General features: G+C 57.6%; 55 protein-coding genes, 1 other RNA gene and 1 pseudogene (1 of these 57 only partly in view). 20 read left to right on the plus strand and 37 right to left on the minus strand.

All coding sequences use genetic code 11. The features are described from left to right. Nucleotides 1-137: 137 nt before the first annotated feature. Nucleotides 138-797, minus strand: a complete 660-nt coding sequence (locus IM282_RS12030; RefSeq protein ID WP_022649307.1) for a hemolysin III family protein — start codon at nucleotides 795-797, stop codon at nucleotides 138-140. Nucleotides 798-1,063: 266 nt separating this feature from the next. Between IM282_RS12030 and IM282_RS12035 the strand changes: the two genes are divergently transcribed. The 6 genes from IM282_RS12035 to IM282_RS12060 all read left to right on the plus strand — a co-directional run bounded on the left by IM282_RS12035 (nucleotide 1,064) and on the right by IM282_RS12060 (nucleotide 6,981). Then, complete coding sequence (locus IM282_RS12035) at nucleotides 1,064-1,795, plus strand: MurR/RpiR family transcriptional regulator (RefSeq protein WP_022649308.1); 732 nt, start codon at nucleotides 1,064-1,066, stop codon at nucleotides 1,793-1,795. Between the two features lie 116 nt (nucleotides 1,796-1,911). Beyond that, nucleotides 1,912-3,345: a 6-phospho-beta-glucosidase BglA gene (bglA, locus tag IM282_RS12040; protein ID WP_063152119.1), complete on the plus strand. Its 1,434-nt coding sequence runs from the start codon at nucleotides 1,912-1,914 to the stop codon at nucleotides 3,343-3,345. 124 nt (nucleotides 3,346-3,469) lie between these two features. Continuing rightward, entirely contained in the window at nucleotides 3,470-3,829 is a 360-nt protein-coding gene (locus IM282_RS12045) for a hypothetical protein (RefSeq protein ID WP_022649310.1), read from the plus strand. Nucleotides 3,830-3,877: 48 nt separating this feature from the next. After that, nucleotides 3,878-5,887, plus strand: coding sequence for a protein-disulfide reductase DsbD (locus IM282_RS12050; RefSeq protein ID WP_192970428.1), 2,010 nt, complete (start codon nucleotides 3,878-3,880; stop codon nucleotides 5,885-5,887). 1 nt (nucleotide 5,888) lies between these two features. Then, nucleotides 5,889-6,491: a DsbA family protein gene (locus IM282_RS12055; RefSeq protein WP_023298545.1), complete on the plus strand. Its 603-nt coding sequence runs from the start codon at nucleotides 5,889-5,891 to the stop codon at nucleotides 6,489-6,491. Next, nucleotides 6,481-6,981 (plus strand): protein disulfide oxidoreductase, encoded by a 501-nt coding sequence (locus IM282_RS12060; protein WP_032626112.1) that lies wholly within the window; start codon nucleotides 6,481-6,483, stop codon nucleotides 6,979-6,981. The genes IM282_RS12055 and IM282_RS12060 overlap by 11 nt, the downstream gene beginning before the upstream one ends. A gap of 2 nt (nucleotides 6,982-6,983) precedes the next feature. Here the strand turns inward: IM282_RS12060 and IM282_RS12065 are convergent, their stop codons facing one another. From IM282_RS12065 to IM282_RS12100, 8 genes are all read right to left on the minus strand, one after another. Then, nucleotides 6,984-7,727 (minus strand): SDR family oxidoreductase, encoded by a 744-nt coding sequence (locus IM282_RS12065; protein ID WP_063146839.1) that lies wholly within the window; start codon nucleotides 7,725-7,727, stop codon nucleotides 6,984-6,986. Nucleotides 7,728-7,797: 70 nt separating this feature from the next. Further along, entirely contained in the window at nucleotides 7,798-10,671 is a 2,874-nt protein-coding gene (gene gcvP, locus IM282_RS12070; protein ID WP_045308801.1) for an aminomethyl-transferring glycine dehydrogenase, read from the minus strand. 127 nt (nucleotides 10,672-10,798) lie between these two features. Then, on the minus strand, nucleotides 10,799-11,188 hold the full coding sequence (gcvH, locus tag IM282_RS12075; protein ID WP_006811885.1) for a glycine cleavage system protein GcvH: 390 nt from the start codon (nucleotides 11,186-11,188) through the stop codon (nucleotides 10,799-10,801). Between the two features lie 23 nt (nucleotides 11,189-11,211). Next, on the minus strand, nucleotides 11,212-12,306 hold the full coding sequence (gcvT, locus tag IM282_RS12080; RefSeq protein WP_003860107.1) for a glycine cleavage system aminomethyltransferase GcvT: 1,095 nt from the start codon (nucleotides 12,304-12,306) through the stop codon (nucleotides 11,212-11,214). Between the two features lie 397 nt (nucleotides 12,307-12,703). Next, nucleotides 12,704-13,906: an FAD-dependent 2-octaprenylphenol hydroxylase gene (ubiI, locus tag IM282_RS12085; RefSeq protein WP_022649317.1), complete on the minus strand. Its 1,203-nt coding sequence runs from the start codon at nucleotides 13,904-13,906 to the stop codon at nucleotides 12,704-12,706. A 12-nt stretch (nucleotides 13,907-13,918) separates the two neighbouring features. After that, on the minus strand, nucleotides 13,919-15,097 hold the full coding sequence (ubiH, locus tag IM282_RS12090) for a 2-octaprenyl-6-methoxyphenyl hydroxylase (protein ID WP_192970429.1): 1,179 nt from the start codon (nucleotides 15,095-15,097) through the stop codon (nucleotides 13,919-13,921). Continuing rightward, nucleotides 15,094-16,407 (minus strand): Xaa-Pro aminopeptidase, encoded by a 1,314-nt coding sequence (pepP, locus tag IM282_RS12095; RefSeq protein ID WP_150312642.1) that lies wholly within the window; start codon nucleotides 16,405-16,407, stop codon nucleotides 15,094-15,096. Before pepP ends, ubiH begins: the two co-directional genes overlap by 4 nt. Before the next feature lie 31 nt (nucleotides 16,408-16,438). Further along, nucleotides 16,439-17,017, minus strand: coding sequence for a YecA family protein (locus tag IM282_RS12100; RefSeq protein ID WP_003860099.1), 579 nt, complete (start codon nucleotides 17,015-17,017; stop codon nucleotides 16,439-16,441). Between the two features lie 167 nt (nucleotides 17,018-17,184). On the opposite strand from IM282_RS12100, the gene zapA reads away from it, so the two are divergent. The 3 genes from zapA (at nucleotide 17,185) to IM282_RS12115 (ending at nucleotide 18,360) form a co-directional block, all read left to right on the plus strand. Further along, nucleotides 17,185-17,514 (plus strand): cell division protein ZapA, encoded by a 330-nt coding sequence (gene zapA / locus IM282_RS12105; protein ID WP_003860096.1) that lies wholly within the window; start codon nucleotides 17,185-17,187, stop codon nucleotides 17,512-17,514. Nucleotides 17,515-17,555: 41 nt separating this feature from the next. Further along, a non-coding RNA gene (ssrS, locus tag IM282_RS12110) (6S RNA) lies at nucleotides 17,556-17,739 on the plus strand. Nucleotides 17,740-17,763: 24 nt separating this feature from the next. Further along, nucleotides 17,764-18,360 carry a 5-formyltetrahydrofolate cyclo-ligase gene (locus IM282_RS12115; protein ID WP_038416693.1) on the plus strand — a complete coding sequence of 199 codons (597 nt, stop codon included), beginning with the start codon at nucleotides 17,764-17,766 and terminating at the stop codon, nucleotides 18,358-18,360. Nucleotides 18,361-18,394: 34 nt separating this feature from the next. Here the strand turns inward: IM282_RS12115 and IM282_RS12120 are convergent, their stop codons facing one another. The 3 genes from IM282_RS12120 to rpiA form a co-directional block, all read right to left on the minus strand. After that, on the minus strand, nucleotides 18,395-18,619 hold the full coding sequence (locus IM282_RS12120) for a hypothetical protein (protein ID WP_192970430.1): 225 nt from the start codon (nucleotides 18,617-18,619) through the stop codon (nucleotides 18,395-18,397). A gap of 201 nt (nucleotides 18,620-18,820) precedes the next feature. Further along, on the minus strand, nucleotides 18,821-20,053 hold the full coding sequence (gene serA / locus IM282_RS12125) for a phosphoglycerate dehydrogenase (RefSeq protein ID WP_022649321.1): 1,233 nt from the start codon (nucleotides 20,051-20,053) through the stop codon (nucleotides 18,821-18,823). A 265-nt stretch (nucleotides 20,054-20,318) separates the two neighbouring features. Next, nucleotides 20,319-20,978 (minus strand): ribose-5-phosphate isomerase RpiA, encoded by a 660-nt coding sequence (gene rpiA, locus IM282_RS12130; protein WP_022649322.1) that lies wholly within the window; start codon nucleotides 20,976-20,978, stop codon nucleotides 20,319-20,321. Nucleotides 20,979-21,105: 127 nt separating this feature from the next. Between rpiA and argP the strand changes: the two genes are divergently transcribed. Beyond that, nucleotides 21,106-21,999: a DNA-binding transcriptional regulator ArgP gene (argP, locus tag IM282_RS12135; RefSeq protein ID WP_003860089.1), complete on the plus strand. Its 894-nt coding sequence runs from the start codon at nucleotides 21,106-21,108 to the stop codon at nucleotides 21,997-21,999. Between the two features lie 42 nt (nucleotides 22,000-22,041). Here the strand turns inward: argP and IM282_RS12140 are convergent, their stop codons facing one another. From IM282_RS12140 to tkt, 7 genes are all read right to left on the minus strand, one after another. Continuing rightward, nucleotides 22,042-22,764, minus strand: a complete 723-nt coding sequence (locus IM282_RS12140; RefSeq protein WP_022649323.1) for an oxidative stress defense protein — start codon at nucleotides 22,762-22,764, stop codon at nucleotides 22,042-22,044. Between the two features lie 92 nt (nucleotides 22,765-22,856). Further along, nucleotides 22,857-23,492, minus strand: coding sequence for an arginine exporter ArgO (argO, locus tag IM282_RS12145; RefSeq protein ID WP_003860085.1), 636 nt, complete (start codon nucleotides 23,490-23,492; stop codon nucleotides 22,857-22,859). Nucleotides 23,493-23,635: 143 nt separating this feature from the next. Beyond that, nucleotides 23,636-24,490 (minus strand): small-conductance mechanosensitive channel MscS, encoded by an 855-nt coding sequence (locus tag IM282_RS12150; protein ID WP_022649325.1) that lies wholly within the window; start codon nucleotides 24,488-24,490, stop codon nucleotides 23,636-23,638. Nucleotides 24,491-24,678: 188 nt separating this feature from the next. Then, entirely contained in the window at nucleotides 24,679-25,758 is a 1,080-nt protein-coding gene (gene fbaA, locus IM282_RS12155; protein WP_017692704.1) for a class II fructose-bisphosphate aldolase, read from the minus strand. Nucleotides 25,759-25,850: 92 nt separating this feature from the next. After that, a complete protein-coding gene (gene pgk / locus IM282_RS12160) occupies nucleotides 25,851-27,014 on the minus strand; it encodes a phosphoglycerate kinase (protein ID WP_023298554.1) in 1,164 nt (387 codons plus the stop codon). 49 nt (nucleotides 27,015-27,063) lie between these two features. After that, nucleotides 27,064-28,083, minus strand: coding sequence for an erythrose-4-phosphate dehydrogenase (gene epd, locus IM282_RS12165; RefSeq protein WP_022649326.1), 1,020 nt, complete (start codon nucleotides 28,081-28,083; stop codon nucleotides 27,064-27,066). A gap of 356 nt (nucleotides 28,084-28,439) precedes the next feature. Beyond that, on the minus strand, nucleotides 28,440-30,431 hold the full coding sequence (gene tkt, locus IM282_RS12170; RefSeq protein WP_192970431.1) for a transketolase: 1,992 nt from the start codon (nucleotides 30,429-30,431) through the stop codon (nucleotides 28,440-28,442). 272 nt (nucleotides 30,432-30,703) lie between these two features. On the opposite strand from tkt, the gene IM282_RS12175 reads away from it, so the two are divergent. Further along, nucleotides 30,704-31,462: a M48 family metallopeptidase gene (locus IM282_RS12175; RefSeq protein ID WP_003860073.1), complete on the plus strand. Its 759-nt coding sequence runs from the start codon at nucleotides 30,704-30,706 to the stop codon at nucleotides 31,460-31,462. A gap of 45 nt (nucleotides 31,463-31,507) precedes the next feature. On the opposite strand, the gene IM282_RS12180 is transcribed toward IM282_RS12175, so the two are convergent. The 14 genes from IM282_RS12180 to IM282_RS12245 all read right to left on the minus strand — a co-directional run bounded on the left by IM282_RS12180 (nucleotide 31,508) and on the right by IM282_RS12245 (nucleotide 44,109). Next, nucleotides 31,508-33,148: a thiamine pyrophosphate-binding protein gene (locus IM282_RS12180; RefSeq protein WP_192970432.1), complete on the minus strand. Its 1,641-nt coding sequence runs from the start codon at nucleotides 33,146-33,148 to the stop codon at nucleotides 31,508-31,510. 13 nt (nucleotides 33,149-33,161) lie between these two features. Next, on the minus strand, nucleotides 33,162-34,631 hold the full coding sequence (locus IM282_RS12185; protein ID WP_192970433.1) for an aldehyde dehydrogenase: 1,470 nt from the start codon (nucleotides 34,629-34,631) through the stop codon (nucleotides 33,162-33,164). 9 nt (nucleotides 34,632-34,640) lie between these two features. Next, nucleotides 34,641-35,411 (minus strand): aspartate dehydrogenase, encoded by a 771-nt coding sequence (locus IM282_RS12190; protein ID WP_023306904.1) that lies wholly within the window; start codon nucleotides 35,409-35,411, stop codon nucleotides 34,641-34,643. A gap of 9 nt (nucleotides 35,412-35,420) precedes the next feature. Further along, a complete protein-coding gene (locus tag IM282_RS12195; RefSeq protein WP_192970434.1) occupies nucleotides 35,421-36,215 on the minus strand; it encodes an SDR family oxidoreductase in 795 nt (264 codons plus the stop codon). Next, on the minus strand, nucleotides 36,199-36,969 hold the full coding sequence (locus IM282_RS12200; protein ID WP_192970435.1) for an alpha/beta fold hydrolase: 771 nt from the start codon (nucleotides 36,967-36,969) through the stop codon (nucleotides 36,199-36,201). Before IM282_RS12200 ends, IM282_RS12195 begins: the two co-directional genes overlap by 17 nt. 9 nt (nucleotides 36,970-36,978) lie before the next feature. Continuing rightward, nucleotides 36,979-37,509, minus strand: coding sequence for a cupin domain-containing protein (locus tag IM282_RS12205; protein WP_022649339.1), 531 nt, complete (start codon nucleotides 37,507-37,509; stop codon nucleotides 36,979-36,981). Nucleotides 37,510-37,519: 10 nt separating this feature from the next. Continuing rightward, on the minus strand, nucleotides 37,520-38,683 hold the full coding sequence (locus tag IM282_RS12210) for an MFS transporter (RefSeq protein ID WP_108458248.1): 1,164 nt from the start codon (nucleotides 38,681-38,683) through the stop codon (nucleotides 37,520-37,522). A gap of 25 nt (nucleotides 38,684-38,708) precedes the next feature. Further along, a complete protein-coding gene (locus IM282_RS12215) occupies nucleotides 38,709-39,896 on the minus strand; it encodes an NAD(P)/FAD-dependent oxidoreductase (RefSeq protein WP_192970436.1) in 1,188 nt (395 codons plus the stop codon). Continuing rightward, a complete protein-coding gene (locus IM282_RS12220; RefSeq protein ID WP_192970437.1) occupies nucleotides 39,893-40,819 on the minus strand; it encodes a VOC family protein in 927 nt (308 codons plus the stop codon). Before IM282_RS12220 ends, IM282_RS12215 begins: the two co-directional genes overlap by 4 nt. A gap of 78 nt (nucleotides 40,820-40,897) precedes the next feature. Further along, on the minus strand, nucleotides 40,898-41,686 hold the full coding sequence (locus IM282_RS12225) for an IclR family transcriptional regulator (protein ID WP_003860053.1): 789 nt from the start codon (nucleotides 41,684-41,686) through the stop codon (nucleotides 40,898-40,900). Between the two features lie 12 nt (nucleotides 41,687-41,698). After that, nucleotides 41,699-42,448: an SDR family oxidoreductase gene (locus IM282_RS12230; protein WP_023306909.1), complete on the minus strand. Its 750-nt coding sequence runs from the start codon at nucleotides 42,446-42,448 to the stop codon at nucleotides 41,699-41,701. Continuing rightward, the gene (locus IM282_RS12235) at nucleotides 42,448-43,470 is read right to left on the minus strand and encodes an aromatic ring-hydroxylating dioxygenase subunit alpha (protein WP_192970438.1); all 1,023 of its coding nucleotides are present in this window, start codon (nucleotides 43,468-43,470) and stop codon (nucleotides 42,448-42,450) included. Before IM282_RS12235 ends, IM282_RS12230 begins: the two co-directional genes overlap by 1 nt. Nucleotides 43,471-43,480: 10 nt before the next feature. Then, nucleotides 43,481-43,789, minus strand: a complete 309-nt coding sequence (locus IM282_RS12240) for a recombinase-like helix-turn-helix domain-containing protein (RefSeq protein WP_022649346.1) — start codon at nucleotides 43,787-43,789, stop codon at nucleotides 43,481-43,483. Beyond that, nucleotides 43,786-44,109 carry a non-heme iron oxygenase ferredoxin subunit gene (locus tag IM282_RS12245; protein ID WP_003860044.1) on the minus strand — a complete coding sequence of 108 codons (324 nt, stop codon included), beginning with the start codon at nucleotides 44,107-44,109 and terminating at the stop codon, nucleotides 43,786-43,788. The genes IM282_RS12240 and IM282_RS12245 overlap by 4 nt, the downstream gene beginning before the upstream one ends. 415 nt (nucleotides 44,110-44,524) lie before the next feature. Between IM282_RS12245 and IM282_RS12250 the strand changes: the two are divergent. Next, nucleotides 44,525-44,857, plus strand: a pseudogene (locus IM282_RS12250) (MFS transporter); the annotation flags it as partial. A gap of 76 nt (nucleotides 44,858-44,933) precedes the next feature. Here the strand turns inward: IM282_RS12250 and speB are convergent. The 3 genes from speB to yqgB all read right to left on the minus strand — a co-directional run bounded on the left by speB (nucleotide 44,934) and on the right by yqgB (nucleotide 48,181). Beyond that, nucleotides 44,934-45,854 (minus strand): agmatinase, encoded by a 921-nt coding sequence (speB, locus tag IM282_RS12255; protein ID WP_017382921.1) that lies wholly within the window; start codon nucleotides 45,852-45,854, stop codon nucleotides 44,934-44,936. A 210-nt stretch (nucleotides 45,855-46,064) separates the two neighbouring features. Beyond that, the gene (gene speA, locus IM282_RS12260; protein ID WP_022649348.1) at nucleotides 46,065-48,041 is read right to left on the minus strand and encodes a biosynthetic arginine decarboxylase; all 1,977 of its coding nucleotides are present in this window, start codon (nucleotides 48,039-48,041) and stop codon (nucleotides 46,065-46,067) included. An 8-nt stretch (nucleotides 48,042-48,049) separates the two neighbouring features. After that, nucleotides 48,050-48,181, minus strand: a complete 132-nt coding sequence (gene yqgB, locus IM282_RS12265) for an acid stress response protein YqgB (RefSeq protein ID WP_057979949.1) — start codon at nucleotides 48,179-48,181, stop codon at nucleotides 48,050-48,052. Nucleotides 48,182-48,841: 660 nt separating this feature from the next. On the opposite strand from yqgB, the gene metK reads away from it, so the two are divergent. The 8 genes from metK to ruvX all read left to right on the plus strand — a co-directional run bounded on the left by metK (nucleotide 48,842) and on the right by ruvX (nucleotide 55,981). Beyond that, a complete protein-coding gene (metK, locus tag IM282_RS12275) occupies nucleotides 48,842-49,996 on the plus strand; it encodes a methionine adenosyltransferase (RefSeq protein ID WP_022649349.1) in 1,155 nt (384 codons plus the stop codon). Between the two features lie 416 nt (nucleotides 49,997-50,412). After that, the gene (gene galP / locus IM282_RS12280; RefSeq protein ID WP_023298566.1) at nucleotides 50,413-51,810 is read left to right on the plus strand and encodes a galactose/proton symporter; all 1,398 of its coding nucleotides are present in this window, start codon (nucleotides 50,413-50,415) and stop codon (nucleotides 51,808-51,810) included. Nucleotides 51,811-51,868: 58 nt separating this feature from the next. Beyond that, complete coding sequence (locus tag IM282_RS12285) at nucleotides 51,869-52,366, plus strand: SprT family zinc-dependent metalloprotease (protein ID WP_003860035.1); 498 nt, start codon at nucleotides 51,869-51,871, stop codon at nucleotides 52,364-52,366. Between the two features lie 94 nt (nucleotides 52,367-52,460). Beyond that, complete coding sequence (gene endA / locus IM282_RS12290; RefSeq protein ID WP_023306912.1) at nucleotides 52,461-53,168, plus strand: deoxyribonuclease I; 708 nt, start codon at nucleotides 52,461-52,463, stop codon at nucleotides 53,166-53,168. Nucleotides 53,169-53,219: 51 nt separating this feature from the next. Then, complete coding sequence (gene rsmE / locus IM282_RS12295; protein ID WP_192970439.1) at nucleotides 53,220-53,951, plus strand: 16S rRNA (uracil(1498)-N(3))-methyltransferase; 732 nt, start codon at nucleotides 53,220-53,222, stop codon at nucleotides 53,949-53,951. A gap of 31 nt (nucleotides 53,952-53,982) precedes the next feature. Further along, complete coding sequence (gene gshB, locus IM282_RS12300; protein WP_003860032.1) at nucleotides 53,983-54,930, plus strand: glutathione synthase; 948 nt, start codon at nucleotides 53,983-53,985, stop codon at nucleotides 54,928-54,930. A 74-nt stretch (nucleotides 54,931-55,004) separates the two neighbouring features. After that, complete coding sequence (locus tag IM282_RS12305; RefSeq protein ID WP_022649353.1) at nucleotides 55,005-55,565, plus strand: YqgE/AlgH family protein; 561 nt, start codon at nucleotides 55,005-55,007, stop codon at nucleotides 55,563-55,565. Continuing rightward, nucleotides 55,565-55,981, plus strand: coding sequence for a Holliday junction resolvase RuvX (gene ruvX / locus IM282_RS12310; protein ID WP_006811925.1), 417 nt, complete (start codon nucleotides 55,565-55,567; stop codon nucleotides 55,979-55,981). Before IM282_RS12305 ends, ruvX begins: the two co-directional genes overlap by 1 nt. Nucleotides 55,982-55,991: 10 nt before the next feature. Here ruvX and IM282_RS12315 read toward each other — a convergent pair whose 3' ends face one another. Continuing rightward, nucleotides 55,992-56,484, minus strand: partial view of a type IV pilus twitching motility protein PilT gene (locus tag IM282_RS12315; RefSeq protein ID WP_192970440.1) — the 3' portion only. The gene runs 488 nt beyond the window's last position; 493 of the gene's 981 nt are visible here — the last part of the coding sequence; the start codon falls outside the window, past its right edge; the stop codon is at nucleotides 55,992-55,994.

Consider the following 56,484-nt stretch of genomic DNA (forward strand, 5'->3'; position numbering starts at 1 on the left):
CCGTATGTTCCCCTCACCCTAACCCTCTCCCCGGAGGGGCGAGGGGATTGCTCAGTGCTCGCATTAATTTGTGGGGAACCCTCAGCCCACCGGGAGAGGGTCGGGGTGAGGGCATCAGACCGCACCTTACAAAAAAACTACACCTGACCAACATACAGATAAATTGCCAGAAAGTGGCACACGCTGCCGCCCAGCACAAAGCCGTGCCAGATGGCATGGTTGTACGGGATACGCTTGCAGACGTAGAAAATCACGCCCAGCGAGTAGATCACTCCGCCCACCGCCAGAAGCGTCACGCCCCCCACCGCCAGCTTAATGGCTAACTGATACACCACAATCAGCGACAGCCAGCCCATTGTCAGATAGGTGACCAGTGACAACACTTTGAACCGGTGCGCGATGGTCAGCTTGAACAGGATCCCCAGCAGCGCCAGGCTCCAGATTACAATCATCAGGCCACGCGACAGCGGTGAGTTGAGCCCCACCAGCAAAAATGGCGTGTAAGTGCCTGCAATGAGAAGATAGATTGCGCAGTGGTCAAATTTCTTGAGCCATATCTTCGCCCGTTGATGCGGAATAGCGTGATACAGCGTTGAGGCAAGGAAAAGCAGGATCATACTCCCGCCATACAGGCTGTAGCTGGTAATGGCCATCGCGCTGGCGTTGGTATCTACCGCCTGCACCAACAGCAATACTAAGCCGACAATCCCAAACACCAGGCCGATGCCATGGCTTATACTGTTGGCTACTTCCTCAGCCAGCGAATATCCCTGTGCGATTAATGGTCTGCTCACCATACTTAACTCCGGGAAAACAAAAGATGATTATTCATCGCCAGTCTATGCTAACTGAGAATGATTCCAGTGAACACCTGTTAGCTAAAATAAATCCCCAATAAGAATTTATCTTTATAAATCAAACAAATACAAACCAAACCCACCGCACAGATGTAAATAATTTCATTAACACCTGAGTAATCAAGGAGATAAATCCGTCTCTCACCCTTCGTCATCATGGTATGCTTCAGGGATAGTGTCCGACAGCGAGTTTAGCCATTGTGAGTATGTTCAGCCATTCCGCCATTGCCAGCCTCAACAATCTGGAAATGATGGTCTACAACTATGTCATTAAGAACCGTGACAAAGTGATGTACATGACCATCCGCGAGCTGGCGGATGCGGCGGGAGTCTCTACCACTACTATCCTGCGCTTCTGCCGAAAGCTCAACTGCGAAGGCTACTCGGAATTTCGGGTGCGCTTTAAACTCTATCTGGAGCAGAACGAGCCGCAGCAGGCGAATTTTGGTGCCAGTGAAATTATCAGCTTCTTTAAAAGCGTAAATAACGAAGAGTTCGATGCGTTATTAGATAAAGCCGTCGATATTATTTTATCATCTGAACGAATTATTTTTGTTGGCGCAGGCACGTCCGGATCGCTGGCAAAATATGGCGCACGTTTCTTTTCAAATATCGGGAAATTCAGCAACCATATCGACGATCCTTATTTCCCGGTCACTAACGATATGGCTAAAAATGCACTGGCCATTGTACTTTCCGTCTCCGGAGAAACCGAGGAAATCCTGCGCTTCGCCAGCCAGTTCAGCCTGCATCGCTGCAAGGTGCTCTCTGTCACCAGCCACGAACATTCTCGTCTCGCGAAACTGGCGGACTTTAATCTCTCCTGGCATGTCCCCCAAACGCGCATAGGCGGCGTTTACGATATAACCACCCAAATTCCCGTCATCTATATTCTGGAATCATTAGGCCGGAAACTGGCGAAGAAATTAACAGAATAAAACATCCTGTTTTTTTGATGTGACAAATTACAATTTCCGCAAAATGTTATATCGTGACATTTATTTCCGCTTTGCTAGACTCGAAATCATTAAGTCCTGAATTGAGAATAGCAAAGATGAAAAAACTCACTTTACCGAAAGATTTTTTATGGGGCGGCGCGGTGGCGGCGCACCAGGTTGAAGGCGGCTGGAACAAAGGCGGCAAAGGGCCAAGCATTTGCGACGTGCTCACCGGCGGCGCACACGGCGTTCCGCGTGAAATCACGCAGGAAGTGATTGAAGGCAAATATTACCCGAACCACGAAGCCGTCGACTTTTACGGCCATTACAAAGAAGACATCAAGCTGTTTGCCGAGATGGGCTTCAAATGTTTCCGTACCTCTATCGCCTGGACGCGCATCTTCCCGAAAGGCGACGAAACTCAGCCAAACGAAGAGGGGCTGAAGTTTTACGACGACATGTTCGATGAACTGCTGAAGTACAACATCGAGCCGGTGATCACCCTCTCCCACTTTGAAATGCCGCTGCACCTCATTCAGGAATACGGCGGATGGACCAACCGTAAAGTAGTCGATTTCTTTGTACGCTTCTCGGAAGTGGTATTTGAGCGCTACAAAAATAAGGTCAAATACTGGATGACCTTCAACGAAATCAACAACCAGCGCAACTGGCGTGCGCCGCTGTTCGGCTACTGCTGCTCTGGCGTGGTCTATACCGAGCACGACAACCCGGAAGAGACCATGTACCAGGTGCTGCACCACCAGTTCGTGGCCAGCGCGCTGGCGGTGAAAGCCGCCCGCCGCATTAACCCGGAGATGAAAGTCGGCTGCATGCTGGCGATGGTGGCGCTCTATCCATACTCCTGCAAGCCAGAAGATGTCATGTTTGCTCAGGAATCCATGCGCGAGCGCTACGTCTTTACCGACGTACAGCTGCGCGGCTACTACCCGTCTTACGTGCTGAACGAGTGGGAACGCCGTGGCTTCTCCATCAAAATGGAAGCAGGCGACGAGCAGATCCTGCGTGAAGGCACCTGCGATTACTTAGGTTTCAGCTACTACATGACCAACGCGGTCAAAGCGGAAGGCGGCACCGGTGATGCCATTTCCGGCTTCGAGGGCAGCGTGCCGAACCCACACGTCAAGGCGTCCGACTGGGGCTGGCAGATTGACCCTGTGGGCCTGCGTTATTCACTGTGTGAACTGTACGAGCGCTACCAGAAGCCGCTGTTTATCGTGGAAAATGGTTTCGGCGCCTACGACAAGGTGGAAGAGGACGGCAGCATCAACGATGACTACCGCATCGACTACCTGCGCGCCCATGTGGAAGAGATGATGAAGGCGGTGACCTGGGACGGTGTGGATCTGATGGGCTACACCCCGTGGGGCTGCATCGACTGCGTCTCCTTCACCACCGGCCAGTACAGCAAGCGCTACGGCTTTATCTACGTCAACAAGCACGACGACGGCACCGGTGACATGTCCCGCTCCCGTAAGAAGAGCTTTGAGTGGTATAAAACCGTCATTGCCAGCAACGGCGAAACGCTGTAATGGCTTGCCCTCTCTGCAAGCGGAGAGGGCAAACTGCTTATCTTCCAGACACTTCTTTACAGCTTTTGCGTTGCCAAAATATGTTCGCCCGATAATATAGGCATCCTGAATATTTGAGGCGAACATGATTAAGCGACAACGCAACGCTATCCTGCTTGTAGCCCTGGCCTGCCTGGTGGTACTGATATGTACCGCCCAGCGGATGGCCGGGATGCACGCGCTTGTCATGAACGTCACCGCCACGAGCCAGTCTGTTCAGCAGGGGCAGGAGAGTGCCGACGCACCGGTAACCCCGTGTGAGCTAAGCGCCAAGTCGCTGATGTCGGTCCCGCCTGTTTTGTTTGAAGGCGCCCTGATTGCCGTCACCCTGCTGCTTGCGTTGCTGGCAGCCAGTCCACCGCGCCGCGAACGGCAGTGGCCTCCCCGCGTTATCTCCCCGCCCCGGTTAAGGGTGCATCTGCGATTATGCGTCTTCCGTGAATGAGCCTTCGCCTGTTACTTCAGGTTAATTCATCATTTACGGAGAAAATTTATGTTTACTGTATTCAGGCGACTGCTGGTCTGCCTGCTTTGGCTATGGCTGCCCCTCAGCCAGGCTGCCGACAGCGGCTGGCTGCGCGCCGCCGATAATCAGCACGCCAGCGTCAGGCTGCGTGCGCAACCTGAAAGCACTGGCGAAACCCGCCTGCTGCTGGACGTCGCCCTGCAAAAAGGCTGGAAAACCTACTGGCGCTCGCCGGGCGAAGGCGGCGTCGCACCCGCGATTAAATGGCATCAGCCCGTCGAGGCGATCTGGCGCTGGCCTGTGCCGCAGCGTTTCGACGTCGCGGGTATCACCACGCAGGGCTATCACGGCGATGTCAGCTTTCCCCTCACTCTGCGGGGCGACGTCCCGACGATCCTGAGCGGCGTGCTGACTCTCTCCACCTGTAGCAACGTCTGTATTCTTACCGACTACCCGTTTTCACTGAACATGACCGCATCCGCAGGCGCCGGTTTTGATTACGATTTCAGTCGGGCCATGGGCACCCTTCCGCTCAGCGGCGGGTTGACCTCAACGCTTAACGCCACCTATACCCCCGGCAAGCTGACCGTAACAGCGCAGCGTGACGCAGGCTGGCAGGCGCCGTCCCTGTTTATCGACGGTATGGATGATGTTGATTTCGGCAAACCGGCCCTCACCGTGCGCGGTGATTCGCTGGTCGCCACCGTGCCCGTGACGGACAGCTGGGGCGAGGCCGCGCCCAACCTCAGCGGCAAAACCCTGTCGCTGGTTCTGGCCGATAGCGGGCAGGCGCAGGAGTCCAGCCTGAGCATTCAGCCGGGGAACGCCGCGCCGACACTCTCGTTAGGCTGGGTGCTGCTGATGGCGCTGGCTGGCGGTCTGATCCTTAACGTCATGCCCTGCGTACTGCCCGTGCTGGCCATGAAGCTGGGCACGCTGATGCAAACCGAACGGCAGGCGCGGGGTCAGGTACGCCGACAGTTTCTTGCGTCGGTAGCCGGGATCGTGATCTCGTTCCTCGCGCTGGCGCTGATGATGACGGTTTTACGCTTAGGCAATCAGGCACTCGGCTGGGGGATCCAGTTCCAGAACCCGTGGTTTATTGGTGCGATGACGCTGGTGATGGTGCTTTTCAGCGCCAGCCTGCTGGGGTTGTTTGAAATCCGTCTCCCTTCCGGCGCCAGCACCTTCCTCGCCACGCGCGGCGGTAACGGGCTTGCGGGTCATTTCTGGCAAGGCGCTTTTGCCACGCTGCTGGCGACACCCTGCACCGCGCCGTTCCTGGGTACGGCGGTCTCGGTCGCGCTGGCGGCGCCGCTTCCCCTGCTGTGGGGGATCTTCCTGGCGATGGGTATCGGCATGAGCCTGCCGTGGCTGCTGGTGGCGGCCTGGCCGGGGCTGGCCCTGCGGTTGCCGCGTCCGGGGCGCTGGATGAACGTTGTACGCATAGTGCTGGGGATAATGATGCTCGGCTCATCGCTGTGGCTGCTGAGCCTGCTGACGGTGCATATTGGCAGCCTGCCGGTCATTACGCTGGGCGTGCTGCTGATCCTTGCGCTGCTGCTGGTCACCGCCTGGCGCTACCGCTGGCAAACGGCACTGCGCGCCGGGGTATTAGCTGTACTGGTGGCCGGGGTGGTCGCGTTTGTTTCCGGCTCCGGCGGCGAGGGCTCCCGCCGCGATCGTATTCACTGGCAGCCGCTCAGCGAGCAGGCCATTGCCCGCGCGCTGGCGGAGAACAAACGGGTGTTCGTCGACGTGACCGCCGACTGGTGCGTGACCTGTAAAGCCAATAAATACAACGTGCTGCTGCGCGACGACGTGCAGGATGCGTTCTCCGCCCCGGACGTTGTCGCCCTGCGCGGCGACTGGAGCCGCCCCTCAGATACCATCAGCCAGTTTTTAACCACGCGCGGCAGCGCGGCCGTGCCGTTTAACCAGATCTACGGACCGGGATTACCGCAGGGCCACGTGCTGCCTGCGTTGTTAAGCCGCGAAGCGGTGCTGAGCACCCTGTCCGATGCAAAAGGAAAATAACATGAGAACCTTCGTTGCCTTACTTCTGCTGTCGTTATCAACGTTCGGTTTCGCCGCACCGTCAGATGACGCTTCCAACGACCAGCTGGCAAAACTGCTGTTTAACGACCCCAACAGCCCGCGAACCGGCGCGACATCGCCGAAGCTCACCATCGTCTCCTTCACAGACTACAACTGCCCGTATTGCAAGCAGTTCGACCCAATGCTGGAGAAAATCGTGCACGATAATCCCGACGTGCAGCTCATCATCAAACTGCTGCCGTTCAAGGGACAAAGCTCGGTAAATGCCGCGAAAGCGGCGCTCTCAACGTGGCAGCAGGCGCCGGATCAATTCTGGGCACTACACCAGCGGCTGATGATGAAAAAGGGCTATCACGATGACGCCAGCATCGCCGCCGCGCAGGTGAAGACCGGGACGGACAGCATTAAAACCGATGATAAAACTATGGACAGCGTAAAGATGAACCTGATCCTGGCGCAGGTGCTGAATATTCAGGGCACCCCGGCGACCATCATCGGTGACCAGATGGTGGCGGGCGCAATCCCGTATGACGATCTGGAGGGGCTGGTCAAAGAACAGCTGGCAAACGCCCGTGGCAAGTAAGCTTCCGCGCCTGCTGCGCGAGCTGGCCGTGTGGCTGCTGATTGGCGTAGCCGTGAGCCTGGCGGTGGACTATTTCCGCCAGCCCGCGCTGCCGCAGAATTTCTCCGCGACGGCACTGCACACCCTCGACGGTCAGCCCGTCGATCTTATCGCCATGAGTAAGGAGCGACCGCTGCTGGTCTACGTCTGGGCGACATGGTGCGGCGTCTGCCGCTACACCACGCCGTCGGTGGCGGCGATTGCCGCGGACGGGGGTAACGTGATGTCGGTTGCGCTGCGCTCAGGCGATAACGCGACGCTCGAAACATGGATGAGAAAGAAGAAGGCGATGATGCCCACGGTCAACGACGCCAGCGGAGAACTGGCGCGTCAGTGGGACGTTCAGGTGACGCCAACGCTTGTGGTGATCTCTCACGGTGAAGTGAAGTCGATCACCACCGGCTGGACCAGCGGCTGGGGAATGCGTCTGCGGCTGTGGCTGGCGTCGTAGCGTTACTTCCCGCCAGCCAGCTCCAGGAAGCTACCGGTGACATAGGAGGCTTTGTCGCTCAGCAGCCAGGAAATGGCCTGGGCGACCTCCTCCGGCTGACCGCCACGCTGCATCGGTAACATCGACTTCACCCGATCCACACGCCCCGGCTCGCCGCCGGAGGCGTGAATATCGGTATAAATCAGGCCTGGCCGCACGCAGTTAACGCGAATGCCCTGCGCCGCCACCTCCAGCGCGAGGCCGGTGGTGAGGGAATCCACCGCCCCTTTGGAGGCAGCATAATCCACATACTCCCCCGGTGCGCCCAGTCGTGAGGCCGCCGAGGAGACATTCACAATCGCGCCGCCCTTGCCGCCGTGTTTATGCGACATGCGCTTCACCGCCTCACGGCAGCAGAGAAAATAGCCAGTGACGTTGGTGGACAGCACGCGGTTAATACGTTCAGCTGAGAGGTTTTCGATGGAGGATTGTTCAAACAAAATCCCGGCGTTGTTCACCAGCGCGGCGAGCGGCTCACCTTCGCGATCGATGCTGTCGAACATCGCCATCACCTGCGATTCATCGCTGATATCCGCGCGCACGGCAAAGGCCTTACCGCCCGCGTCCACGATCTGATTAATGACCTCTGTCGCGGCTTTGATGTTGTGATGAAAATTCACCGCAACGGTGTAGCCTTCGCTTGCCAGCTGTAGCGCGGTGGCTTTACCAATACCCCGGCTGGCGCCGGTGACCAATGCAATTGCCATTCTTTTCTCCCAATAAAAAAGCCGGGTGGCGGCTTCGCCTTACCCGGCCTACGTTACTACAGGAACAACGTTACTGGTATTCGCTCATCGGTACGCAGGAGCAGAACAGGTTACGGTCGCCGTAAACATCATCAAGACGTTTCACGGTTGGCCAATATTTGTTTGCCACACCTGCCGGGAAGACAGCCAGCTCGCGGGTATAACCGTGGTTCCACTCTGCCACCAGTTCGTTCTGGGTATGCGGCGCGTTAACCAGGGGGTTATCTTCCAGCGTCCATTCCCCGCCTTTCACGCGGTCGATTTCGCTGCGGATCGCCAGCATCGCGTCGATAAAGCGATCCAGCTCCACCTTGCTTTCAGACTCGGTCGGCTCAACCATCAGCGTTCCTGCAACCGGGAAGGACATGGTTGGCGCGTGGAAGCCGTAGTCGATCAGGCGCTTGGCAATATCCAGCTCGCTGATGCCCGTCTCTTCTTTCAGAGGACGAATATCGAGGATGCATTCGTGCGCCACGCGACCATCGCGGCCGGTGTAGAGCACCGGATAGGCGTCTTTCAGACGTGTTGCGATGTAGTTGGCGTTGAGGATCGCCACCTGGCTGGCCTGCTTGAGCCCTTCCGCGCCCATCATGCGGATGTACATCCAGCTGATTGGCAGGATAGAGGCGCTGCCGAACGGTGCCGCGGAGACCGCGCCCTGACGGGTCAGCATGCCTTCAATCTGCACCACGCTATGGCCTGGCACAAACGGTGCCAGGTGCGCTTTGACGCCGATTGGGCCCATGCCCGGGCCGCCGCCGCCGTGCGGAATGCAGAACGTTTTATGCAGGTTGAGGTGCGACACGTCCGCGCCAATAAAGCCCGGAGAGGTGATGCCCACCTGGGCGTTCATGTTCGCACCGTCGAGGTAAACCTGGCCGCCGAACTGATGCACCACTTCACATACTTCACGGATCGTTTCTTCGTACACGCCGTGGGTGGACGGGTAGGTCACCATGATGCAGGAGAGTTTGTCGCCTGCCTGCTCTGCTTTGGCGCGCAGGTCGGCCAGATCGATGTTGCCGTTTTTGTCGCACGCCACAACCACCACTTCCATTCCTGCCATCTGGGCAGAAGCCGGGTTGGTACCGTGGGCAGAGCTTGGGATCAGACAGATATCGCGGTGGCCTTCGTTGCGGCTTTCGTGATAGTGACGGATCGCCAGCAGACCGGCGTATTCACCCTGCGCACCGGAGTTCGGCTGCATGCAGAGCGCGTCGTACCCGGTCAGCTTCACCAGCCAGTCGGAGAGCTGGTTGATCATCATGTGATAACCTTCCGCCTGCTCAGCCGGGCAGAACGGGTGCAGCTCGGAGAATTCAGGCCAGGTGATTGGGATCATCTCAGCCGCGGCGTTCAGCTTCATGGTGCAGGAGCCCAGCGGGATCATCGCCTGGTTCAGCGCCAGATCTTTACGTTCCAGAGAGTGCATGTAACGCATCATCTCGGTTTCGCTGTGATAGCGGTTGAACACCGGGTGAGTCAGGATCGCGTCGTCGCGCAGCATGCTTTCCTGAATGGAGCGGCTGTCGAGCGCAACCTCTTTGTCGAGCGTATCAACGTCCAGACCCTGTGCGTCACCCAGCAATACGTTGAACAGGGTCAGGATATCGTCACGGGTGGTGCTTTCGTCCAGCGTAATACCGACCGCATTGTGAATGTCGCTGCGCAGGTTGATTTGTGCTGCCTCGGCGCGCGCCAGCACGGCCGCTTTGTCTGCCACCTCGACGCAGAGGGTGTCGAAGTAGTGCTCATGACGCAGTCTGAGACCTTTCTGTTGCAGACCGCAGGCCAGGATATCGGCCAGACGGTGGATGCGGCTGGCAATGCGTTTCAGGCCAGCCGGACCGTGGAACACCGCGTATAAGCTGGCAATGTTAGCCAGCAGCACCTGCGAGGTACAGATGTTGGAGTTCGCTTTCTCGCGGCGGATATGCTGCTCGCGGGTCTGCATCGCCATGCGCAGCGCGGTGTTACCGGCGGCATCTTTCGATACGCCGATAATACGGCCTGGCATGGAACGTTTAAATTCATCTTTCGCGCCAAAGAACGCCGCGTGCGGGCCGCCGTAGCCCATCGGCACGCCGAAGCGTTGCGCTGAGCCGAAGACAATATCCGCGCCCTGTTTACCCGGCGCCGTCAGCAGCACCAGCGCCATAAAATCTGCGGCGACGCTAACAATAACCTTACGGGATTTGAGCTCGGCGATCAGCGCGCTGTAATCATGCACTTCCCCGGTGGTGCCCACCTGCTGTAACAGCACGCCGAAGACGTCCTGGTGATCCAGCACTTTGTCAGCGTCGTCGACAATCACCTCAAAGCCGAAGGTTTCCGCACGGGTGCGCACCACGTCCAGCGTCTGGGGATGCACGTCCGCCGCGACGAAGAAGCGGTTGGCGTTTTTCAGCTTGCTCACGCGCTTCGCCATCGCCATCGCTTCAGCGGCGGCAGTGGCTTCATCCAGCAGCGAGGCAGAGGCGATATCCATACCGGTCAGATCCAGCGTCACCTGCTGGAAGTTCAGCAGCGCTTCCAGACGGCCCTGGGAGACTTCTGGCTGATACGGGGTGTAAGCGGTGTACCAGCCCGGGTTTTCCAGCATGTTACGCAGGATCACCGGCGGTAATTGCACGTTGGTGTAGCCCATGCCGATGTAAGACTTATAGCGCTTGTTAAGGCCGGCGATGGCCTTCAGCTCCGCCAGCGCGGCGAACTCCGTCGTGGACTCGCCTACCTGCGGCGGCGTGGCAAGCTGGATGTCTTTTGGCACGATCTGGCCGATCAGTGCGTTTAATGAATCCGCGCCAACTGTCTTCAGCATCTCCTGCTGTTGCTGAGCATCCGGCCCAATGTGACGTTCAATGAAGGCGCCACGGTTTTCAAGCTGGCTTAAAGTCTGTGTCATGAGCGATGGTTCCTGAAACGTGCAGTGAATCGTAATTATCTGTAACGCTGTTGCCCGGTGGCGCTAACGCTTACCGGGCCTACGTAGATCTGTAGGCCGGATAAGCGCAGCGCCATCCGGCACAACGTTATTCGTCTTCCAGTAGTGCTTCGTACGCGGTCGCATCCAGCAGCGCGGCAACCTGCGCTTCGTCGCTGGCTTTGATCTTAAAGATCCAGCCGCCTTCATAAGGCTCGCTGTTCACCAGCTCCGGGGAGTCGCTCAGCGCGTCGTTCACGGCAACAATTTCACCGCTCACCGGAGCGTAGATGTCAGAGGCCGCTTTAACGGATTCCGCCACCGCACAGTCGTCGCCTGCGCTCACGGTTGCGCCCACTTCCGGCAGGTCAACAAACACCATGTCGCCCAGCAGTTCCTGCGCGTGCTCGGTGATCCCAACGGTGTAAGTGCCGTCCGCCTCTTTGCGCAGCCACTCGTGTTCTTTGCTGTATTTCAGTTCTGCTGGCACATTGCTCATTGAAGTTCTCCTGATAAAAATAGTTAGGCGACCGGCTTACCGGCGCGAACAAAAATCGGTTTGGTCACGTTGACCGGCATTTCGCGGTTGCGGATCTGCACCACCGCCGTTTCGCCAATCCCCGCTGGCACGCGTGCCAGTGCAATACTGTAGCCGAGCGTCGGGGAGAACGTTCCGCTGGTGATCACGCCTTCGCGATGATTGCCATCGGCATCGGTGAAGCGCACCGGCAGCTCGCCGCGCAGAACGCCTTTTTCTTTCATCACCAGGCCAACCAGCTGTTCAGTGCCCTTCTCGCGCTGCATCTCCAGCGCTTCACGGCCAATAAAATCACGGTCAGCCGGTTCCCACGCGATGGTCCAGCCCATGTTGGCCGCCAGCGGTGAGACGCCTTCGTCCATCTCCTGACCGTAGAGGTTCATCCCCGCTTCCAGACGCAGCGTATCGCGCGCGCCCAGGCCCGCAGGCTTCACACCCGCCTCCACCAGCGCACGCCAGAAATCGGCGGCCTTTTCGTTTGGCATTGCAATTTCGTAGCCCGCTTCACCGGTGTAGCCGGTGGTGGCGATAAACAGATCCCCCGCCTGCACGCCGAAGAACGGCTTCATGCCTTCGGTTGCTTTGCGCTGCTCGTCGCTAAACAGAGACGCGGCTTTCGCCTGGGCGTTTGGCCCCTGCACCGCAATCAGCGACAGATCGTCACGAACGGTGATGTCGATGGCGTAAGGTTCAGCGTGTTGGGAAATCCAGGAGAGGTCTTTTTCGCGGGTGGCGGAGTTTACAACGAGGCGGAAGAAATCTTCGGTGAAGTAGTAGACGATGAGGTCGTCAATCACGCCGCCAGAGGCATTGAGCATGCCGGTATAGAGCGCTTTGCCCGGCGTTTTTAGTTTGGCGACGTCGTTTGCCAACAGATAACGCAAAAACTCCCGGGTGCGGCTTCCGCGCAGGTCGACAATCGTCATATGAGACACGTCGAACATACCGGCATCGGTGCGCACCGCGTGGTGCTCATCAATCTGCGAGCCGTAGTGCAGCGGCATCATCCAGCCGTGGAAGTCCACCATGCGGGCGCCGCATAACACGTGCTGTTCGTACAAAGGAGTCTGTTGAGCCATCTTTTCCTCGTTGAAAAATTCACCGTGAAACCCGGTGTCGACCTCGCGATCGGGGGCCGACGCAAACGTTCTCTTTTACCTGAACTTACCACCGAAACCGGCGGTTAACCATAAGGTAAAACGGGTCATCACATTAGCTTATGACCAAAAATCGCTGAAAAGCCTACAGAGTTATTCACTGGTAAAATGCGATTAAACCCGCATAAAATTAACATCGAGCTAACAGGATTTAGCAGATGGTGATATTTCGTGCGGAAAAACGGGCCGAATTTCCGTAACATAAAAATAGTAAGATTAGATTTTCTAATGCGAAAAATAACGTGAAATTAGATTATTTCAAACGAGGAGATTTCCCCGGCGCGAAGGCCGGGAAAATAAAGTGTGACGGGGATCGAGATTAACGTAACCAGTCGGGAAGATCGTTAAGGCCCATTGCCTGACGAAGAAGCTGCGGTTTGACGCCGGGAAGGGTGTCGGCCAGTTTGAGGCCGATATCGCGCAGCAGTTTTTTCGCCGGGTTCGCTCCGGCAAATAGCTCGCGGAAGCCCTGCATACCCGCCAGCATCATCGCCGCACTGTGTTTGCGGCTGCGCTCGTAGCGACGCAGATACAGATGCTGACCAATATCTTTACCTTCCCGATGCAGACGACGCAGCTCTTCAACCAGCTCGGCCGCGTCCATAAAGCCGAGGTTCACCCCCTGCCCGGCCAGCGGATGAATCGTATGCGCCGCATCCCCCACCAACGCCAGACGGTGCGCCGCAAACTGACGCGCGTAGCGACCGGTTAACGGAAACGCCTGGCGTTCGCTTTCAAGCGTGCACAGGCCCAGACGGTTATCAAACGCCACGCATAGCGCCTGATTAAAGGCGTCCGGCGTCGCCTCCTGCATCTGCTGCGCTTTCTCCGGCTCTAAAGACCAGACGATGGAGCAGAGATGCGGATCAGCAAGCGGCAGGAAGGCCAGAATGCCATCATTGTGGAAAATCTGGCGCGCCACGCCACCATGCGGCTCTTCGGTGCGGATTGTGGCAACCAGGGCGTGATGACGGTAATCCCAGAAGGTCAGCGGAATATCCGCTTTGTTACGCAGCCAGGAATTGGCGCCGTCGGCACCCACTACCAGCCGCGCGGTCAGCATATCGCCGCTTTCAAGAGTGATAAACGCGTCGTTTTCGCCCCACGCCACCTGCTGAAGTTTCGCCGGTGCGATCAGCGTGACGTCGCTGCACTGCTGCGCTTTTTGCCACAGCGCGTGGTGGATCACCGCGTTTTCAACGATGTGCCCAAGGTGGCTGTAGCCCATGCTTTCATCGTCAAACGCGATATGGCCGAAGCTGTCTTTATCCCACACTTCCATGCCATGGTAACAGCTGGCACGCAGCGCCACGATTTCAGACCAGACGCCAAGGTGCGTCAGTAGCTTTTCGCTGGCGGCATTGATCGCCGAGACGCGCAGCTCCGGCGGTGCATCCTGCGCCACAGGCTGCGGCGCATTTTGCTCAAGCACCGCCACGCGCAGGCCGCTGCCCTGTAAACCACAGGCCAGCGCCAGTCCTACCATTCCGCCGCCGACAATGGCGACATCAACATTTTGCACGGTGATTACTCCTTAACGCGCGACCCAACCCAGGGTCCGCTGCGCCAGCACGTCACGTGCCGGAATGAACAGTTCCATCGCCATCAGCCCAAGGTTGCGACCCGCAACCAGCGGTGCCCAGCGATTGGCAAACAGGTGGACTAAACCGTCGGTAACGCCAATGGTCGCCGCTTTGTCCGCCTGACGTCGTTTCTGGTAATGGCTCAGCACTGAGTATGCGCCACAATCCTGTTGTTCGCTCCACGTCTGCGCCAGTAGCTCAGCCAGGCTCATCACGTCGCGCAGGCCAAGGTTAAAGCCTTGCCCGGCGATGGGGTGCAGCGTCTGCGCGGCGTTGCCGACCAGAGCGACGCGATGGGAGACAGTCTGCGATGCGGTCGTCAGCGCGAGCGGATAGGCCACGCGTTTTCCGGCCTGGGTGATACGCCCAAGCCGCCAGCCGAAGGCTTTTTGCAGCTCGGAACTAAAACGTTCGTCGGACCAGGAGAGAACCTCATCGGCCCGGTCCTGCGCATGGCACCACACCAGCGAGCAGCGCCCGTTCGACATCGGCAGCATGGCCAGCGGGCCGTGCTCCGTGAAGCGCTCAAATGCCCTGCCGTTATGCGTGCCAGCCGTAGAGACGTTAGCGATGACCGCCACCTGCCCATAGGGTTCAGAGCGCAATTCGACGCCGCACTGCGTGGCGATCGCGGAGCGTGAACCATCCGCCGCCACCAGCAGTTCCCCCTCCAGCGTGGTGCCGTTGTCCAGCGTCACGCTGACGGCTTCGTCACGGCGGCTAAAGCTGGCGACGCGCGCCGGACAGTGCAGCGTGACGCCAGGCGCGTCCTGTAACAGACGGAACAGCCGCAGCCCTACGTCATGCAGCTCGACAACCTGCCCCAGCGCCTCGATCCGGTAATCGTGGGCATCCAGCGTCACAAACCCGGCGTGCCCGCGATCGCTGACGTGAACGGTGCCGATCGCCGTTGCGCAATCCGCTATCACCTGCCAGATCCCAATACGCGCAAGCTGCTGACAGGTTCCCTGCGCCAGCGCGATAGCGCGGGCGTCGAAACCGGGATGATCGGTCGCCTGCGGCGCGACCGCCTCAACCAGATGCACCGGAAGCTGGCCCTGGGTTAACTGCGAAATAGCCAACGCCAGAGTAGCGCCGGTCATGCCTCCGCCAACGATGATTACGCTCATCCGCGTGCCGCCGCCATCAGCGCCTCGATGTCGTCGGCTTTTTTCACCACGGTCGCGGTCAGGTTTTCGTTACCGGTTTCTGTAATGACGATGTCATCTTCAATACGAATGCCGATACCGCGGTACTGTTCCGGCACGTCGGCATCCGGCGCGATGTACAGCCCCGGCTCAACGGTCAGCACCATGCCAGGCTCCAGCACGCGCGAACGTTCCGGACCGTATGCCCCCACGTCATGCACATCCAGCCCCAGCCAGTGGCTCAGGCCATGCATAAAGTACGGGCGATGGGCGTTTTCGGTTATAAGGGTGTCCACATCGCCTTTCAGAATGCCAACCTTCACCAGCCCGGTAATCATGATGCGCACCACCTCGCCCGTAACCTCCTGGATGGAGGTGCCAGGGCGGAACAGCGTCAGCGCGGTCTCCAGAGACTCAAGCACGATGTCATAGATTTCACGCTGCGCTGGGGTGAATTTACCGTTCACCGGGAAGGTACGGGTGATGTCGCCCGCGTAACCCTGATATTCACAGCCGGCGTCAATCAGCACCAGATCGCCGTCGCGCAGTTCACTTTCGTTTTCGGTGTAGTGCAGAATGCAGCCGTTTTCCCCGCCGCCTACGATGGTGTTATAGGACGGGAAGCGCGCGCCGTGACGGTTAAATTCATGGTGAATTTCCCCTTCAAGCTGGTACTCGAACATACCGGGACGGCACTTTTCCATGGCGCGGGTATGCGCCAGGGCGCTGATTTCGCCCGCGCGGCGCATCACGTTCAGCTCTTCTTCAGACTTAAACAGGCGCATCTCATGCACCACCGGTCGCCAGTCTGTCAGGGTTGCGGGTGCAGACAAATTCTGACGTGAGCCTTTACGCAGCTTATCCAGCGCAGTGAAAACAATCTCATCCGCATAGGCGTATTCACCCTGCGCGTGGTACAGCACGTCCAGGCCGTTGAGCAGTTGATAGAGCTGCTGGTTGATTTCGCTGTAGGCCAGCGCGCGGTCCACGCCCAGTTTTTCCGGCGCCGCCTCCTGACCTAAGCGGCGGCCAAACCAGATTTCCGCAGTCAGATCGCGAACGCGGTTGAAAATCACGCTGTGGTTGTGGGTGTCATTGCTTTTAATCAGCACCAGTACCGCTTCCGGCTCGTTAAACCCGGTGAAGTACCAGAAATCACTGCTCTGGCGATAGGGGTATTCGCTGTCGGCGCTGCGCGTCACTTCCGGCGCGGCGAAAATCAGGGCAGCGCTTCCCGGCTGCATTTTTGCCAGCAGCGCCTGACGACGGCGAGAATACTCTTGACTGGAGATAACCATGACACCCTCCTGTGCGTTATTTTTCTTAGTGTAATGTTGGCTTGCGAACTTCCGGCGCGGTCGGCTGCGAGCGCGTAAAGTTGTCGTGGCACAGCAGAGACGCCACGCGCACGTACTCGATGATCTCTTCGAGAGACATCTCCAGCTCTTCCTGGTCTTCGTCTTCATCGTAGCCGAGCTGGGCGATGTTACGCAGATCGTCGATCGCTTCACCCGCTTCGCCGGTCACTTTATCCAGTTTAGGCTGGGTTACGCCCAGGCCAAGCAGATAGTGGTTTACCCAACCCGCGAGCGCATCAGCGCGATCGAAGACGCTGACATCGTCGCCTTCAGGCAGATAAAGCTGAAAAAGAAAGCCATCGTCTTCCAGGGAATCGCTGGTTGCGGCGTGCATTTTACGCAGCGCTTCCGCCAGTTCGTGGCCAAACGCCAGCCCTTCGTTGGTGAGGTCGTGGATCAGCGGCTGCCATGAGCTGTCGCTGTTTCCGCCGCACAGTATGCCGCTGATCAGACCGTGCATTTCGGCAGGGGTTAGACCGACTCCCTGCTGGTTCAGTAACTGGTTTAAATCCTTGTAACCAGGCATTTCGTTCTGTATAGACATACGCATTCGTCATCAAAGGGAGGATATTCATGATATGCTACCACTTTGGACCCTGGTGATACCAGAAAAGGGCTTGTATCTTCACATCAGGGTAGCTATAGTGTCGCCCCTTCGCAGCCCCCGGGGCAGTAAGCGAAGGCAGCGCAGTCAATCAGCAGGAAGGTGGCATGTCTGCACAACCCGTCGATCTCCAGATTTTTGGCCGTTCACTGCGAGTGAATTGTCCGCCTGAACAAAGGGATGCTTTGAATCAGGCTGCGGACGATTTGAATCAGCGGTTGCAAGATCTAAAAGAACGCACTAGAGTCACAAATACTGAGCAGCTGGTTTTCATCGCCGCGTTGAACATCAGCTATGAACTGACTCAGGAAAAAGCGAAGACCCGCGATTACGCGGCAAGCATGGAGCAGCGCATTAAAATGCTCCAGCAGACCATTGAACAGGCATTGCTTGATCAAGGTCGCAGTCCTGAAAGACCGGGACCAAAGTTTGAATAACACTTCTCAGTTGACTATGGTAGAGTAACTGTGAAGACAAAATTTCTCTGAGATGTTTGCAAGCGGGCCAGTCCCCTGAGCCGATATTTCATACCACAAGAATGTGGCGCTCCATGGTTGGTGAGCATGCTCGGTCCGTCCGAGAAGCCTTAAAACTATGACGACACATTCACCTTGAACCAAGGGTTCAAGGGTTACAGCCTGCGGCGGCATCTCGGAGATTCCCTCTCTCTTCTTCTACCAACTACCATGACTCAATTCCCTGAAGTTTCTGCTTCACGCCAGGATATCCGTCAGCTCATTCGCCAGCGTCGTCGTGCCTTAAGCGCCGAACAACAGACACAGTTTGCCCAGCAGGCTGCCGCCCGTATGATGGCCTATCCGCCTGTGGTGATGGCAAACACCGTCGCCCTGTTTCTTTCGTTTGATGGTGAGCTGGATACCCAACCGCTTATCGACCAGCTCTGGCGCGCCGGGAAAAAAGTTTATCTGCCGGTGCTGCATCCCTTTAGCCGGGGCAATCTGCTGTTTCTGCACTACCATCCGCACAGCGAGCTGGTGGTGAATCGTCTGAAAATCACCGAACCCAAACTCGACGTGCGCGATGTGCTGCCGCTATCTGAACTGGATGTGCTGATTACGCCGCTGGTGGCGTTTGACGAGCAGGGACAGCGCCTGGGAATGGGCGGTGGTTTTTACGACAGAACGCTACAAAACTGGCAGCAGTACGGATTGCAGCCGGTGGGCTATGCGCATGATTGTCAGGGCGTGGAGGCATTACCCGTAGAGAAATGGGATGTGCCGTTACCGGCGGTGGTGACGCCCAGTAAAACCTGGACCTGGTAGAACAAAGCCGGGTGGCGGCTACGCCTTACCCGGCCTACATAAATCCTCGAACTTTGTAGGTCGGGTAAGCGTAAGCGCCACCCGACACACAGACCGCACGAACATTGTAGGTCGGGTAAGCGTAAGCGCCACCCGACACACAGACCGCACGACCGTTGTAGGTCGGGTAAGCGTGAGCGCCACCCGACACACAGACCGCACGAACATTGTAGGTCGGGTAAGCGTGAGCGCCACCCGACACCACAGACCGCACGAACATTGTAGGTCGGGTAAGCGTAAGCGCCACCCGACACACAGACCGCACGAACATTGTAGGTCGGGTAAGCGTAAGCGCCACCCGACACACAGACCGCACGAACATTGTAGGTCGGGTAAGCGTGAGCGCCACCCGACACACAGACCGCACGAACATTGTAGGTCGGGTAAGCGTAAGCGCCACCCGACACCACAGACCGCACTATCAGTACAGCAGACGCGCGCGAATCGTCCCCGGAATGGCCTTCATGCTCTGCAATGCTTTCTCGGCAATGTCTTCATCCGCTTCAATATCAATCACCACATAACCCATCTGCGCGTTCGTTTGCAGATACTGCGCGGCAATGTTGACGCCCTGTTCGGCAAAGATCTGGTTGATAGCAGTCAGCACGCCCGGACGGTTTTCGTGAATGTGCAGCAGACGACGCCCGCCGTGTAGCGGCAGAGACACTTCCGGGAAGTTCACCGCAGAGAGCGTTGAACCGTTGTCGGAATATTTGCTCAGCTTGCCCGCCACTTCCAGGCCGATATTCTCCTGCGCTTCCTGAGTAGAACCGCCGATGTGCGGCGTCAGGATCACGTTGTCGAACTCGCACAGCGGAGAGGTGAACGGATCGCTGTTGGTGGCCGGTTCCGTCGGGAACACGTCAATCGCCGCACCCGCCAGATGCTTACGCTTCAGCGCATCGCACAGCGCAGGAATATCGACCACTGTACCGCGCGCGGCGTTGATCAGCAGTGAGCCCGGCTTCATCAGCGCCAGCTCTTCCGCTCCCATCATGTTTTTTGTGGACGCATTTTCCGGCACGTGCAGGCTGACCACGTCGCTCATGTTCAGCAGGTCAGAAAGATGCTGCACCTGCGTCGCGTTACCCAGCGGCAGTTTGTTTTCGATATCGTAGAAAAACACGTGCATGCCAAGGGATTCCGCCAGAATACCAAGCTGCGTACCGATGTGGCCGTAACCAATAATCCCGAGTTTTTTACCACGCGCTTCGTAGGAGCCCGCGGCCAGTTTATTCCACACGCCGCGGTGCGCTTTGGCGTTAGCTTCCGGAATACCGCGAAGGAGTAGCAGCAGCTCGCCAATCACCAGCTCCGCCACGGAACGGGTGTTGGAGAACGGGGCGTTAAAGACCGGGATACCGCGTTTTGCGGCAGCATTCAGATCAACCTGGTTGGTACCGATACAGAAACAGCCAATCGCCACCAGCTTTTCCGCCGCAGCAATAACGTCTTCAGTCAGTTGGGTACGGGATCGCAGGCCAATGAAATGGGCATCACGGATGGACGCTTTCAGCTCTTCAGTATCCAGCGCGCCTTTGTGAAATTCGATGTTGGTGTAACCTGCAGCGCGAAGGCTATCGAGCGCTTTCTGGTGCACGCCTTCAACCAGCAGGAATTTAATCTTGTCTTTCTCCAGTGATACCTTTGCCATTTACCCGACCCTGTTTTTATCTGAACTGATGTTGTGCTGGATATAAATCCCGTGCAGCCAACATATCAAAAAAAACTATTGCAGCAATATGAACGTTTGCGTCGGCACTCTGAAGAAAAGTCATACAGAGCAAAATGACAGAGGAAAATGCTATGGAAATTTACAAACGCGGAAGGATCGGCAAAAGAGGCGGAAAAACGTGACACAAGTCACCGAATTTAGCTTTTCAAAATTTTTTAGCGGGGGGAGCGCTCCCCCCGTCAGATCATTTTACGATGGTTTTTACACCGTCAGCCGTGCCGATCAGCGCCACGTCCGCGCCACGGTTGGCAAATAACCCTACGGTAACGACGCCCGGAATGCCGTTGATCGCATTTTCCAGCGCAATGGCATCGAGGATCTCAAGGCCGTGAACGTCGAGGATCACGTTGCCGTTGTCGGTCACCACACCCTGACGGTATTCCGGACGACCACCCAGCTTCACCAGTTGACGTGCCACGGCACTGCGCGCCATCGGGATCACTTCGACCGGCAGCGGGAAACTCCCCAGAATGTCGACCTGCTTGGAGGCGTCGGCGATGCAGATGAACTTATCCGCCACGGAGGCAATGATTTTTTCACGGGTCAGCGCCGCGCCACCGCCTTTGATCATCTGCATGTGGCCGTTGATTTCATCCGCGCCATCAACGTAAATGCCCAGACGGTCCACTTCGTTGAGGTCGAAAACAGTGATGCCGAGGCTTTTCAGCTTTTCCGTGGAAGCATCGGAGCTCGAAACCGCGCCCTCGATTTGCCCCTTCATCGTGCCCAGCGCATCGATAAAGTGCGCCGCCGTCGATCCCGTACCAACACCGACAATGGTACCCGGCTGTACGTACTGGAGAGCGGCCCATCCTACTGCTTTTTTCAGTTCATCCTGCGTCATGATCGTTTTGCCTGTGGTGTGAAAACTCAGGGCGCATTATAGAACACGTCGAATGGATTTCGTCTGCCACGAAGGGAAAATTGTGTCATAGTGCAGATTAAGCAAAATTAAGGAGTCAGCCAGAGCAATGAAACGTCCGGACTACAGAACACTACAGGCACTTGATGCAGTTATTCGTGAACGCGGTTTTGAGCGCGCGGCGCAAAAGCTGTGCATCACCCAGTCCGCCGTATCACAGCGTATCAAACAGCTTGAAAACATGTTCGGGCAGCCGCTGCTGGTGCGTACCGTACCGCCGCGTCCAACGGAGCAAGGACAAAAGCTCCTCGCCCTGCTGCGCCAGGTTGAACTGCTGGAAGACGAGTGGCTGGGCGATGAACAGACCGGCTCCACGCCGCTGCTGCTGTCGCTGGCGGTGAACGCCGACAGTCTGGCAACCTGGCTGCTGCCGGCCCTTGCGCCGGTGCTGGCCGACTCCCCTATCCGCCTGAATCTCCAGGTTGAAGATGAAACCCGCACCCAGGAACGCCTGCGTCGCGGCGAAGTGGTTGGTGCCGTCAGTATTCAGCCTCAGGCGCTGCCAAGCTGTCTGGTGGATCAGTTGGGCGCGCTGGATTACCTCTTCGTCGGTTCAAAAGCCTTTGCCGAGCGCTATTTCCCGAACGGTGTGACCCGCGCCGCGCTGCTAAAAGCCCCTGCCGTCGCGTTCGACCATCTGGACGATATGCATCAGGCCTTCCTGCAGCAAAACTTCGATCTGCCGCCGGGCAGCGTGCCGTGTCATATCGTTAACTCGTCCGAAGCCTTTGTGCAGCTTGCACGTCAGGGAACCACCTGCTGCATGATCCCGCATCTGCAGATTGAGAAAGAGTTGAAAAGCGGTGAGCTGATTGATTTAACTCCGGGGCTGTATCAGCGCCGGATGTTGTACTGGCACCGTTTTGCTCCGGAAAGCCGCATGATGCGCAACGTCACCGACGCGCTGCTGGCGTTTGGGCATAAGGTGTTAAGACAGGATTGAAAAACAAGCCGGGTGGCGGCTTCGCCTTACCCGGCCTACGGGTTACTGAGCTGGCTTTTCAGTCGGCTCCAGCTGGAACACCACATCAACCTGATCGTCGAACTGAATGGTTGGCTGCTCGTAGGTTTCCTGAGCAGAAACCGGCGCGGCGTCCGCTTTCATCATCCGCACCATCGGGCTTGGCTGGTAGTTTGAGACGTGGTAACGCACGCTGTAAACCGGACCGAGCTTGCTCTTGAAGCCGGATGCCAGCTGCTGTGCCTGATGAATGGCATCATCAATCGCCGCTTTACGCGCTTCGTCTTTATACTTCTCCGGTTGCGCAACGCCCAGCGAGACGGAACGAATTTCGTTCAGCCCTGCCTTCAGCGCACCATCCAGCAATCCGTTGAGCTTATCAAGCTGGCGCACGGTCACTTCTACAGTACGCACGGCGCGATAGCCTTTCAGGATGCTTTTGCCGTTCTGGTAATCGTAATCCGGTTGAGTACGCAGGTTCGCAGAGCTGATGTCTTTTTTCGCGACACCGTTCTGTTCCAGGAAAGAGAGGTATTGCGCAACACGATCGTCTGCCTGTTTCTTGGCGGAAGCAGCATCTTTCGCCGCCACGTTCACTTCAATTGCCAGGGTTGCAACATCCGGTACCGCATCCACGCTTGCCGTACCTGAAGTGACAATGTGCGGGCCGTTTGGCAGTTCATTCGCCTGCACCGACACCGCACCTAAACTTACTAATGCCGCCAGGGCCATCACCTTAAACTTCACTGTCATTCCTCCATGTTGCGAAGAGTGCCCTGTTAACAGGGCTCATGCCAGCAAGCTTAGCGGGTCTTGTTCAGATGTCCATAAGACAACGCTTAGTTGAACAATCCCTGTACGTGATGAATGCCCTCTTTCGCCAGCTGGAAGGCAATAAACCACATCACCAGCCCCACCAGGGTATTGATAATGCGCTGCGCTTTGGCGGTACGCAGTCGTGGCGCCAGCCACGCCGCCAGGATCGCAAGACCAAAGAACCAGAGGAAGGAGGCGCTGACCGTACCGAGCGCAAACCAGCGTTTCGGCTCAACGTCCAGCTGTCCACCCAGGCTGCCGAGCACCACGAACGTATCAAGATAAACGTGCGGGTTAAGCCATGTCACGGCGAGCATGGTGACGATAATCTTCCAGCGCCCTTGCTTCATCACTTCGGCGCTCGCCAGCTCAAGATTGCTGCTCATGGCCGTTTTCAGGGCGCCAAACCCGTACCACAGCAGAAACGCTACGCCGCCCCAGGTAACCAGCGCCAGCAGCCACGGCGACTGCATCAACAGGGCGCTGCCGCCAAAAATCCCGGCGCAAATCAGCAGCAGATCGCTCACCGCGCACAGCAAGGCAATCATTAGATGGTACTGACGGCGGATACCCTGATTCATCACGAACGCATTTTGTGGACCAAGGGGAAGGATCATGGCCGCACCTAACGCAAGCCCTTGAAAATAGTAAGATAACATAACGTAATTCTCGCAGAGTTGTCCTGGGGCAGACTATACTGCGGGAACGACATTAGAGGAAATGGATAATATTAATTGGGGATTAGCGGGGCTAATAAAAGAAAAGCCCGGTGTCGCTGACGCTTACCGGGCCTACGGAGACGTTACTCTGCTTCTTTGACTTTTTTGACGTTTACGTCCATCTGCGGGTACGGGAAGCTGATGCCGTTAGCATCGAAGTCACGCTTAATGCGCTCCAGCACATCCCAGTATACGTTTTGCAGATCGCTGCTTTTGCTCCAGATGCGCACCACAAAATTAATGGATGATGCGCCCAGTTCATTCAGACGAACGGTCTGCTCGCGGTCCTTCAGAATACGGTCATCTGAAGCAATGATGTTGGTAATCAGAGACTTCACCTGATCGATATCGGAATCGTACGCCACGCTGATGATCAGCTCGTTACGACGCACCGGCTCGCGGGAGAAGTTAATGATATTGCCGGCAATGATTTTCCCGTTCGGTACCACCACAATACGACCGTCGACAGTACGCAGAGTGGTAGAGAAAATCTGTACCTGCAACACGGTACCCGCGATCCCGCCTAAATCCACGTATTCACCGGAACGGAACGGACGGAAGGTTACCAGCAGTACGCCCGCCGCCAGGTTCGACAGCGAACCCTGTAATGCCAGACCAATGGCCAGACCGGCAGCACCGAGCACAGCGATGACGGATGCCGTCTGCACGCCGACACGCCCCAGCGCCGCAATCAGCGTAAAGGCGATGATGCCGTAACGCACCAGCGCGGAGAGGAAATCGGCGACCGTGGCGTCAATGTGTCGTGCAACCATCACCCGGTTGACCGCGTTCGATACGATACGCGCCACGATCATCCCGACAATGATGATGGCAATAGCGGCAACAATATTCACAGCGTAGCTCAGCAGTAGCGCCTGGTTGCGCACCAGCCAGTTACCCGCGTGATTGATGCTGTCTACAACATCAAGTTGTTCCATTTATTCTTCCTTTTGCTAAACCAAAACACAAAATCTATCCCTTAAGGGGACAGGCAGGTCAGTAAAGGGTAAACAAAAAGAGCGGGTAATGCCAAACAGATCACAAAATCAGGTATTGCAGGATATTGAAAAAGCATAAAAAAAGGCCCGCATTTGCGGGCCTTCTGATGTGCTGTCAGCAGTACAAATTACAGAACGTCAACCGCGTTCAGTTCTTTGAATGCCTGCTCCAGACGAGTAATCATAGAAGTCTGGGCAGCGCGCAGCCATACGCGTGGATCGTAGTATTTCTTGTTCGGCTGGTCTTCGCCTTTCGGGTTGCCCAGCTGACCTTGCAGGTAAGCTTCGTTGGTTTTGTAGTATTGCAGGATACCGTCCCAGGTTGCCCACTGGGTGTCGGTATCGATGTTCATTTTCACTACGCCGTAGCTTACGGAATCTTTGATTTCCTGAGCAGAAGAACCGGAACCGCCGTGGAAGACGAAGTTCAGGCTGTTGTGCGGCAGGTTGTGTTTCTTAGACACATATTCCTGAGAATCACGCAGGATGGTCGGGGTCAGAACCACGTTACCTGGCTTGTACACGCCGTGCACGTTACCGAAGGATGCTGCGATGGTGAAGCGTGGGCTGATTTTGCTCAGCTCGGTGTAAGCGTAATCAACGTCTTCTGGCTGAGTGTACAGAGCAGAAGCGTCCATGTGGCTGTTGTCCACACCGTCTTCTTCACCGCCGGTGCAACCCAGTTCGATTTCCAGGGTCATGCCCATTTTGGACATACGCGCCAGGTACTTAGAGCAGATCTCGATGTTTTCTTCCAGAGACTCTTCGGACAGGTCGATCATGTGAGAAGAGAACAGTGGCTTACCGGTTGCTGCGAAGTGTTTTTCACCTGCGTCCAGCAGACCGTCGATCCATGGCAGCAGTTTTTTCGCGCAGTGGTCAGTGTGCAGGATAACCGGAACACCGTAGTGCTCAGCCATCTGGTGAACATGATGTGCGCCAGAGATAGCACCCAGGATAGCAGCGCCCTGAGGAACGTCAGTTTTCACGCCTTTACCTGCGATGAACGCAGCGCCGCCGTTAGAGAACTGAACGATAACCGGTGCTTTGACTTTTGCAGCGGTTTCCAGTACGGCATTGATGGAGTCGGTACCTACGCAGTTAACTGCTGGCAGAGCGAAGTTGTTTTCTTTAGCTACCTGGAACACTTTCTGTACGTCATCACCAGTGATAACGCCAGGTTTTACGAAATCAAAAATTTTAGACATGTTGCTTAGTCCTGTATCTTCGGCCGTTAGAAAAGGTGCGAGCTCTGATAAGCGCGCTGAAAATTGGGCAGGTTTCCCTGCCCCTGAATGGCTTACTTCTTAGCGCGCTCTTCGAGCATTGCTACTGCTGGCAGGACTTTGCCTTCCACGAATTCGAGGAATGCGCCGCCACCAGTGGAGATGTAGGAGATCTTGTCAGCGATACCGAACAGGTCGATAGCTGCCAGGGTGTCACCACCGCCTGCGATAGAGAACGCTTCGCTGTCTGCGATAGCGTTAGCCACGATTTCAGTCCCTTTGCGGAAGTTCGGGAATTCGAACACGCCGACAGGACCGTTCCACAGGATAGTTTTTGCGTTTTTCAGGATTTCAGCCAGTTTCTGTGCAGAAACGTCGCCCAGGTCCAGAATCTGCTCTTCATCTTTGATGTCATTAACAGATTTAAGGGTTGCGGTAGCAGTTTCGGAGAACTCGGTCGCCACGCGAACGTCAGTTGGAACCGGGATATCACAGGTGCTCAGCAGACGTTTGGCTTCGTCAACCAGATCCGCTTCGTACAGGGATTTACCCACGTTGTGGCCTTGCGCAGCAACAAAGGTGTTCGCGATACCACCGCCAACGATAAGCTGGTCAGCAATTTTGGACAGAGAATCCAGAACGGTCAGTTTGGTAGAAACTTTAGAACCACCAACGATAGCGACCATCGGACGAGCAGGTTCTTTCAGTGCTTTACCCAGCGCTTCCAGTTCGTCAGCCAACAGTGGACCTGCACAGGCGACGTCTGCGAATTTACCGATACCGTGGGTAGAAGCCTGCGCACGGTGAGCCGTACCGAATGCATCCATCACGAATACGTCGCACAGCGCAGCGTATTTTTTGGACAGGGTTTCGTCGTCTTTCTTTTCGCCTTTGTTGAAGCGAACGTTTTCCAGAACAACCAGCTCACCTTCGGCAACTTCCACGCCGTCCAGGTAATCTTTCACCAGGCGAACCGGGTTGGACAGTTTGTCTTTCAGGTAATTAACAACCGGCAGCAGAGAGAACTCTTCGTTGTACTCGCCTTCAGTTGGACGGCCCAGGTGGGAGGTGACCATCACTTTAGCGCCCTGCTTCAGAGCCAGTTCAATGGTTGGCAGAGATGCACGGATACGCGCGTCGCTGGTCACTTTGCCATCTTTAACCGGTACGTTCAGATCGGCACGGATGAAAACGCGTTTACCTGCCAGATCCAGATCGGTCATCTTAATTACAGACATGGTGAATCCTCTCGTTGATTCTTAAAGTTTTGCAAGCGCAAGGTGCGCTCTACCTGAAACCTTTTGCGGCCATGGCTAACGTGGTGTCGAGCATTCGGTTAGCAAAGCCCCATTCGTTATCACACCAGACCAGCGTCTTGATGAGGTGCGCACCACTGACTCGCGTCTGCGTGCCATCCACGATGGCGCTGTGCGGGTCGTGGTTAAAATCTACTGAGACCAACGGTAATTCCGTATAGTCAACTATACCATGAAATGCTCCCTGTGCCGCTTTTTGCAGCAACAGGTTGACTTCACAGGCTTTTACCGGTTTTTTCACCGTCACGCTAAGATCGATTGCGGTGACGTTTATCGTCGGGACGCGCACGGCAATCGCTTCGAAACGGTCGTTAAACTGCGGGAAAATACGCGTGATCCCGGCAGCCAGTTTCGTATCCACCGGAATGATGGACTGGCTCGCCGCGCGAGTGCGTCGTAAATCCGGATGGTAGGCGTCGATAACCTGCTGATCGTGCATGGCGGAGTGAATCGTGGTCACGGTACCGGATTCAATGCCATACGCATCGTCTAACAGTTTAATGACCGGAATAATGCAGTTGGTGGTACAGGAGGCGTTGGAGACAATGCGGTGTTCAGCCTGCAGCTCGTGCTGGTTGACACCAAACACGACGGTGGCGTCGAGGTCGTGACTGCCGGGATGGGAGAACAGCACTTTTTTCGCGCCAGCATTCAGATGCGCTTCGCCATGTTCACGGTTACCGTACACGCCGGTACAGTCCAGCACCACATCCACACCCAGTTCGCGCCAGGGCAGCTCTTCAATACTGTTCTCATGCAGCACGCGGATGGCATCGTCACCGACGAACAGCTGTTCCCTTTCCTGGCGAACGTCCCAGGCAAAGCGACCGTGGCTGGTGTCATATTTCAACAAATGCGCCATGCCCGCAGCATCCGCCAGTTCATTGATTGCCACCACGGTGATTTCCGCACGACGCCCGGATTCATATAAAGCACGAACCACGTTGCGCCCGATGCGACCGAAGCCATTAATCGCTACGCGTACGGTCATAGATCTCCTGCAAAGCTATCCCTGAGTTTGAGGTGGCTGAAAGAGTAATCCAGCGACGCCCGAAGGGGAATCCTTGCTGTCACAAACTGCGATTGATTGGTCAATTGTCGAACATTTAATCGACTGAAACGCTTCAGCAAGAATAAGCGAATCGGGGAATAAAAGGAATCTCTGTCCAGATGAATAAGCGAGCTATATGACTTGCATCACATTTTCGGTGGAATAATTTACAGAGCAGTTACATGTCTGAGGAATCGTGCATACAAAAAAGCCGGGTGGCGCTAACGCTTACCCGGCCTACATTTTATGCCATTTGTAGGCCCGGTAAGCGTTAGCGCCACCGGGCAAAACGGCAATTACAGCAGTTCTTTCGCCTTAGCGACAACGTTCTCAACGGTGAAGCCAAACTCTTCAAACAGCTGTTCAGCCGGCGCAGACTCACCAAACGTGGTCATACCGACGATAGCGCCGTTCAGGCCAACGTATTTGAACCAGTAGTCAGCGATACCCGCTTCCACTGCCACGCGAGCGGAGACCGCTTTAGGCAGTACGGATTCGCGGTACGCGGCATCCTGCTTGTCGAACGCATCGGTAGATGGCATAGAAACCACACGCGCTTTCACGCCTTCAGCAGTCAGTTTTTCCCATGCGGCAACGGCCAGTTCAACTTCAGAACCGGTCGCGATGAAGATCAGCTCAGGCTGGCCTGCGCAATCTTTCAGCACGTAACCACCGCGCGCGATGTTTGCCAGCTGCTCTGGGGTACGTTCCTGCTGCGCCAGGTTCTGACGGGAGAGGATCAGCGCGGTCGGGCCGTCCTGACGCTCAACGCCGTATTTCCACGCCACCGCAGATTCAACCTGGTCACATGGACGCCATGTGCTCATGTTCGGGGTCACGCGCAGGGAAGCTACCTGCTCTACCGGCTGGTGAGTTGGACCATCTTCGCCCAGACCGATGGAGTCGTGGGTGTAGACCATCACCTGACGCTGTTTCATCAGCGCAGCCATACGCACGGCGTTACGTGCATATTCTACGAACATCAGGAAGGTAGAGGTGTACGGCAGGAAACCACCGTGCAGAGCGATACCGTTGGCAATCGCAGTCATACCGAATTCACGTACACCATAATGGATGTAGTTACCGGCATTGTCTTCGTTGATTGGCTTAGAGCCAGACCACAGGGTCAGGTTAGATGGCGCCAGGTCAGCGGAGCCGCCGAGGAATTCTGGAAGCAGAGGACCAAACGCTTCGATCGCATTCTGAGACGCTTTACGGCTGGCGATTTTAGACGGGTTCGCCTGCAACTTCGCGATGAACTCGTTCGCTTTCGCGTCGAAGTCAGACGGCATGTCGCCTTTCATACGACGGGTGAATTCAGCCGCTTCCTGTGGGAAGGCTTTCGCGTAAGCCGCGAACTTCTCGTTCCAGGCTGCTTCTTTCGCCTGGCCCACTTCTTTCGCATCCCACTGCGCGTAGATTTCAGATGGGATTTCGAAGGCAGGGTGTTTCCAGCCAAGCGCTTCACGGGTCAGTGCGATTTCCGCGTCGCCCAGTGGTGCGCCGTGGGAGTCGTGAGTGCCCGCTTTGTTCGGAGAACCGAAGCCGATGATGGTTTTGCACATCAGCAGGGACGGTTTGTCGGTCACGGCGCGCGCTTCTTCTACGGCACGTTTAATCGAGTCAGCATCGTGGCCATCAACGCCGCGCACAACGTGCCAGCCGTAGGCTTCGAAACGTGCGGCGGTGTCGTCAGTGAACCAGCCTTCAACGTGACCGTCGATGGAGATGCCGTTGTCGTCGTAGAACGCAACCAGTTTACCCAGCTTCAGGGTGCCTGCCAGGGAGCACACTTCGTGAGAAATGCCTTCCATCATGCAGCCGTCGCCCAGGAACGCATAGGTGAAGTGGTCAACGATGTCGTGGCCAGGACGGTTGAACTGTGCCGCCAGGGTCTTCTCAGCAATCGCCATACCCACGGCATTCGCAATGCCCTGACCCAGCGGACCGGTAGTGGTTTCAACGCCAGCGGTGTAGCCCACTTCCGGGTGACCTGGAGTTTTGGAGTGCAGCTGACGGAAGTTTTTCAGCTCTTCAATTGGCAGATCGTAGCCAGTGAGGTGCAGCAGGCTGTAGATCAGCATAGAGCCATGGCCGTTAGACAGCACGAAACGGTCGCGGTCTGCCCATGCCGGGTTCTGCGGGTTGTGGTTAAGGAAATCACGCCACAGGACTTCGGCGATGTCAGCCATGCCCATAGGGGCGCCCGGGTGGCCGGATTTGGCTTTCTGTACTGCGTCCATGCTCAGCGCACGAATAGCATTAGCAAGCTCTTTACGTGAGGACATTTTAACTCCAGATCGGACTGTTAAAGGCCATGCCCTTGACGACAGCGCGTTTTGGGCTACGCCGGAAAAAAGTGCCAACAATGTAACCCAAGCCGCAGGGCATGTACATGGACCATTCTTTTGCAGCTTAAGAAATCTCTGGATCATGCTCGCATGTTGCGCAATCTACTCGCCCGCCCCTGTAGATATTCCTTATACTTAGCCCGACACCGGCTTCGTTGACGGTGCATTTTTCGGAATTAATTCAGATTAACGAGTACGGAAGCAACATCATGAAAATGCGTGCAATTGGGCTGGCTGTGGGAACAACGCTCCTGCTAAGCGGCTGTCAGAATATGGATTCTAACGGCCTGATGACCTCAGGCGCAGAAGCTTTTCAGGCCTACTCATTGAGCGATGCGCAGGTGAAAGCGCTGAGCGACGAGGCCTGTAAGGATATGGATGGAAAAGCTACGCTTGCCCCGGCAAACAGCACCTACACGCAGCGTCTGAACAAGATTGCTTCCGCGCTGGGCGACAACATTAACGGTCAGCCGGTGAACTACAAGGTGTATATGGCGAAAGACGTCAACGCCTTCGCGATGGCTAACGGCTGTATCCGCGTTTACAGCGGCCTGATGGACATGATGACCGACAACGAAGTGGAAGCGGTGATCGGCCATGAAATGGGTCACGTTGCTCTCGGTCACGTGAAGAAAGGGATGCAGGTTGCGCTGGGCACCAATGCCGTGCGTGCTGCGGCGGCCTCTGCGGGCGGCATTGTCGGCAGCCTGTCCCAGTCGCAGCTGGGCGACGTGGGTGAGAAACTGGTTAACTCCCAGTTCTCCCAGCGTCAGGAGTCGGAAGCGGATGACTACTCTTACGATCTGTTGCGCAAACGCGGCATCAATCCATCGGGTTTAGCCACCAGCTTCGAAAAACTGGCGAAACTGGAGGAAGGCCGTCAAAGCTCCATGTTTGACGATCACCCGGCCTCCGTTGAACGCGCGCAGCATATCCGTGACCGCATGGCGGCAGACGGAATTAAATAAAACTTCGGCCCGGTGCGCGCCGCGCTACCGGGCAACAAGGCTCAATCAGTACAGCGTTTTCTGTGGCGGCCCGGCAAACTTCAGGGCGCCAATCTGCCCCATCCGCACTTCCACCACCGACGGCCCCGGCATCGCCAGCGCTTCCGTCATCACCGCATCAAAGTCCTCAGCCCGCTCAACGCTCCAGGCCTGTAGCCCAATCGCCTGCGCCAGCAGGGTAAAGTCCGGTGTATGCAGTTCGTTATAATACTGACGCCCGCCAAAATATTTATCCTGAATACCGCGCATTACGCCGTAGCCCCCGTCGTTCATGATGAGCAGCGTCACGTTGGCTTTCTCCTGCGCCAGCGTCGCCAGCTCGCCTAAATTGAGGCTCAGGCCGCCGTCGCCCACCAGTCCCACCACCTTACGCTGCGGGTTGGCAATCGCGGTGCCGATGGCCATCGGCAGTCCCATACCAATCGCCCCGGCGAGGGAGTGAATGTTCAGCAGCGGACCGTTAGCCCTGAACAGACGGCTACCCCACAGGCTACCGGACACGGTGATATCGCGCACCAGCAGGCCGTCTTTCGGCAGGGCTTTTTCTATGGCGTCGTTAAGCTTCGCATAGGCGCCGCACTGCTCGCGCAGCCCCTGCTCAGCTTGCCCGACCGCCTGCTGCACCTGCATATCCCACTGCGCGTTGCCCCACTCGCGGCCCTGCACTTTTTTAGCCAGCGCGCCAAGCAGCGCTGAACAATCGGCTATCAACGTGTTATCCATCAAGTAGTTACGGCTGGCTGCCGCCGGGTCGATATCAATCTGCACGCACGGGGACGGCAGCTCAAGCGTCCAGGAGCGGGTTTCGTTGCTGCGCAGACGTGAACCGGCGACCAGCGTAAAATCACACTGCGCAATGAGCGCCTCCACCGACGGCGAGTTGTGGAACGCCCGCAGGCTGGCGCGGTGGTCGTCCGGCAGCACGCCGCGCGCGTGGGTGCTGGAAATCACGGTGATGCCCGCATCCGCCAGTTTTTTCACCGCCTCAGCGCTTCCCAGCGCCCCGCCGCCCAGCCACAGCAGCGGCTGTTTCGCCTGTTTGAGCTGCGCCCACAGCGCGTCAACCATCCCGGTATCCACGGCTGGAACCGATGCCGGTTTGACCGGGGCGGTAACCAGCGACAGCGGAATTTTGGCGCCCTGAATATCAATCGGGATTTCCACCGAAACCGGTCCGCACGGCGGGGTCTGCGCGTCCTGGATGGCTTTATGCAGAATGGCTATCGCCTGATTCGCATTGCTGATACGGTACGCCCGTTTTGAGCTGGCCTTCAGGAAGGTCAGCTGATCGCGGGTTTCATGGATAAACCCGGTGTCGGCGTCCAGCCAGGCTTTCTCTACCTGCCCGGTTAAATGCAGCAGCGGCGTGCAGGCATTCATCGCTTCCACCAGCGCGCCTACCGCGTTCCCGGCCCCCGCGCCGGTGCTGGTCAGCGCCACGCCGAGGCCGGAAAAGCGCCCGTGAGCATCGGCCATGGTGACGGAACCGGCTTCACCGCGCGCGGGTACAAAGCGGATATTGCCCCGCTGCCCAACCGCATCCGCTATCGGCAGGTTGTGAATGGAGATGACGCCGTAGATGGCCTCAACCTGATACTGCTCCAGCGTTCTGGCGATGGCGTCGCCGACGGTTATCATTTCGCTCATTGCTCACCCTTTCTCAGTCGCACCAGTGGTTGACGCTGTTACCCGTCGCCAGATAAATGCTCTTTTGTTGCATCCAGGCTTTCAGCCCCTGGATACCCTTCTCGCGGCCCAGACCGCTCTCTTTAAAGCCCCCGAACGGGGTCGAAATCGCAAAAACTTTGTAGGTGTTGATCCACACCGTGCCTGCCTCCAGCTGCTCGCTGAGACGCAGGGCGCGCCCGGAATCGCGCGTCCAGATCCCCGCCGCCAGGCCGTAAACCGAGTCGTTCGCCTCGCTGATCAACGCCGCTTCATCGCCAAACGGCATCGCCACCAGCACCGGGCCGAAGATCTCCTCCTGACAGGCGCGAGCGCTGTTGTTTAGCCCTTCGATAATGGTTGGCTGGAAAAAGCTGCCGTTTGCCAGAGCGGGATCGGCGGGGATCTCGCCGCCGCACAGCACGCGGCCCCCTTCCCGCTTCGCCAGTTCGACGTACTCGATCACGCTCTGGCGATGTTTCTCGCCGATCAGCGGTCCTACATGCACGTCGTCGGTAAACGGATGCCCGACGCGCAGCCCGCGAGTTAATTCCAGCAGCCTCGCCATCAGCGGGGCGTAAATACTCTCGTGGATAAACAGCCGCGATCCGGCGATGCACGCCTGCCCCGCCGAGCTGAAAATGCCGTAGCAGATCCCGCGCGCCGCCTGTTCGATATCGGCATCCTCCAGCACGATAGTCGGCGATTTGCCGCCCAGCTCCAGCGAGGCCGGGATCAGTTTTTCCGCCGCCACGTGCGCCAGATGACGGCCCGTAGTGGTTCCGCCGGTAAAGGAAATTTTGCGCACGCAAGGATGACGCGCCAGCGCATCGCCAATCACCGAGCCTTTGCCCGGCAGCACGCTCAGCAGCCCGGCGGGCAGCCCGGCCTGTTCAAAAATCCGCGCCAGCTCCAGCGCCATCAGCGGCGTGGCTTCGGCGGGCTTGACGATCACCGCGTTCCCGGCGGCAATCGCCGGTGCGACCTTCTGCATTTCGCTGGCAATCGGCGAGTTCCACGGCGTGATGGCCGCTACCACGCCAAGGGGCTCGTAGCGGCTCAGCGTCAGCAGATCCGGCTGGCGCGGTGTCGGAAGTTCCCCTTCCAGCAGTTCGCAGGCGGCGGCAAAGTAGCGCGCCGTTCCCGCCGCGCTCATCACCAGCCCGCACGCTTCCGCCAGCGGCTTGCCGTTATCCCGGCTCTGCATCTGCGCCAGTTCATCCACACGGGATTCAATAAGATCCGCCACCTTGTGCAGGATCTTCGCCCGCACGTGCGGCAGGCTGTTACGCCAGGCGGGATCGCGCCAGGCGCGCTCTCCGGCGTCTATCGCCTCCTCCAGGTCATCCAGGCTGGCGGCGTTCAGCGTCGCATTGATCGACCCGTCTGCCGGGAAGTGGCTCTGCATCGGGTTACCTCCGCCGTGTCGCCACTGGCCGCCGATAAAAATCTTCAGATCGTCCATCGTCACTCCTCAGCTCAGGGCCAGCTCGCGGCAGGCGCGCACCGCGCTCAGTGCCGCCAGGGTGGAGGTTTTAGGGTTAGACGCCAGCGGCAGCCCGCTCAGCTCCAGATGGAATTCGCCAAACAGCCCTTCGACGTGCAGCGTGTGGGTGTTACGTTTCGTTGCCGGGTCAACCATCAGCTGCACGCGGGTGTCATCCATCCCGACGCCGCCGAGCGCCACGGTCGCCGCTACGTTGGCGTTCGCCGGGAACAGCCGCGCCGCCTCGCGAGCGCTGCCTTCAAAAAAGACCTTTGCCTCAGCCACTGAATTCAGATCGATAAGCTGCTCGGCATAGCTGCCGCGCCAGCTGGCCGGGCTTTTGCGCGACTGATAGGTGACGCGTTCAAGCCCACCCTCTTTCGCTGCCGCCAGCCCGTCGATACCGGCCACTGCACCGGAAAGCAGAGTCAGTTTTCCGCCCGCCGCGAGCAGACGCTGCTCCAGCGCGCTGTCCGCCAGCGCGCCGGTGGAAATGACGGCCAGATGCCAGCCGCGACGCAGGATCTCTTCCCCGTACTGGGCCACCGCCTGCTGGCTGGCGCATTCCAGCACCAGATCCGGCGTTTGCGCGCACGCCATTGGCGACGTCAGCGCCTCGACCGCATCGCCAAACTGGTCGTGAATGGCGGCATGGTGAGACGCGCGCGCCACGATCCAGCCGATAGCCACACCGGCGGGCAGGCGCTCAATCACCGCCTGCGCCATGGCACCAAAACCAATCAACATTACCTTTTTCATGATGCGTCCTTACAGATGGCGACAGAAGCCGCCGGAAACGTCCAGCGCGGCGCCGGTGGTAAACGAGGCCAGCGGCGAGGCGAGGAACAGCAGCGCCTGCGCGGGCTCCTGCGGCTTGCCGAGGCGCACCATTGGAATGCCGCGCTTGCGCGCGATATCCGCCGTCCACTCCGGCCAGCTCTGGCTTTTGTCCGCCCGGTTTTCAAAGCGGCGATGCCACTGGCCGGACTCCACCATGCCGAGCAAAATGGAATTGACGCGAATGCCTTTACCCACCAGCTCTTTCGAGAGCGTCAGCGTCATGTTCAGCAGCGCGGCACGAGCAGCGGAGGTAGCGATCATGTGCTCCTCCGGCTGTAGCGCCAGCAGGGAGTTGACGCAGGTAACAGAGGCAATGTCTGACTGCTCCAGCAACGGCTGAAACGCCTGCACCGGATTGATGACGCCAAACAGCTTCAGCTCTGCCTCGTGCAGCCACGCCTCGCGCGGGGTGTCATGGAAGTGCGCCACGTAGCCCTGCCCGGCGTTGTTGATCAGCAGATCAGCCGCGCCAAAGCGCGCCTGCACCGCATCCGCAAAGGCCTGAACCTCGTCGGCATTCAGCACGTCGCAGCGGTAAGAAAAAATCTCCCCGTGGGGGAATTCGTTTTGCAGCGTCGCATGGGCGCTGGCGAGCCGGTCCGGGTCACGGCCGCAGAAGGCGACTTTCGCCCCTTCCCCCAGCAGCAGGCGCAGCGTTTCAAAGCCAATGCCAGAAGAACCGCCGGTGACTACCGCTACGCGCCCGTCAATTTGTGCATTCATCGCGCACCTCTTCGTTAATGCGTAAAAGCTGTTGGTTGAAAAACACGTCGTTATCGAGATAGCTGGCGTGCCCGGCCTGCGGAATGGCGGTAAACGGCATGCCGTAGCGCAGCGCCAGCCCCTGCACCAGTTCGGGCTGCGTTATCGCGTCCTGCTCGCCGCACCAGACTTCAAACGTGCCGGAGTATCGTTTAAGCCAGCCGTGAATGTCGTCATGCGCCAGCATCCACGCGGCGGCAAGGTAGCCTTCCGGGCGCAGCGTGCGCATGCCCGCCGCGACGGTGGCGATATCTTCCGCGCGCGCGCCGGGGCGCAGCAGCTTCGCGGCACGGGTCTGGGCGAGGATTTCGCCGCCCAACGCCATCTGCTGCTCGCGGTTGCGCCAGACCTGCTCCCGCTGCTCCGGCGCGGCATTGCCGTAGCCCTGCGCAGCGTCGGCCAGTACAAGATGAATGACGCGATCCGGGAACTTCGCCGCAAAGGCACTTGCGACCAGTGCCCCCAGGGAATGGCCCACCAGCACCGCCTGCCAGACACCGGCGCGATCCAGCATCGCCGCCAGCACGTCGGCGTAATCCCCCGCGTTTGCCCGCGCGACGGCCAGCATCGGGCTTTCGCCATAACCGGGCATGTCCCACGCCAGCACGCGAAAAACGTTCAGTGCCATCTGCTTGTGCCAGGACGCAGCGCCAGAGCTGATCCCGTGTAGCAGCATCAGCGGAATGCCGCTTCCCTGTTCACGAAAACCCGTCATGGCGCCCCCTTAGTTCCGCTTCACTTTCGAGAGCGGATGGTCGGACGGATAGGTCGGGATTTCCGGCTTGTTGGTTCCCAGCATGACGCACATCAGCGCCTCTTCTTCCCCGTGGTTAAACAGGCCGCGATAGATGCCCGGCGGGACGGAGATCAGGTCACGCTCGCGCAGCACGGTTTCGGTGTAGTTGTCGCCGTCCTGGATCATCAGCGTGATCTGCCCCTTGAGCATGAAGAACACCTCTTCTACGTCGTCGTGCAGGTGCAGCGGCCCTTCGCACTTCGACGGCAGTACCATGGTGGAGAAGGTAAAATGGTCCGCCTGCACGGTATTGGTGTCGTTCGCCACGCCGGTTGCGCCGGTGCCGATGTAGCGCATCTGCGCCCGGCGGTATTTCGGGTCAAAATCGGCCTGGAACTTCAGCGCGTTCCAGTCGTATTTACGGCCTTCGAAGCGCGCGATGCGCGACTCGACCCACTCTTCCATCGTTAGATGGTCAGGTTTGATGCCCGTTTTGTGGGTTACGGTTGAATCAGTCATGACACTCTCCTCAGTAACGTCTCAGCAGCGGCAGTAACAGGACGCAGCCCACCGCCGCCATCACCGCCAGAAAAATCAGCCCGGAATCCATGCTGTGGGTGAAGGCGATAAGCGCGCCCATCACCGCCGGCGACAGCGCGCCTGCAAAGTTTCCCAGCCCGTTGAAAATGCCGCCCGCCGTGGCGCTCACCCGGGGATGGGTGGCCTTCGCCAGCAGGGCGAAAATGTTGGGCGCGCCGGTGCCCCACATAAAGGTGCTGAAGCTCATCGCCGCGATGACGGCGAGCGGGGTATCGAGGTGCATCACCGCCGCCAGCATGGCGATGAACGGCATCGACGACAGCCAGCCAGCATGCTCAAGGTGAATGCCTTTGCCTTTGATCAGGTAGCCCGGCAGCCAGCCGTTGATGCCCCACAGGTAGGTCAGGAACGCGATGTTAAAGATGCAGATGATCCAGAAGTGCGGGCTGACGAACAGCTCGCGCCGCGCGGCACGCCGCTCGTCCTGTGACGCCTGCGAAGTGCCGGGTTTAGCCTCCAGACGGATCCCGCGCAGGCCGATGCGTACAAAGATAAGCACCGGCACGGTAAGCATGGCCATGACAAAGAAGGTGCTCTGCCAGCCGAAGGTGTTCAGCAGCCAGAGGGAGAGCGGGAAGCCAATTGCCGCCCCTACCGGTGTGCCCAGCAGCCACAGCATGGTGGCGCGCGCCTGCAGATGCTGCGGGAAGTTGTGGCGCACGATGGCGAAAGCCAGCGGGAACAGCGGCCCTTCCGCCACGCCCAGCAGGATGCGCAGGACGATCATCAGTGTGTAGTTATGGGTAAAGCCCATCGCCACCATCAGCACGCACCACACAGCCATCATCCCGGTGAGCAGGCGCAGCGGCGCAATTTTGTCGCCTAAACCGCTCAAAAATACCGACGAAAAGCCGTAGCTCAGCAGGAAGGCGCTCATCAATATGCCGAGGCGCGTGGTGTCGAAATCAATGCCCATCGCCTGCTGGAAATGGGTATCCGAAAAGAGCGCCGCGATGCTGATTTTGTCGAAAAACGCCAGCAGCACGCAGGCCAGCAGCGACAGCGGGATGGCCCAGCGCACCGCTTTTTCGGGCGTGCGGGTCCCCTCACCGCTCGCCTCAACCGGCGCGGTGTTCGTCTCTAGTGTGGTCATCTCTCCCCCTACGGGTGCGGGTTAGCTATCGCAGTGACATCAGTGAAAATGTCGGGTCGGCAAGCGGTACGTTCGACAGATCCCGCCCCGCCGCCATCCAGCGCTTCGCCAGCTTGACGGTGCGCGCATCGTTGAACGCCACCAGCTGCGTCAGCCGCCCGTTTTCATCCAGCGAGAAGAACAGCGCATCTTCACGCACTATCGTTTTACTCTCCGGCTGCGGAATACCGAGGATCTGAATATTGTGCTGATATTGATCCGACCACAGCCACGGCGCGTCGTCATAACCTGGCGCATCGGGGTTGAGCATCGCTTTCGCCGTCGCCACCGCCTGATTCTGGGCGAAGGCCCAGGACTGGATGCACAGGCCGTAGTGATGGTGCTGGGCCACATCGCCAGCGGCAAAGATGAATGGATCCGAGGTGCGTCCCTGGGCATCCACCACGATCCCGCGCCCGGTTTTCAGCCCCACATCAAGCGCCAGCTCCAGATTGAGATCGACGCCGATCCCGACCACGACCGCATCAAAGGTTTCACGGTTGCCGTCGCAGTGGATAACCGGCAGTCCGCCGTCGTCCTCCAGCTCCAGCGCGCCGCAACCGGTACGGATCTCCACCCCCTGCTCGCGGTGGATGGCCTCCAGGCGCTGGGACACCTCGCTGCTCACCGAGCGCATGCACACCGCAGGCTGCTGCTCGAACAGGGTGACCGCCACGCCGCTTTTCCGCGCGGAAGCGGCAATCTCAAGGCCAATCCAGCCGCCGCCGATAATCGCCAGTTTGTGACTTTCCGCCAGACGCGCCTTCAGACGCTGCGCGTCCTGCCAGTGGCGCAGGGTGTAGACCTGCGGATGGCTGGCCCACGCCTGCGAAGGCAGGCGCGCCCGACCGCCGGTAGCGATTAAAAGGATGTTGTAACTAAGACATTCGCCGTTGCTTAAACGCACGATTTTCTCTTCACGATCGACTGATTCAGCACGCAGCGGGCGGTACCAGATCAGGTTCAGTGCCTGCTGCGCTTCTTCGCTAAACAGCCGCGGAAGCGCGGAGTCCGGCTCCAGCAGAGACGCTTTTGACAGCGGCGGCCGCTCGTAGAAATCCCATTCCTCTTCCGCCACCACGCAAATCTCGCCGTCGAAGCCCTCGTCACGCAGGGTTTTCGCCGCCCAGCCGCCCGCCTGGCCGCCGCCGATAATGACAATGCGCGATGTCATACCGCCTCCGGCTTTTTCTGCTGACGGCGCGTGTCGTGGTCAATCCCGCCCTCCACCGCCCATTCGGTAAAGGAGACCAGGGAGTGCTCCAGCTCGCGCGGCTGCCAGTTTTCGGTCAGGTAGTCGTCGTTGGTGTAATACTCAAACGCGCCGCCGGTCGGGCTGTTGACGTACCAGAAGTACGCCGACGACACCGGATGACGGCCCGGCCCGATAAAGGTGCTCCAGTCATGTTTATTCATCGCGATACCGCCGCCGATCACCTCGTGGATGTCGCGCACGGTGAAGGCCACGTGGTTAAGGCCGCGCTTGCGGTTCGGCAGTTGCAGCAGGAACAGGTTGTGATGGCCGCCACGCGCCCCGCAGCGCAGGAACACGGCGCGGTTGATATAGCGATCCGAGACCTGGAAGCCGAGCACCTCGCGGTAGAATTTCTCCACTGCCGCCAGCTCTTCCACGAAGAACACCACATGCCCCACGTTGATCGGCTGGGCGCGATCGTAAACCGGGCTGGGCGTGTCGATACGGCGGGCGTCGCCCCACTGGTTTATTGGCTCGACGTTAAGCTCCACGTCGGTCTGCTGGGTCACCTGCACGCGCAGCGTCATGCCGTTCGGATCCAGGCATTCCAGCGCGTCGCCCACTTCACGAAAACCTGGCTGTTGCGCCAGCTTCGGGCGCAGCGCATCCAGCTCATACTGGCTGGCAACCGCCCAGGTCATGCGGCGCAGAGTGTTACCCGCTTCAAACGCGGGCGGCAGGTCGGGGCTGTCGATCGGGTTAAGCTCCACGCGCGCGCCGCTCAGGGTGGTGAAACGCTGGCCGCTGGCATCGCCCGTCAGGCCAAAATCACGCATAAATTTGGCGCAGTGCGTCAGGTCTTCCACACCAAATTCCAGCTTTTCAATTCCGGTTATACTCATCGTTCGTTGCCTCATCTGGCCCAGATTGGGCGTAAAACATGCCCGACGCAGTCAAGCGCCTGACGTTAACTCACTGATTTAACTGGCCTGTGACAGATACCCTAAGAAGCCAGAAATTTTATCCGCCGCGAGGCGAACCTCGTTTTGCAGGCGCTCGCGGTCGCTCTGTGGGATCTCCTCCGACGGCACCAGAATGCTGACCACCGCCGCCACGCGGCCGCTTCGGTCATACACCGGGTAGACGATGGAAGAGATGCCGTGGCGGAAGAAGGATTCGCCGATGACATACCCGCGGGCTTTGTCCTGCTGCACCATCTGCCACAGGGCTTCGCGGTCGTGAAGCTGCCCCGGCGTGTTGCCCGGCAGGCGCTCATGCGGGAACAGCTGTTCGAAATCAGCGCGGGAAATATCGGTCAACAGCATGCGGCCCAGCGAGGTGCAGTGCACCGGCAGACGGGTACCAATGCTGACCTGGTTGATACGCGACCCGGCGGCGCTGACGCGGGCGATATAGATAATGTCGCGCCCGTCGCGGATCGCCAGATGGCTGCTGCACTGGCTCACGTCGCGCAATTGCTCGATCACCGGCTGGCCGACCTGCGCCACGTCCAGCGAGGCGATGTACTCAAAGCCAAGACGCAGCACGTTCATGCCCAGCGAAAAGGTATTGGTGCGCGTGTTGCGCTCCAGAAATCCCATGTACTCCAGCGTCTGTACCACGCGATAGGCGGTGGCCTTCGGCATATCCACCAGCCGATGCAGTTCGGCAAAGGTCAGATCGCGATGCTGCTCGCCAAAGGCCAACAGCAGCTGTAAACCGCGCTCCAGCCCCGGCACCAGATACTTCACTTCCTGATCGTTTGCCATCATCGCCCTACCTTAGTTAAAGACAAAACCGCCGTTGACCGGGATCAGCTGTCCGGTGATGAACCGCGACAGATCGCTTAACAGCCAGACCACGCTGCCGGTGACGTCTTCCGGCTGCTGTGCCCCGGTTAACGCGCGGCCGTTTTCGTAGAGTTGATGCCGTTCGGCGGGGACATATTCCGTCGCCTCGACGCGGGTTAGCCCCGGCGCGATGGCGTTAATGCGTATACGCTTTTCACCCAGTTCGCGCGCCATTGAGCGGGTCATGGCAATCACGGCGCCCTTGCTGGCGACGTAGGCCATCAGGCGCGGCGCGCCCCACAGTGCGGTGTCGGACGCGACGTTCACGATGCCCGCCCCCTCGCGTAGCAGCGGTACGGCGGCGCGCGTTACCAGCCAGGTGCCTTTGACGTTGACGCTCATCACCCGATCCCAGAGATCCGGATCGTAATCGAGCATATTTTTGCCGCCGACGCCCGTCGCCATCGCCGCGTTGTTCACCAGACCGTCAATCTGCCCCTGCTCGCCAATCGCGCTGAACACCTGCTCAATGGACTGCGGATCGGCCAGATCGATAACGTGCGATTCGATCGCATATCCCCGCTCGCTCAGCCGGTGGGCGCTCTCGGCCAGTTCGCCTTTAAGGATGTCGCACATCACCACCGCCGCGCCCTGCTCCGCGCAGGCCTGGGAAAAGTGGTAGCCCAGCCCGCGCGCGGCGCCGGTTATGACGATGCGCTTGCCGCTCAGCAGCCCGTTCATCAGGCGGCCCCCTGCTGTGCTTCACGCATCGCCAGTTGCTCTTTGGCGGCCTTATGCATCATGCGGCGCAGGCGCGAGAGGCCAACGTCGTGCTGATACAGGTATTCATGATCGCGGGCGTTTGGCGCCAGGCTCTCCAGCACCACGCGGTCCTGCTCCAGCACTTCCCAGTGCAGTTTTTCCAGCCGGTTGCGGTACATGAAGCGCCACATATCGCGCTGCCAGCCCTGCACCCGGCGAATGCGCCAGAAGAAGACGCGGCAGTTGTCGTTATCTTCCGGCACCACCATGCCGACGATAAAGAAGTGGCCGCCCGGCCCGAAACGCTTCTTGTACGGAATGGAGAGACGCATCCAGCAGGTGCCGCTGTTGCCCAGCTCCACCCAGTCGAAGTTGACGCCGCTCTGCCCTTTCTTCTCAAAGATAAAGCCGGTTTTGGTCGGCTGGAGCACCATGTCGGCCTTGCGATCCCCTTCCGCCATCGAGTGCGAGGAGGAGTGCAGATAGGTGCCGTGCATCGGGTCCATCACGTTTTCCAGCGCGTACTGGTAATTGCATTTCCACGCGGCGGTGCAGAGGAAGTTGCTGAAGCTGTCCGTGTCGGCGAGTTCATCCGGGAAGGTCAGTTCGTCCGGCTGCTGATCCGCGGTGACGCCAAACCAGAGGAAGATGGCGCCGTGCGCCTCCTGCACGTTATAGCTGCGCACGCACTGCTGGCCGACCAGCGGACATTTATCCACAGCGGGCACGTCTTTCACCTCGCCGTTGCCCGCCACCTCTACGCCGTGATACCAGCAGGCGATGCGGTCGCCGAGGTTCCAGCCCATCGACAGGCGCGCGCCGCGGTGCGGACAGCGGTCCTCCAGCGCCTGCACCTGGCCGTCTTTGTTGCGCCAGACCACAATCTGCTCGCCCAGGCGGGTGATGCCCACAGGAGCAGACTGCACTTCCCAGCTCGCCAGCACCGGATACCAGAGGCCGCGCAGGCCTTTATCCAGATAGTGTTGTACGGTCGTCGTCATCGCGTTGCCCTCAGTAGCCGTTAACCTGTAAGAATGCCTGGAAGCTGGCGTCGCTCCACGGCTCACCCTGCTGGTCGTGCATGCGCACCGCGTTCAGCCCGTTTACCAGCTCCGGCAGGGTTTCAACGCCCTGTTCGAAGAGCTCTTCCAGCGTCGCAATCAGCTTCACCTCCCAGCTTTCCGGCTCGCGGCTGCGGGTCTGCCAGATCAGGTTCTGGTACTCGCCCGGCTTGTGAATGGCGCCATTACCGCCCTCTGCCGGCGGGGTAAACTGGCGGCTTTCCGGCAGCGCCGGGTTGTAGTTCAGCGTGTCGCTCATGCCACGGTCTCCTCAACAAAGGTAATCTGAATCTGGTTTTCAAAGACCCGAACCGGGTAACGGTTGAGGTTGCGTCCTCCGGGGCCGTGCAGACACTGGCCGGTTTTGACGTCGAACACCGCCTCGTGCAGCGGGCATTCCACCTTGCCGTCTTCTACGAAGCCCTGACTCAGCAGGGCATAGGCGTGGGGGCATACGTCTTCCAGCGCGTAATATTCACCGTCGATCAGGTAAACGCCGATCTCTTTCCCGTCGACGTTGCCGCTAAAAGGGAAATCTTCCTGTACTTGTTCTGCGTCACATACGCCTATCCAGCTCATCACGATCCTCCAGGCTTTTGTTTCATATATGAAACTCTGTTTCTTATTTAATACGGTCAATATAAAAGCGATGAATGTTTCGTCAAGCGACAATGTGACGAATTTGTTAATCGATCGGCAATTAATTAACTAAGTGTGCAAGGGATCACGAAAAAATGCAGCGATATGAAATTTTCATTATTACAGCGTGAGAAATACGTTTTTTTAATGGTCTCTTATTTTGAATAAAAGATATTGACTTCCTTTCTTTTTACTCTTTAAAAATAAATTAACGTCACCTCTTTCGCGTTTCACCGGTGAAACTCATTTTTAATTTATCTTTAATAAACAATGAGTTTCACAGGTGAACCATTTTAGCTCCGTGACAATCACATTGATGAAAAATATAAGTTACAAAAAACGTAAGGCGGACATGATGACGGCAGGATGGCAAGGCACGATTGCGCTTTTATTACTCATTATTATTTCGTACGTCGATCGGGTAAATATCTCGGTAATGATTTTAAACCCGGAATTTGCCGAACATTTTCAGTTAAATGAAAACAGAATGTTACAGGGTCTACTCATGACCTGCTTTCTTCTGGGTTATGGTTTTTCCGCTCTATTATTAACGTCGGTTATTGAAAGCAAACTTCATTATCGGCAGGGATTATTAAGCAGCATTGCGCTTTGGGCCGCGGTCTGCGCGGTTTCGCCTTTGTTAGGCTCGCTGACGGGAATGGTCATCGCCCGCGAAATAACCGGGGTTTGTCTACACCTTCACGCTGGCCTGGGGAATGTTGCTGCTGCGCATGCGGCGCGCAGCAGCAATAAGCGCGTAAGGCTTATTCGCCTTTTTTCGCTGCCTGGATGTAGAGCATTTCCAGCGCCAGGGTCGCCGCGGCCAGCGCGGTGATCTCGGACTGGTCATAGGCCGGAGCCACTTCCACCACGTCCATCCCGACAATGTTCAGATCCTTCAGGCCGCGCACCAGCTTGATGGCGCGGTCTGACGTCAGGCCGCCGATCACCGGCGTACCGGTACCCGGTGCGAATGCCGGATCCAGGCAGTCGATGTCGAAGGTCAGGTAGACAGGCATATCGCCGACGATCTGCTTAACCTGAGCCAGAATATCGTCCACGCCGCGATCGTTCACCTGGCCCGCGTCGAGTACGGTGAAGCCGTTGTCTTTGTCGAACTCGGTGCGGATGCCGATCTGCACGGAGTGGTTCGGATCGATCAGGCCTTCTTTCGGCGCGGTGTAGAACATGGTGCCGTGGTCGAATTCGCAGCCGTTCGCGTAGGTGTCGGTATGCGCGTCAAAGTGCACCAGCGCCATTTTACCGAAGTGCTTCGCGTGGGCGCGCAGCAGCGGCAGGGTCACGAAGTGGTCACCGCCGAAGGAGAGCATGCGTTTACCGGCCGCCAGCAGCTTCTCGGCGTGCGCCTGCAATTTTTCGCTCATTTCGCGCGCGTCACCGAAGGCGTACACCAGATCACCGCAGTCCACCACGTTCAGGCGCTCGCGCATGTCGAAGTTCCACGGGAAGCGGTTGTGCTCCCAGGCCAGGTTGGTGGAAACCTGACGGATTGCCGCCGGGCCATGACGTCCACCCGCACGACCGGACGTTGCCATGTCGAACGGTACGCCGGTGATCACCCAGTCAGCATCGCTGTCGTAAGGCTGGAAGTTCATCGGAAGGCGTAAAAAACCAAACGCGTTAGATACCAGAGAATTATCGTACTGATGACCTAAAGTGCTCATGTCCTGACCTCTTATAAAGTCGATACATTAAAAACAGATGAAAAAAAATCCCCTCCGCGTCGTTAAACCCGACGAGGAAGGGATTGATTCGTAAATCGCATAGTGGGGCGAATTATCGCCGTTAATTCATACGGGTTCAAGTGAGTATAGGGCATCGTGCGGTCTGATGCCCTCACCCCAACCCTCTCCCACCGGGAGAGGGAGGTTTTACTACTCGTCTTCCAGATACGTATACCCGTACAGACCCGCTTCAAACTCTTCCAGGAACTGCTGCTGCAAGGCATCGTCCAGACCGGTGTTTTTGACCTGATCGCGGAACTGGGTGAGCAGTTTTTTCGGATCCAGCTGAACGTATTCGAGCATATCCGCCACGGTGTCCCCTTCGTCGGACAGCTCAACCTCCACGCTGCCGTCAGGGAAGACAAACACGTCAACCGCTTCGGTATCACCGAACAGGTTGTGCATGTTGCCGAGGATCTCCTGATACGCACCCACCATAAAGAAGCCCAGCATTGGCGGGTTCTCCGGATCGTACTCCGGCATTGGCATGGTCGTTGCGATACCGTCACCGTCGACGTAGTGGTCAATCGCGCCGTCTGAGTCACAGGTAATGTCCAGCAGCACCGCGCGGCGTTCCGGCGCATGATTCAACCCTTCCAGCGGCAGAACCGGGAACAGCTGGTCGATACCCCAGGCATCCGGCATCGACTGGAACAGGGAGAAGTTGACGTACATTTTGTCCGCCATACGTTCCTGCAACTCGTCGATAATCGGACGGTGTGCGCGGTTGCTCGGATCGAGCTGCTTCTGCACTTCATGGCACATGTTCAGATAGAGCTGCTCCGCCCACGCGCGTTCCTGCAGGCTAAAGGTGCCTGAAGAATAACCGACGTGAATGTCGTGCAGATCCATCTGGCTGTCGTGCAGCCATTCGCGCAGAGAACGACGCGTGCCCGGCTCGTGCATCTCCTGCCAGGTTTCCCACATGCTTTGCAGGGAACGTGGAGCATCGTCTGCCGGAGGCGTGGCTTCAGTGATTTCGCTGCGCTCAACGCCGATGATGTTAGAGACCAGCACCGTATGGTGCGCAGTGACCGCGCGGCCGGATTCGGTGATCACCGTCGGGTGCGGCAGGCCGTGCTCTTCGCAGGCATCGCCAATCGCCCAGATAATGTTGTTGGCGTATTCGTTCAGGCCGTAGTTGACCGAGCAGTCAGACTGCGAGCGTGTCCCTTCGTAATCCACGCCCAGGCCACCGCCCACGTCAAAGCACTGAATATTTACGCCAAGCTTGTGCAGCTCAACGTAGAAACGTGCCGATTCACGCACGCCGGTGGCGATGTCGCGAATGTTGGCCATCTGCGAGCCAAGGTGGAAGTGCAGCAGCTGAATGCTGTCCAGACGACCGCGCTCGCGCAGTATTTCCACCAGCTGAAGCACCTGGTTCGCCGCGAGGCCGAACTTGGATTTTTCACCGCCGGAAGACTGCCATTTACCGGAACCCTGCGACGCCAGTCGCGCACGCACGCCAAGGCGTGGGATCACGTTCAGACGCTCGGCCTCTTCCAGCACGATCGCGATTTCGGTCATCTTCTCGATCACCAGATAGACCTTGTGGCCCATCTTCTCGCCAATCAGCGCCAGACGAATGTATTCGCGGTCTTTATAGCCGTTACAGACGATCACCGACCGGGTCATGCCCGCGTGCGCCAGAACCGCCATCAGCTCCGCTTTGGAGCCAGCTTCCAGGCCCAGCGGTTCGCCGGAGTGGATCAGGGACTCAATCACGCGACGGTGCTGGTTTACCTTGATCGGGTAAACAAGGAAATAGTCGCCGTTATAACCATACGATTCCCGCGCGCGTTTGAACGCGGCGTTAATAGAACGCAGGCGATGTTGCAGGATCTGCGGGAAGCAGAACAGTGCAGGCAAGCGCTGACCCTGGGCTTCACGGGCTTTCACCAGCTTAGCGAGATCCACGCGCGCTTCCGGGACGTCCGGATCCGGGCAGACACTGATGTGGCCCAGCTCGTTAACGTCGTAGTAGTTATTGCCCCACCAGGCAATATTGTAAGTGCGCAGCATCTTGCTGGCTTCCTGGGAGCTCATCGCAACCTCCTGCATAGAACGTAGTACACCCTGTTCGCCTGCTGACGAAGGCGAAAGCGAAGACATGTCGTCAGACATAGCGAACCTCAACTCTTTGTATTAAGTGTAAAACAGTTGACTACTATCGCAGCGTTATACGGCGATAACAACCCATTAACGGCTCCATTTCCCAGCAGAGTATGCTGAAATCCAGACCGTGCGACCGGTTTCTTATTCATATCATTGTAAAACACGTATCCGAACTCTGTATGACAAGGTTCGGCGAAACCACGAGAAAACTCCTGTATTAACAAGAGCGCCCTTGTTCAGTTTTCACAAAGCGTGACCGGCTCTGGAATCCTGAGAAGCACCGAGATGGGTATAACATCGGCAGGTGTTTAGACCAGAAGTGCGGGTGGGAATCAAATGCGCGCCAGAACGACTGCGCTGAATGAGCGGAAAACAATGGTTCATTATCTCGTATCACCTCCACGGCCGCCTCTGCTGAAACGGACCACAAGCCAAAGCTAAAAGTTCACTGCTTAACCCGGCTGGAAGTGGCGACACGATGTGTTCATCGAGCGCTTATTTTATATGAGCCGCGCGCCGCGTTTTATACCGAGAAGGTCGCTAAAAAGCAAAACAAAAATGCGCAGGTTGCCAGCGCCGTCAGGAAAAATTTCCAGCCGTGTTTTCAACGCAGTGAGAGGTGAGTCAAAAAAAACTGGAAATCGGGTGAAGAAGTGACCTAAAATAGACGTCCAGATGTTAATCCATCCATACCGATTAACACTCAGACTGCCAGTGTCAAAATCCTGCAGGCCTTGGTAGAATTATCTCCTTTGGCTATTCCACACAGCAGTTCGAGCTAACCAAATTCCTTTTAGGTGAAATAAAACATGGCAAAACACCTGTTTACGTCCGAGTCCGTATCAGAAGGACATCCTGATAAAATTGCTGACCAAATCTCCGATGCGGTGCTGGATGCGATCCTCGCGCAGGATCCAAAGGCGCGCGTAGCGTGTGAAACCTATGTCAAAACCGGCATGGTTCTGGTTGGCGGTGAGATCACCACCAGCGCATGGGTTGATATCGAAGAGATCACCCGTAACACGGTGCGTGAGATCGGTTATGTACATTCTGATATGGGCTTTGATGCCAACTCCTGCGCCGTACTGAGCGCTATCGGCAAACAGTCCCCGGACATCAACCAGGGCGTTGACCGTGCCGATCCGCTGGAACAGGGCGCGGGCGACCAGGGCCTGATGTTCGGCTACGCGACCAACGAAACCGACGTGCTGATGCCAGCGCCGGTGACTTACGCACACCGTCTGGTGCAGCGTCAGGCTGAAGTGCGTAAAAACGGCACCCTGCCGTGGCTCCGTCCGGATGCGAAAAGCCAGGTGACCTTCCAGTATGACGACGGGAAAATCGTCGGCATTGATGCCGTGGTTCTTTCCACGCAGCATGCTGAAGATATTGACCAGAAATCCCTGCAGGAAGCGGTGATGGAAGAGATCATCAAGCCGGTTCTGCCAACTGAATGGCTGAGCTCTGCGACCAAATTCTTCATCAACCCAACCGGACGCTTCGTTATCGGCGGCCCAATGGGTGACTGCGGTCTGACCGGTCGTAAAATCATCGTAGATACCTACGGCGGCATGGCGCGCCACGGTGGCGGCGCGTTCTCCGGTAAAGACCCGTCTAAGGTGGACCGTTCTGCGGCGTACGCTGCACGTTATGTGGCGAAAAACATCGTTGCTGCGGGCCTGGCTGACCGCTGTGAAATTCAGGTTTCCTACGCCATCGGCGTGGCTGAGCCAACCTCCATCATGGTGGAAACCTTCGGTACTGAAAAAGTGCCTTCTGAACAGCTGACCCTGCTGGTGCGTGAGTTCTTCGACCTGCGTCCATACGGTCTGATTCAGATGCTGGATCTGCTGCACCCAATCTACCAGGAAACCGCAGCGTACGGTCACTTTGGTCGCGAACATTTCCCTTGGGAAAAAACCGACAAAGCCGCCCTGCTGCGTGATGCTGCCGGTCTGAAATAATCGACTGCCAGCAGCTTAAACAGGCCAGCCTTTGTGCTGGCCTTTTTTATGTCGGGTGGCGGCTATGCCTTACCCGACCTACGGGTAGTGAATTTTTGTAGGCCGGGTAAGGCGCAGCCGCCACCCGGCAATGTTTGGAACCGTTTACACCTCACTCTCTATACCCCGCTTTCAGAATATTCTCTTTGCATGATCGCATTTCTTCTGCTGTTACATTCCCTTTCAGTTAAGTCTGAAATTTGTGCAAACGCGATGCATATCAATTAATTTACCTCTATATTTTCAAAGCTTTAATTATTTTTACGGTTACAAACTAGTGTAACCGATTACACCGTTGTGATTTGACTCACATATTTTTATGAGCCGCTCACCTACTCTTAATATCGTAAAAACTGATAACCCAACTGGAGGGCATAATGCCTGACAATAATAAACAGGGGCGTACGTCCAATAAGGCAATGACGTTCTTCGTCTGCTTCCTCGCCGCTCTGGCAGGATTACTCTTTGGCCTGGATATTGGCGTAATTGCCGGTGCATTACCTTTCATCACCGATGAGTTCCAGATTAGCGCACACACTCAGGAATGGGTGGTCAGCTCCATGATGTTCGGTGCCGCCGTCGGCGCGGTCGGCAGCGGCTGGCTCTCCTTTAAGCTCGGGCGTAAAAAGAGCCTGATGATCGGTGCGATCCTGTTCGTTGCCGGCTCACTGTTCTCTGCCGCTGCGCCTAACGTTGAAGTACTGATCCTCTCCCGCGTGCTGCTCGGTCTGGCAGTGGGCGTGGCGTCTTATACTGCCCCGCTGTACCTGTCTGAAATCGCACCGGAAAAAATCCGCGGCAGCATGATTTCCATGTACCAGCTGATGATCACCATCGGTATTCTGGGGGCTTATCTTTCCGATACCGCCTTCAGCTACAGCGGCGCATGGCGCTGGATGCTGGGCGTCATCATCATTCCGGCCATTCTGCTGCTGATTGGTGTCTTCTTCCTGCCGGACAGCCCGCGCTGGTTCGCCGCCAAACGCCGCTTCCACGATGCCGAACGCGTGCTCTTACGCCTGCGTGATACCAGCGCCGAAGCCAAAAACGAGCTGGAAGAGATCCGCGAAAGCCTGAAGGTCAAACAGTCCGGCTGGGCGCTGTTCAAAGAGAACAGCAACTTCCGCCGCGCGGTGTTCCTCGGTGTGCTGTTACAGATCATGCAACAGTTCACCGGGATGAACGTCATCATGTATTACGCGCCGAAAATCTTCGAACTGGCGGGCTACACCAACACCACCGAACAGATGTGGGGCACCGTGATCGTCGGGCTGACCAACGTGCTGGCGACCTTTATCGCTATCGGTCTGGTGGACCGCTGGGGGCGTAAACCAACCCTGACGCTGGGCTTCCTGGTGATGGCCGTCGGGATGGGCGTGCTGGGTACCATGATGCACATGGGCATTCATTCCCCAACGGCACAGTACTTCGCCGTGGCGATGCTGCTGATGTTTATCATTGGGTTTGCGATGAGCGCCGGTCCGCTGATTTGGGTGCTGTGCTCTGAGATCCAGCCGCTGAAAGGGCGTGATTTTGGTATCACCTGTTCTACCGCAACCAACTGGATTGCCAACATGATCGTCGGCGCAACTTTCCTGACCATGCTCAATACCCTGGGTAACGCCAATACCTTCTGGGTCTACGCCGGTCTGAACCTGTTCTTTATCGTTCTCACTATCTGGCTGGTTCCTGAAACCAAACATGTTTCACTGGAACACATTGAACGTAACCTGATGAAAGGTCGTCCTCTGCGCGAAATCGGCGCACACGACTGATCCTCCTGCGGGAGGCGCCTCTTGCGCCTCCCCGCTTCCCGCTTTATGCTCTGCCCCTATGAAAGCTCCCCGTCTCCCCATCGCCATTCAGCAAGCCGTCATGCGCAGCCTGCGGGAAAAACTCGCCCAGGCCAACCTGAAGCTCGGCCGCAATTATCCTGAACCGAAGCTGGTCTATCAGCAGCGTGGCACCGCGGCAGGCACCGCCTGGCTGGAATCGTATGAGATCCGCCTGAATCCGGTGCTGATGATGGAAAATCAGCAGGCGTTTATCGAAGAAGTGGTGCCGCACGAGCTGGCCCACCTTCTGGTGTGGAAACACTTTGGCCGCGTCGCGCCGCACGGCAAAGAGTGGAAATGGATGATGGAGGCGGTGCTCGGCGTTCCGGCTCGCCGCACCCATCAGTTCGAGCTGGAATCGGTACGCCGCAATACCTTCCCCTACCGCTGCCAGTGTCAGCAGCACCAGCTTACCGTCCGCCGCCATAACCGCGTGGTGCGCGGCGAGGCGACCTATCGCTGCGTTAAATGCGGCGAACCGCTGGTTGCGGAATAATCACTCGAACTTTCAGGAACTTTCCTGATCTGACTGATTGCATATGGGAACAACATTCGTTACGTTGCGGGCTCGTTTTGACACGGAGTGTAAGATGTCCCGTAATGTTTCTCTCGCAGTCGCTTTTCTGGCGGCGGCGCTCTCCGGCCATGCTCTGGCCGACGGTATTCACAGTTTCTCACAGGCAAAAACCGCAGGCGTAAAGATTAACGCCGACGTACCGGGTGATTTCTACTGCGGCTGTAAAATTAACTGGCAGGGTAAGAAAGGGGTCGTGGATCTGGGATCCTGCGGCTATAAGGTGCGCAAGAACGAGAACCGCGCCAGCCGAATCGAATGGGAACACGTTGTTCCGGCCTGGCAGTTTGGCCACCAGCGCCAGTGCTGGCAGGACGGTGGACGTAAAAATTGCGCAAAAGATCCGGTCTACCGCCAGATGGAAAGCGATATGCACAACCTGCAACCCGCCGTGGGTGAAGTCAATGGCGACCGCGGAAACTTCATGTACAGCCAGTGGAACGGTGGCGAAGGCCAGTACGGTCAGTGCGCCATGAAGGTCGATTTCAAAGAGAAACTCGCCGAACCGCCTGCCCGCGCGCGCGGCAGCATCGCCCGCACTTACTTCTATATGCGCGACCGCTACGATCTCAACCTTTCCCGCCAGCAGACGCAGCTCTTCAATGCCTGGGACAAGCTCTACCCGGTGACGGACTGGGAATGCCAGCGCGACGAACGTATCGCCAAAGTCCAGGGGAATCACAACCCTTACGTCCAGCGGGCTTGCCAGGCGCAAAAGAGCTAACCTACACTACGGCAATTCGCTTATATCGCATGACACATGGAATTTCTGACTATGCGCATCCCTCGCATCTATCACCCTGAACTGATTACCCCAGGCGGCGAAATCGCCCTGTCTGATGATGCCGCAAACCACGTAGGCCGCGTGCTGCGCATGGGCGCAGGACAGGCGATTCAGCTCTTTGACGGCTCTAATCAGATTTTTGACGCTGAAATTACGCGCGCCGATAAAAAAAGCGTGCACGCGAAGGTGCTGCGTGGCGACGTGGACGACCGGGAATCCCCGCTGCACATTCACCTTGGCCAGGTGATGTCGCGCGGGGAAAAGATGGAGTTCACCATTCAGAAATCCATTGAACTGGGTGTAAGCCTCATTACGCCACTTTTTTCTGAGCGCTGCGGCGTTAAACTGGATGCGGAACGTCTGAACAAAAAGATCCAGCAGTGGCAGAAAATTGCCATTGCAGCCTGTGAACAGAGTGGCCGCAACCGCATCCCGGAGATCCGCCCGGCGATGGATCTGGAGGACTGGTGTGCAGAAGAGGAAAGCGGGCTTAAGCTTAATCTTCATCCGCGCGCCAGCGCCAGCATCAATACGCTGCCGCTGCCCGTTGAGCGCGTACGCCTGCTGATTGGCCCGGAAGGCGGCCTGTCGGCTGACGAAATCGCCATGACGGCGCGTTACCAGTTTACTGATATTCTGTTGGGACCTCGCGTTCTGCGCACTGAGACAACGGCACTCACCGCCATTACCGCCCTACAGGTGCGATTTGGCGATCTGGGTTGAAGCAAAGCCTGACCCATAACCGGAGAAGAACATGATTAAGCTCGGCATCGTGATGGACCCCATCGCAAACATTAACATTAAGAAAGATTCCAGCTTCGCTATGCTGCTGGAAGCGCAGCGTCGCGGCTATGAACTCCACTATATGGAGATGAACGATCTGTACCTGATCAACGGTGAAGCCCGCGCACGTACCCGCATCGTTAACGTCGAGCAGAACTACGAAAAATGGTACGAATTCGGCACCGAGCAGGATATTGCCCTGGCCGACCTTAACGTCATCCTGATGCGTAAAGATCCGCCGTTCGACACCGAATACATTTACTCCACCTATATCCTTGAGCGTGCCGAAGAGAAAGGCACGCTGATCGTCAACAAGCCGCAGAGCCTGCGCGACTGCAACGAGAAGCTCTATACCGCATGGTTCTCTGACCTGACGCCGGAAACGCTGGTCACCCGCAGCAAAACGCAGCTGAAAGAATTCTGGCAGAAGCACGGCGACATCATCATGAAGCCGCTGGACGGCATGGGCGGCGCATCGATCTTCCGCGTGAAAGAGGGCGACCCGAACATTGGCGTGATTGCCGAAACGCTGACCGAGCTGGGGACCCGCTACTGCATGGCGCAAAACTATCTGCCGGCCATTAAAGACGGCGACAAGCGTGTGCTGGTTGTAGACGGCGAGCCGGTGCCTTACTGCCTGGCGCGTATCCCGCAGGGTGGTGAAACCCGTGGCAACCTGGCGGCCGGAGGTCGTGGCGAACCGCGTCCGTTAAGCGAAAGCGACTGGGAAATTGCCCGCCGTGTCGGCCCTACGCTGAAAGCCAAAGGCCTGATCTTCGTTGGCCTCGATATTATCGGCGATCGTCTGACCGAAGTGAACGTCACCAGCCCGACCTGCATTCGTGAGATCGAAGCGGAATTCCCGATCTCGATCACCGGAATGCTGATGGACGCTATCGAAAAACGTTTACAGAAATAACCTGTGACAGCGCCTGTGTTTATCCCCATACTGGGCGCTGTCGCTTTTTAAACCAGGAAACAGTACCTCTGACAATGAATTTACAGCATCACTTTCTTATTGCCATGCCTGCTCTCCAGGATCCGATTTTCCGCCGCGCCGTGGTCTATATTTGCGAATACAACGAAGACGGCGCAATGGGGATTATCATCAATAAGCCGCTGGAAAACCTTCAGGTCGAAGGCATTCTGGACAAGCTGAAAATCCCTGCTGAAGCGCGGCTGCCGGAAATCCGTCTTGATAAACCGGTGATGCTCGGCGGACCGCTTGCAGAAGATCGTGGCTTTATCCTGCATACCCCGCCGGTTTTCTCGTCCAGCATTCGTATCTCCGATAACACCGTCGTCACCACCTCTCGCGATGTGCTCGAAACACTGGGCACGGCAAATCAGCCTTCTGAGGTGTTGGTTGCGCTCGGTTACGCCTCCTGGGAAAAAGGGCAGCTGGAACAAGAAATTCTGGACAACGCCTGGCTGACGGCCCCTGCGGATATGAATATCCTGTTTAAAACCCCTATCGCCGATCGCTGGCGTGACGCGGCAAAACTGATTGGCATTGATATTCTGACCATGCCTGGCGTTGCGGGGCACGCGTAATGAGCGGCACCCTTCTCGCCTTTGACTTCGGCACCAAAAGCATCGGCGTCGCTGTGGGTCAACGGATCACCGGCACCGCCCGCCCGCTCACGGCGCTGAAAGCTAACGACGGCACGCCGGACTGGAACCTTATTGAGCGCTTGCTCAAAGAGTGGCAGCCGGACGACGTGATTGTCGGTCTGCCGCTGAACATGGACGGCACCGAGCAGCCGCTTACCGCCCGCGCGCGCAAGTTCGCGAACAAAATTCATGGCCGCTTTGGTGTCTCCGTTAAGCTGCACGATGAACGTTTGAGCACCGTCGAGGCACGCGCTGGCCTGTTCGAGCACGGTGGCTTCCGGGCGTTGAACAAAGGCAGCGTGGATTCAGCTTCAGCCGTCATTATCCTCGAAAGCTATTTCGAACAGGGTTACTGAGCGCCGGGGCCTACAGCCGCCCCTGCGCCCGTCGCTCCGCCAGACTCTGCTCAAAGTTCTGCATCCCCGCCTGCTGCCCCGTTTGAATAATGCCCGGCAGTTGCCAGGTTTTGCCTTCGCGGATCAGGTTTGCCGCCGCCGACGTATTCACCAGTAGCTCATACAGCGCCACGCGCCCGCCCTGGACATCCTGACGCAGCTTCTGCGCCAGTACCGCACGCAGGCTTCCCGCCAGCTGATTACGAACCGGATCTTTCTCCTGCGCCGGGAAGGTATCGACCAGGCGCTCGATCGCCTGCGCCGCACCGCGCGTGTGCAGCGTGGCCAACACCAGATGGCCAGTCTCAGCCGCCGTCAGCGCCAGGCGTATCGTCTCGCTGTCGCGCAGCTCACCAAGCAGAATCACATCCGGATCTTCACGCAGCGCACTGCGCAGGGCCTCGGCAAAGGACGGGCTATGCTGGCCTATCTCCCGCTGCCGGATGAGGCAACGTTCACTCTGG

It is taken from the genome of Enterobacter cloacae complex sp. P29RS, assembly GCF_014893445.1.
Lineage (GTDB): Bacteria > Pseudomonadota > Gammaproteobacteria > Enterobacterales > Enterobacteriaceae > Enterobacter > Enterobacter intestinihominis.

Excerpts from the sequence above, each read along its gene's own strand:
- IM282_RS12030 (WP_022649307.1), bottom strand. The coding sequence starts at position 797 with ATGGTGAGCAGACCATTAATCGCACAGGGATATTCGCTGGCTGAGGAA.
- IM282_RS12035 (WP_022649308.1), top strand. The coding sequence starts at position 1,064 with ATGTTCAGCCATTCCGCCATTGCCAGCCTCAACAATCTGGAAATGATG.
- bglA (WP_063152119.1), top strand. The coding sequence starts at position 1,912 with ATGAAAAAACTCACTTTACCGAAAGATTTTTTATGGGGCGGCGCGGTG.
- IM282_RS12045 (WP_022649310.1), top strand. The coding sequence starts at position 3,470 with ATGATTAAGCGACAACGCAACGCTATCCTGCTTGTAGCCCTGGCCTGC.
- IM282_RS12050 (WP_192970428.1), top strand. The coding sequence starts at position 3,878 with ATGTTTACTGTATTCAGGCGACTGCTGGTCTGCCTGCTTTGGCTATGG.
- IM282_RS12055 (WP_023298545.1), top strand. The coding sequence starts at position 5,889 with ATGAGAACCTTCGTTGCCTTACTTCTGCTGTCGTTATCAACGTTCGGT.
- IM282_RS12065 (WP_063146839.1), bottom strand. The coding sequence starts at position 7,727 with ATGGCAATTGCATTGGTCACCGGCGCCAGCCGGGGTATTGGTAAAGCC.
- gcvP (WP_045308801.1), bottom strand. The coding sequence starts at position 10,671 with ATGACACAGACTTTAAGCCAGCTTGAAAACCGTGGCGCCTTCATTGAA.
- gcvH (WP_006811885.1), bottom strand. The coding sequence starts at position 11,188 with ATGAGCAATGTGCCAGCAGAACTGAAATACAGCAAAGAACACGAGTGG.
- gcvT (WP_003860107.1), bottom strand. The coding sequence starts at position 12,306 with ATGGCTCAACAGACTCCTTTGTACGAACAGCACGTGTTATGCGGCGCC.
- ubiH (WP_192970429.1), bottom strand. The coding sequence starts at position 15,097 with ATGAGCGTAATCATCGTTGGCGGAGGCATGACCGGCGCTACTCTGGCG.
- IM282_RS12100 (WP_003860099.1), bottom strand. The coding sequence starts at position 17,017 with ATGTCTATACAGAACGAAATGCCTGGTTACAAGGATTTAAACCAGTTA.
- zapA (WP_003860096.1), top strand. The coding sequence starts at position 17,185 with ATGTCTGCACAACCCGTCGATCTCCAGATTTTTGGCCGTTCACTGCGA.
- IM282_RS12115 (WP_038416693.1), top strand. The coding sequence starts at position 17,764 with ATGACTCAATTCCCTGAAGTTTCTGCTTCACGCCAGGATATCCGTCAG.
- IM282_RS12120 (WP_192970430.1), bottom strand. The coding sequence starts at position 18,619 with ATGTTCGTGCGGTCTGTGGTGTCGGGTGGCGCTCACGCTTACCCGACC.
- serA (WP_022649321.1), bottom strand. The coding sequence starts at position 20,053 with ATGGCAAAGGTATCACTGGAGAAAGACAAGATTAAATTCCTGCTGGTT.
- rpiA (WP_022649322.1), bottom strand. The coding sequence starts at position 20,978 with ATGACGCAGGATGAACTGAAAAAAGCAGTAGGATGGGCCGCTCTCCAG.
- argP (WP_003860089.1), top strand. The coding sequence starts at position 21,106 with ATGAAACGTCCGGACTACAGAACACTACAGGCACTTGATGCAGTTATT.
- argO (WP_003860085.1), bottom strand. The coding sequence starts at position 23,492 with ATGTTATCTTACTATTTTCAAGGGCTTGCGTTAGGTGCGGCCATGATC.
- IM282_RS12150 (WP_022649325.1), bottom strand. The coding sequence starts at position 24,490 with ATGGAACAACTTGATGTTGTAGACAGCATCAATCACGCGGGTAACTGG.
- fbaA (WP_017692704.1), bottom strand. The coding sequence starts at position 25,758 with ATGTCTAAAATTTTTGATTTCGTAAAACCTGGCGTTATCACTGGTGAT.
- pgk (WP_023298554.1), bottom strand. The coding sequence starts at position 27,014 with ATGTCTGTAATTAAGATGACCGATCTGGATCTGGCAGGTAAACGCGTT.
- epd (WP_022649326.1), bottom strand. The coding sequence starts at position 28,083 with ATGACCGTACGCGTAGCGATTAATGGCTTCGGTCGCATCGGGCGCAAC.
- tkt (WP_192970431.1), bottom strand. The coding sequence starts at position 30,431 with ATGTCCTCACGTAAAGAGCTTGCTAATGCTATTCGTGCGCTGAGCATG.
- IM282_RS12175 (WP_003860073.1), top strand. The coding sequence starts at position 30,704 with ATGAAAATGCGTGCAATTGGGCTGGCTGTGGGAACAACGCTCCTGCTA.
- IM282_RS12180 (WP_192970432.1), bottom strand. The coding sequence starts at position 33,148 with ATGAGCGAAATGATAACCGTCGGCGACGCCATCGCCAGAACGCTGGAG.
- IM282_RS12185 (WP_192970433.1), bottom strand. The coding sequence starts at position 34,631 with ATGGACGATCTGAAGATTTTTATCGGCGGCCAGTGGCGACACGGCGGA.
- IM282_RS12190 (WP_023306904.1), bottom strand. The coding sequence starts at position 35,411 with ATGAAAAAGGTAATGTTGATTGGTTTTGGTGCCATGGCGCAGGCGGTG.
- IM282_RS12195 (WP_192970434.1), bottom strand. The coding sequence starts at position 36,215 with ATGAATGCACAAATTGACGGGCGCGTAGCGGTAGTCACCGGCGGTTCT.
- IM282_RS12200 (WP_192970435.1), bottom strand. The coding sequence starts at position 36,969 with ATGACGGGTTTTCGTGAACAGGGAAGCGGCATTCCGCTGATGCTGCTA.
- IM282_RS12205 (WP_022649339.1), bottom strand. The coding sequence starts at position 37,509 with ATGACTGATTCAACCGTAACCCACAAAACGGGCATCAAACCTGACCAT.
- IM282_RS12210 (WP_108458248.1), bottom strand. The coding sequence starts at position 38,683 with ATGACCACACTAGAGACGAACACCGCGCCGGTTGAGGCGAGCGGTGAG.
- IM282_RS12215 (WP_192970436.1), bottom strand. The coding sequence starts at position 39,896 with ATGACATCGCGCATTGTCATTATCGGCGGCGGCCAGGCGGGCGGCTGG.
- IM282_RS12220 (WP_192970437.1), bottom strand. The coding sequence starts at position 40,819 with ATGAGTATAACCGGAATTGAAAAGCTGGAATTTGGTGTGGAAGACCTG.
- IM282_RS12225 (WP_003860053.1), bottom strand. The coding sequence starts at position 41,686 with ATGGCAAACGATCAGGAAGTGAAGTATCTGGTGCCGGGGCTGGAGCGC.
- IM282_RS12230 (WP_023306909.1), bottom strand. The coding sequence starts at position 42,448 with ATGAACGGGCTGCTGAGCGGCAAGCGCATCGTCATAACCGGCGCCGCG.
- IM282_RS12235 (WP_192970438.1), bottom strand. The coding sequence starts at position 43,470 with ATGACGACGACCGTACAACACTATCTGGATAAAGGCCTGCGCGGCCTC.
- IM282_RS12240 (WP_022649346.1), bottom strand. The coding sequence starts at position 43,789 with ATGAGCGACACGCTGAACTACAACCCGGCGCTGCCGGAAAGCCGCCAG.
- IM282_RS12245 (WP_003860044.1), bottom strand. The coding sequence starts at position 44,109 with ATGAGCTGGATAGGCGTATGTGACGCAGAACAAGTACAGGAAGATTTC.
- speB (WP_017382921.1), bottom strand. The coding sequence starts at position 45,854 with ATGAGCACTTTAGGTCATCAGTACGATAATTCTCTGGTATCTAACGCG.
- speA (WP_022649348.1), bottom strand. The coding sequence starts at position 48,041 with ATGTCTGACGACATGTCTTCGCTTTCGCCTTCGTCAGCAGGCGAACAG.
- yqgB (WP_057979949.1), bottom strand. The coding sequence starts at position 48,181 with ATGAATAAGAAACCGGTCGCACGGTCTGGATTTCAGCATACTCTGCTG.
- metK (WP_022649349.1), top strand. The coding sequence starts at position 48,842 with ATGGCAAAACACCTGTTTACGTCCGAGTCCGTATCAGAAGGACATCCT.
- galP (WP_023298566.1), top strand. The coding sequence starts at position 50,413 with ATGCCTGACAATAATAAACAGGGGCGTACGTCCAATAAGGCAATGACG.
- IM282_RS12285 (WP_003860035.1), top strand. The coding sequence starts at position 51,869 with ATGAAAGCTCCCCGTCTCCCCATCGCCATTCAGCAAGCCGTCATGCGC.
- endA (WP_023306912.1), top strand. The coding sequence starts at position 52,461 with ATGTCCCGTAATGTTTCTCTCGCAGTCGCTTTTCTGGCGGCGGCGCTC.
- rsmE (WP_192970439.1), top strand. The coding sequence starts at position 53,220 with ATGCGCATCCCTCGCATCTATCACCCTGAACTGATTACCCCAGGCGGC.
- gshB (WP_003860032.1), top strand. The coding sequence starts at position 53,983 with ATGATTAAGCTCGGCATCGTGATGGACCCCATCGCAAACATTAACATT.
- IM282_RS12305 (WP_022649353.1), top strand. The coding sequence starts at position 55,005 with ATGAATTTACAGCATCACTTTCTTATTGCCATGCCTGCTCTCCAGGAT.
- ruvX (WP_006811925.1), top strand. The coding sequence starts at position 55,565 with ATGAGCGGCACCCTTCTCGCCTTTGACTTCGGCACCAAAAGCATCGGC.